The sequence below is a fragment of the Amycolatopsis sp. NPDC004169 genome (assembly GCF_040610315.1).
In the GTDB taxonomy this organism is placed as follows: domain Bacteria; phylum Actinomycetota; class Actinomycetes; order Mycobacteriales; family Pseudonocardiaceae; genus Amycolatopsis.
Genome location: NZ_JBEXMD010000026.1, coordinates 1 through 57,671 on the forward strand (window position 1 = coordinate 1; position 57,671 = coordinate 57,671).

The 57,671-nt window shown below is 72.1% G+C and carries 35 protein-coding genes (1 of these 35 running past the window's edge); 21 read left to right on the plus strand and 14 right to left on the minus strand.

Annotation, left to right across the window (positions count from 1 at the left end; translation table 11 throughout):
* The coding region (locus ABZX11_RS30065; protein WP_354919130.1) for a DJ-1/PfpI family protein at positions 1 to 1,021 on the minus strand (1,021 nt) is incomplete at its 3' end.
* 192 nt (positions 1,022 to 1,213) lie between these two features.
* Between ABZX11_RS30065 and ABZX11_RS30070 the strand changes: the two genes are divergently transcribed.
* Positions 1,214 to 1,714: a quercetin 2,3-dioxygenase gene (locus tag ABZX11_RS30070; protein ID WP_354919133.1), complete on the plus strand. Its 501-nt coding sequence runs from the start codon at positions 1,214 to 1,216 to the stop codon at positions 1,712 to 1,714.
* Positions 1,715 to 1,736: 22 nt separating this feature from the next.
* Here ABZX11_RS30070 and ABZX11_RS30075 read toward each other — a convergent pair whose 3' ends face one another.
* Positions 1,737 to 4,478, minus strand: a complete 2,742-nt coding sequence (locus tag ABZX11_RS30075) for an AAA family ATPase (protein ID WP_354919136.1) — start codon at positions 4,476 to 4,478, stop codon at positions 1,737 to 1,739.
* 19 nt (positions 4,479 to 4,497) lie between these two features.
* A complete protein-coding gene (locus tag ABZX11_RS30080) occupies positions 4,498 to 5,052 on the minus strand; it encodes an ester cyclase (protein WP_354919139.1) in 555 nt (184 codons plus the stop codon).
* Positions 5,053 to 5,140: 88 nt separating this feature from the next.
* Between ABZX11_RS30080 and ABZX11_RS30085 the strand changes: the two genes are divergently transcribed.
* Positions 5,141 to 5,755 (plus strand): TetR/AcrR family transcriptional regulator, encoded by a 615-nt coding sequence (locus tag ABZX11_RS30085; protein WP_354919142.1) that lies wholly within the window; start codon positions 5,141 to 5,143, stop codon positions 5,753 to 5,755.
* Here ABZX11_RS30085 and ABZX11_RS30090 read toward each other — a convergent pair.
* Positions 5,752 to 6,303: a CGNR zinc finger domain-containing protein gene (locus ABZX11_RS30090; protein ID WP_354919145.1), complete on the minus strand. Its 552-nt coding sequence runs from the start codon at positions 6,301 to 6,303 to the stop codon at positions 5,752 to 5,754. The genes ABZX11_RS30085 and ABZX11_RS30090 overlap by 4 nt on opposite strands.
* A gap of 251 nt (positions 6,304 to 6,554) precedes the next feature.
* Here ABZX11_RS30090 and ABZX11_RS30095 point away from each other — a divergent pair, with 251 nt between their 5' ends.
* Positions 6,555 to 7,304, plus strand: a complete 750-nt coding sequence (locus ABZX11_RS30095) for an SDR family oxidoreductase (RefSeq protein WP_354919351.1) — start codon at positions 6,555 to 6,557, stop codon at positions 7,302 to 7,304.
* Between the two features lie 1,059 nt (positions 7,305 to 8,363).
* On the opposite strand, the gene ABZX11_RS30100 is transcribed toward ABZX11_RS30095, so the two are convergent.
* From ABZX11_RS30100 to ABZX11_RS30110, 3 genes are all read right to left on the minus strand, one after another.
* Positions 8,364 to 11,942, minus strand: coding sequence for a P-loop NTPase fold protein (locus ABZX11_RS30100; RefSeq protein WP_354919148.1), 3,579 nt, complete (start codon positions 11,940 to 11,942; stop codon positions 8,364 to 8,366).
* Positions 11,943 to 12,052: 110 nt separating this feature from the next.
* Positions 12,053 to 12,814 (minus strand): glycosyltransferase, encoded by a 762-nt coding sequence (locus ABZX11_RS30105; RefSeq protein ID WP_354919151.1) that lies wholly within the window; start codon positions 12,812 to 12,814, stop codon positions 12,053 to 12,055.
* A gap of 905 nt (positions 12,815 to 13,719) precedes the next feature.
* Positions 13,720 to 14,268, minus strand: a complete 549-nt coding sequence (locus ABZX11_RS30110; RefSeq protein WP_354919154.1) for a hypothetical protein — start codon at positions 14,266 to 14,268, stop codon at positions 13,720 to 13,722.
* On the opposite strand from ABZX11_RS30110, the gene ABZX11_RS30115 reads away from it, so the two are divergent.
* From ABZX11_RS30115 to ABZX11_RS30170, 12 genes are all read left to right on the plus strand, one after another.
* Entirely contained in the window at positions 14,249 to 14,785 is a 537-nt protein-coding gene (locus ABZX11_RS30115; protein WP_354919157.1) for a YbaB/EbfC family nucleoid-associated protein, read from the plus strand. The genes ABZX11_RS30110 and ABZX11_RS30115 overlap by 20 nt on opposite strands.
* A 29-nt stretch (positions 14,786 to 14,814) precedes the next feature.
* Positions 14,815 to 15,135, plus strand: a complete 321-nt coding sequence (locus ABZX11_RS30120; RefSeq protein ID WP_354919160.1) for a type VII secretion target — start codon at positions 14,815 to 14,817, stop codon at positions 15,133 to 15,135.
* Positions 15,136 to 15,161: 26 nt separating this feature from the next.
* Positions 15,162 to 19,526 carry an RHS repeat-associated core domain-containing protein gene (locus ABZX11_RS30125; protein ID WP_354919163.1) on the plus strand — a complete coding sequence of 1,455 codons (4,365 nt, stop codon included), beginning with the start codon at positions 15,162 to 15,164 and terminating at the stop codon, positions 19,524 to 19,526.
* Positions 19,526 to 20,014 (plus strand): hypothetical protein, encoded by a 489-nt coding sequence (locus tag ABZX11_RS30130; RefSeq protein ID WP_354919166.1) that lies wholly within the window; start codon positions 19,526 to 19,528, stop codon positions 20,012 to 20,014. The genes ABZX11_RS30125 and ABZX11_RS30130 overlap by 1 nt, the downstream gene beginning before the upstream one ends.
* Before the next feature lie 96 nt (positions 20,015 to 20,110).
* Positions 20,111 to 20,686, plus strand: coding sequence for a CGNR zinc finger domain-containing protein (locus tag ABZX11_RS30135; RefSeq protein WP_354919169.1), 576 nt, complete (start codon positions 20,111 to 20,113; stop codon positions 20,684 to 20,686).
* 31 nt (positions 20,687 to 20,717) lie between these two features.
* Positions 20,718 to 22,733 carry an AraC family transcriptional regulator N-terminal domain-containing protein gene (locus ABZX11_RS30140; protein ID WP_354919172.1) on the plus strand — a complete coding sequence of 672 codons (2,016 nt, stop codon included), beginning with the start codon at positions 20,718 to 20,720 and terminating at the stop codon, positions 22,731 to 22,733.
* Between the two features lie 113 nt (positions 22,734 to 22,846).
* Positions 22,847 to 25,579 (plus strand): AAA family ATPase, encoded by a 2,733-nt coding sequence (locus tag ABZX11_RS30145; RefSeq protein WP_354919175.1) that lies wholly within the window; start codon positions 22,847 to 22,849, stop codon positions 25,577 to 25,579.
* 190 nt (positions 25,580 to 25,769) lie between these two features.
* On the plus strand, positions 25,770 to 26,309 hold the full coding sequence (locus tag ABZX11_RS30150) for a 2Fe-2S iron-sulfur cluster-binding protein (RefSeq protein ID WP_354919178.1): 540 nt from the start codon (positions 25,770 to 25,772) through the stop codon (positions 26,307 to 26,309).
* The gene (locus ABZX11_RS30155; protein WP_354919181.1) at positions 26,306 to 27,301 is read left to right on the plus strand and encodes a xanthine dehydrogenase family protein subunit M; all 996 of its coding nucleotides are present in this window, start codon (positions 26,306 to 26,308) and stop codon (positions 27,299 to 27,301) included. The genes ABZX11_RS30150 and ABZX11_RS30155 overlap by 4 nt, the downstream gene beginning before the upstream one ends.
* Positions 27,298 to 29,397 (plus strand): xanthine dehydrogenase family protein molybdopterin-binding subunit, encoded by a 2,100-nt coding sequence (locus ABZX11_RS30160; RefSeq protein ID WP_354919184.1) that lies wholly within the window; start codon positions 27,298 to 27,300, stop codon positions 29,395 to 29,397. The genes ABZX11_RS30155 and ABZX11_RS30160 overlap by 4 nt, the downstream gene beginning before the upstream one ends.
* Positions 29,398 to 29,415: 18 nt before the next feature.
* Positions 29,416 to 30,192, plus strand: a complete 777-nt coding sequence (locus ABZX11_RS30165) for an AraC family transcriptional regulator (protein WP_354919187.1) — start codon at positions 29,416 to 29,418, stop codon at positions 30,190 to 30,192.
* Positions 30,193 to 30,269: 77 nt separating this feature from the next.
* Complete coding sequence (locus tag ABZX11_RS30170) at positions 30,270 to 31,418, plus strand: 4-hydroxybenzoate 3-monooxygenase (RefSeq protein WP_354919190.1); 1,149 nt, start codon at positions 30,270 to 30,272, stop codon at positions 31,416 to 31,418.
* A 37-nt stretch (positions 31,419 to 31,455) separates the two neighbouring features.
* On the opposite strand, the gene ABZX11_RS30175 is transcribed toward ABZX11_RS30170, so the two are convergent.
* Entirely contained in the window at positions 31,456 to 32,064 is a 609-nt protein-coding gene (locus ABZX11_RS30175) for a hypothetical protein (protein WP_354919193.1), read from the minus strand.
* A gap of 191 nt (positions 32,065 to 32,255) precedes the next feature.
* Between ABZX11_RS30175 and ABZX11_RS30180 the strand changes: the two genes are divergently transcribed.
* Positions 32,256 to 32,705, plus strand: a complete 450-nt coding sequence (locus ABZX11_RS30180; RefSeq protein ID WP_176172638.1) for a DUF1931 family protein — start codon at positions 32,256 to 32,258, stop codon at positions 32,703 to 32,705.
* Positions 32,706 to 32,714: 9 nt separating this feature from the next.
* Here ABZX11_RS30180 and ABZX11_RS30185 read toward each other — a convergent pair whose 3' ends face one another.
* Positions 32,715 to 37,346, minus strand: coding sequence for a DUF6531 domain-containing protein (locus ABZX11_RS30185; protein ID WP_354919197.1), 4,632 nt, complete (start codon positions 37,344 to 37,346; stop codon positions 32,715 to 32,717).
* 493 nt (positions 37,347 to 37,839) lie between these two features.
* Between ABZX11_RS30185 and ABZX11_RS30190 the strand changes: the two genes are divergently transcribed.
* Complete coding sequence (locus ABZX11_RS30190; RefSeq protein WP_354919200.1) at positions 37,840 to 38,028, plus strand: hypothetical protein; 189 nt, start codon at positions 37,840 to 37,842, stop codon at positions 38,026 to 38,028.
* 158 nt (positions 38,029 to 38,186) lie between these two features.
* On the opposite strand, the gene ABZX11_RS30195 is transcribed toward ABZX11_RS30190, so the two are convergent.
* Positions 38,187 to 38,780, minus strand: coding sequence for a helix-turn-helix domain-containing protein (locus ABZX11_RS30195; protein WP_354919202.1), 594 nt, complete (start codon positions 38,778 to 38,780; stop codon positions 38,187 to 38,189).
* Between the two features lie 57 nt (positions 38,781 to 38,837).
* Here ABZX11_RS30195 and ABZX11_RS30200 point away from each other — a divergent pair, with 57 nt between their 5' ends.
* Complete coding sequence (locus ABZX11_RS30200) at positions 38,838 to 39,713, plus strand: alpha/beta hydrolase (protein ID WP_354919206.1); 876 nt, start codon at positions 38,838 to 38,840, stop codon at positions 39,711 to 39,713.
* Between the two features lie 12 nt (positions 39,714 to 39,725).
* Here ABZX11_RS30200 and ABZX11_RS30205 read toward each other — a convergent pair whose 3' ends face one another.
* The gene (locus tag ABZX11_RS30205) at positions 39,726 to 40,865 is read right to left on the minus strand and encodes an NAD(P)/FAD-dependent oxidoreductase (protein ID WP_354919209.1); all 1,140 of its coding nucleotides are present in this window, start codon (positions 40,863 to 40,865) and stop codon (positions 39,726 to 39,728) included.
* Between the two features lie 126 nt (positions 40,866 to 40,991).
* Here ABZX11_RS30205 and ABZX11_RS30210 point away from each other — a divergent pair, with 126 nt between their 5' ends.
* The gene (locus tag ABZX11_RS30210; protein WP_354919212.1) at positions 40,992 to 41,669 is read left to right on the plus strand and encodes a TetR/AcrR family transcriptional regulator C-terminal domain-containing protein; all 678 of its coding nucleotides are present in this window, start codon (positions 40,992 to 40,994) and stop codon (positions 41,667 to 41,669) included.
* Here the strand turns inward: ABZX11_RS30210 and ABZX11_RS30215 are convergent.
* Positions 41,666 to 42,631, minus strand: a complete 966-nt coding sequence (locus ABZX11_RS30215) for a WYL domain-containing protein (RefSeq protein ID WP_354919215.1) — start codon at positions 42,629 to 42,631, stop codon at positions 41,666 to 41,668. The two genes, ABZX11_RS30210 and ABZX11_RS30215, sit on opposite strands and share 4 nt — an antisense overlap.
* Before the next feature lie 92 nt (positions 42,632 to 42,723).
* Between ABZX11_RS30215 and ABZX11_RS30220 the strand changes: the two genes are divergently transcribed.
* Positions 42,724 to 43,398, plus strand: coding sequence for an alpha/beta fold hydrolase (locus ABZX11_RS30220; RefSeq protein WP_354919218.1), 675 nt, complete (start codon positions 42,724 to 42,726; stop codon positions 43,396 to 43,398).
* A gap of 269 nt (positions 43,399 to 43,667) precedes the next feature.
* A complete protein-coding gene (locus ABZX11_RS30225; protein ID WP_354919221.1) occupies positions 43,668 to 45,233 on the plus strand; it encodes an MFS transporter in 1,566 nt (521 codons plus the stop codon).
* 798 nt (positions 45,234 to 46,031) lie between these two features.
* Here ABZX11_RS30225 and ABZX11_RS30230 read toward each other — a convergent pair.
* Both ABZX11_RS30230 and ABZX11_RS30235 read right to left on the minus strand, forming a co-directional pair.
* Positions 46,032 to 57,140, minus strand: coding sequence for a type I polyketide synthase (locus tag ABZX11_RS30230; RefSeq protein WP_354919224.1), 11,109 nt, complete (start codon positions 57,138 to 57,140; stop codon positions 46,032 to 46,034).
* Positions 57,141 to 57,142: 2 nt separating this feature from the next.
* A protein-coding gene (locus tag ABZX11_RS30235) for a type I polyketide synthase (protein WP_354919227.1) crosses the window boundary here: on the minus strand, positions 57,143 to 57,671 show its final stretch. The gene runs 17,816 nt beyond the window's last position; only the last 529 of its 18,345 coding nucleotides appear in the window; its start codon lies beyond the right edge, outside the window; it ends in the stop codon at positions 57,143 to 57,145.

The window sequence follows — 57,671 nt, forward strand, 5'->3', positions numbered from 1 at the left end:
CGACAGACACGTGAAGATCCAGGTCACCAAGGACTAGGTGACCCTCCGCGGTGGGGGGGGGGGCCGGCGCGGCGCCCCCCCCCCCGGGGCCGCCCGGCCGCGACCGGCTGCGGAACACGCCAGGGGACACCGCGAGCTGCCGGTGGAACGTCCGCCGCATCGTCTCGGGCGAACCGAACCCGACGCGGCGCGCGACCGTCTCCTGGCTGGCGTCGGTGGTCAGCAACAGCACTTTCGCCGCTTCGAGCCGAGTCAGCTCCACGAACACCGCCGGCGTGATCCCCAGCTCGTCACGGAACATCCGCACCAAGTGCCGCTCACTCACGGCCGCCCGCACCGCCAAGGCGGCGTTCGAATGGTCCCCCGCAGGATCGAGGGCCACTGTGTCCACGACGGCGCGGACCCCGCTCGAGGTGACCGCGGCGGCCCGCGCCCACACGCTGAACTGCGGCTGCTCCCCCGGACGGCACAGGAACACGACCATCAACCGCGCGACGCGGGCGGCGAACTCGCGGCCGTGGTCCTCCTCGACCAGCGCCAGCGCCAAGTCGACACCGGCGGTCGCGCCGGCACCGGTGACGAACGGGCCGTCCCGCACGAAGAGCGCATCCCGTTCGACCCGCAGCGCCGGGTGGCGCTTCACCAGCTCGGCGCGGTGCGCCCAATGCGTCGTGACCCGGCGGCCGTCCAGCACACCGACCTCGGCCAGCGCGAGCACGCCCGTGCCGAGCGCGGCGGTCCGGCGGGCGCGGGCGACCAGCTCGGGCAGGGCGTTCCCGGCCGGGCGCGGCGGGCTGCCGCCGGGCACCACCAGGGTGTCGATCGAGGCCGGCGCGGCCGCCACCGTGGTGTCGACGCCCAGCCGCGTGAACGACGTCGTCGTGACCGGCGCTCCGGTGGGTGAGACGAGCACGGCCCGGTAGCCCGCACCGAAGTCGCCGGCGCGCGCGAAGACCTCCAGCGGCCCCGCCACGTCCGGCAGCGCCACGTTGTCGTTGAGCACGAAGACGACCGTCCGCATGCGCCGGACGGTAGGGCCGCCGGACGGCACCGGTCGTGCTGTCGTGGCGTGCATCTCCTGGTGGGCAACGGAAATACGTGCCGGCGCACGCGGACTACGTGGCCGCGTACCGCCGGTTACGTGGAAGTCCCGATGTGCGCGGCGCCCTCGCGCGGCCAGAGTCGTCCGCAGTTCACGAACGAAGGAGATCCCGTGACGGAGAAGACGTCCACCGCGCCGTTCCACCTGCCGAAGGACGGCGGGCAGGCGCTGTGGCACCTGGGCGCGCTGGTGACGTACAAGGCGACCAGCGCCGACACCGGCGAGCAGTTCTGGCTCCAGGAGGCCTACGGCGCCCGCGGTTACGCGAGCCCGTTCCACCGCCACTCCCTGGAGGACGAGGGTTTCTACGTCCTCGACGGCTCGGTGTCGATCTACGTCGGCGACGACGTCACGCTCGCGACGCCCGGCAGCTTCCTGTGGGCGCCGCGCGACATCGTCCACGCCTTCTGCGTCGAATCGGAGACGGCCAAGTTCCTCGCCTTCTCCACCGGCGGGAAGTTCGACCAGTTCTTCTTCGACACCGGCGAGCCCGCCGCCTCGCTGACGATCCCGCCGCCGCCCGAAGGCGAGCCCGACGTCCCGCGGCTGGCCGCGGCCATGGCCGAGTACGGCGTCGAGATGGTCGGGCCGCCGCCCGCTCCGCGGACCTGACGCCGGACGTGCTCGGGGCGGGTCAGCGATCCGCCTCGAGCACCGCCTTCACCAGCTCCACCCGGCGGGACACCCCCGCCTTGGCCAGCAGCTTTTCCACGTGCTTCTCGACGGTCCGCGGGGACAGGAACAACTCTTCGGCGATCTGCTTGTTGCTGTGGCCCCGTGCCACCAGTTCCAGCACGTCGCGCTCCCGCGGCGTGACCGACCACGAAGCGACGATCGGGTCGAGCCGGCTCTCCGGCGCGCCGGCGGTACGTTCCAGTGAGGCGATCCACGCCGCGCCGGCCCGGCCCCGCGCGAGGCCGAGGTCCTCGGCCGCCCACCGCGCCGGAGTACCCCAGCCGTCCTCGACGGCCGCCCGGTAGACCAGCCGCCGGCCGATCAGCCGGTGCCACGCCGCGTCGATCGGCTCGCGCAGGGACTTGTCTGCCGCGTCGAACCGCTCGCGGGCGGCCCCGGGCGAACCGGTGCGGCCCAGGGCCACGGCTTCGGCGAAGGCGCGCATGCCGCGGTTGTAGCGGTTGACGTCCAGATTGTCCACTGTGGACAACGAAGTGCCCGTCCGGTCCGCGACGATCGTGGCCAGGGCGTGGAATCCGACGAACGGGGAACCGGTCACCTCGCCGGGCCGGGTCGCCGCCGTTTCCATCGCCTCATCGAGCAGCGACAGCGCCGGTTCGTCCTCGACCGCGGCGAGCAGCCGGTAGGCGCGGGCGCCGAGGGCCTCGCTCGCGATCTGCGGGTCGCCGGGCCGCAGCCGCAGCGCCTCTTCCCGCGCGTCATCGGCCTGATCGGTGCGCCCGAGCTGGTCGGCGGCGACCGCGGTCAGGATCAGCGCCTTCGGCAGGGTGGGCAGGTGCAGCCGCCGGGACGCGGCCGCGCACCGTGTCGCCGCTTCCAGCGCATCCACGGCGTCCCACCGGCCGATCAGCGTCGCAGCGAGCTGCAGGTCCAGCACGGCGGTGAGGCCCAGATCACCCAGCTCGACCGCGCGGGCCCGGGCTTGCCGCAGCCGTTCGATGCGCAGGGTTTCCTGGACGTCGCCGATCGCCAGCTCGGTGGACGCGCGCAGGCTCGCGAGCGGGCGGCCGGCGGCTTCGGCGATGATCCGCGCCTGCACGAAAGCGCTCTCCGCCGCGCTCAGCGACGTGCGGCGGGCGATCCGCCCGAGCAGGATCAGTGCGTCGTAGGCGGTGTCCACCTCGGCCGGGTCGTCGCGGGTGTCGCCCAGCGCGGCTCGTGCGAGGGCCGCGGCCTCCTCGAACCGCGCGTCACCGAAGGCGATCTCCGCCTCGGCGATCGCGATCCACGGCCGCATCGCGGTGTCGTCCGGCGCCAGCCGGCGCACCACCTGCAACTGTTCGCCCGCTTCCCGCCATTGTCCGGCGGCGGTGAGGATCCGGGCGAGCCGCAGGTGCGCACGGGCCGGCTCGCCACCGGCTTGCCGGAACTCCTCGAGCGAGCGGCGGGCCGCTTCGAGGGCCCGGTCGAGCTGCCCGGACTGCCGATACACCTGCGCGAACAGGCGGTGGACGTCGCCGGACGGCCCGGGCAGGCGGGCAGCGCGCTCCAGCACGCTCGCCGCGGACAGCAGTGCGCCGGCGGCGAGGTTCCGTTCCCCCGCGCGCAGGAACGACCGCGCGGCCTGCTCGGGGTTTTCGCTCTGCAGCGCCAGTTCCGCCACCACGTCACACCACTGGTCGGGGAAATCCGGGTGCAGCGCGTCGATCGCGGCGATCAGCTTCCGGGCCCACGCCGACCGTCCGGCGGGCGCGAGCGCCCCGAGCACGGCTTCCCGGATCAGCGAGTGCCCGAATTCGAACCGGTGCTCGTCGCGGGCGACCAGCACGCCGGCGTCCGCCGCCGCCCGCAGGGCCGGTGCGACATCGGCCTTGACGGCTTCGGCCACGACCCGCCAGTCGAAGGTGGTACCCAGCACCGCCGCGGCGTCGAGCACCGCCCGGTCGCCGGTCGCCAGTTCGCGCAGGCGGGCGAGCAGGACGTCGCTGACGGTCTTCGGCATCGTGGTCTCGCCGTCGGCGAAGGCCAGTGCTTCGACGAACAGGGGCACGCCGGCCGCCCGGGCGACGTCGGCCGGATGACCGAGGCAGGCCGCGACCATCTCGTCGACTTCGTTGGCGGACAAGGGTCCGAGGGTCAGCTCCTCGGCCGAGCCCCGGGCCACCAACGCCCGCGAAAGCCCGGAAACGCCCTCGTCGTCGCGGGCGGTCGCGATGACCGCGATGCGCTCGCCGGCGATGTTGTCGGCCAGGTACTGCACGACCGAAAGGGTGTCGGAGTCCGCCCAGTGCAGGTCCTCGAGGACCACCAGTACGCCGATGTCGCCGGCGAGCACCGAGAGCAGGCGCAGTACGCCTTCGCCGGTGACGGCGGGCGGGTAATCGGCGGCGGCGAGGTGCGCCCACTGCGGGACGATCTTCCCGAGCGCGGGCTTGAACCCGGTCAGCTGGGGCGAATCCGGGTCGGGCGCCCCACGCAGCCCGCCGAGCAGCGCCTCCTGCAGCGGACGGAACGCACGGTGCGCCTCGAGTTCCAGCGCCCGGCCCACCAGCACGCGGACGCCGTCTTCGCGGGCCCGGTCCGCCGCTTCGCGCACCAGCCGCGACTTGCCGATCCCGGCCGGTCCGAACAGCAGCCGGGTGCTCCCCCGTCCGGCGTGGGCGGCGCGGACGCCGCCGGTCAGCCGGTCCAACTCGGCGGCGCGGCCGATGAACACCGGGCAGCGCCGGAGTTCCCGCATGGGTGCCACCTTCACCGGGTCAGCCGAGGCGGCTCGCTTCTTCCGCGGCCTGCGCCGCCGAAGCGGCCGCGCGCCGCGAAGCGCCGGTCAGCTTGCCTTTCACGATCGCGAGGAGCATAGCCGGGCTCGGCGGGAACGCCCCGAGCTGGCCGAGCATGGTGAGGTCGTCGCGGACGGCTTCGTGGCTGGTGACGCCGTCGTCGCCGACCTTCAGCAGGTGCACCTGCTCGAAGTCGATCGGCCGCCCGGTGGCCGGGAGCACGCGCGCGGGCCGGCCGTCGTGGAACTGCACGAACGGGCGGTTCTGCACCCCCTGCATCCGGAGCCGGATCCACGCGGTGCCGTCGTCGAACCCGGCATCGAGGACGGGGAACCGCAGGTCGTCGAACGCGGCGCGCATCCAGGCACCCGACGCAAGCAGGCCACGGGGACCGGGCACCGAACACGCCGGTGGCGCGACCGCGGCTTCGCGGTTGACGAACGTGGGTGCGGCCGCGGCCCGTGCGAGATCGGGATCCCCGGTCTCGAGGACGCGGAAGACGTCGAGCGCGGACTGCAACGGGGTGGTGAGCATGGTGCCTCCTCGGGATTAGTGACACCATCCAATGATGTGAATGTATTCCAGTCAATGTGACCTGTTCCGGTGAAGTAGGGTGACCGGCGTGAAGCGCCCCTACAGCTCCGCGCGGCGGACGTCGGCCGCGGCCGAGACCCGCCGGGCCGTCTTGGCGGCCGCGCTGGCCCTGTTCGAAGAGCGGGGGTTCGTCGCGGCGACGCTCGCGGAGATCGCGGCGCGGGCCGAGGTGGCGGTCAACACCGTCTACACGAGCGTCGGCGGCAAACCGCAGCTGCTGATCGAGCTGGTCAAGGAGGCCTCCGCCGACGAGGAGATCGAGCGGGCGATGGCGGAGGTCCGCGCGGCCCGCTCCGGGCACGCGGTGATCGAGGCGCTGGCGAGCGGGACGTCGGCAGTGTTCAAGAACAGCAGCTGGGTGCTGGGCACGCTGTACGACAACGCGGCCAACGATCCGCAGATCGCCGACGCCGTCGCCGACGCGGAGGCGCGTTATGCCAGCCGGCTCGCGGAAGCGGCGGCGAAGATCGCGTCACTCGGGGACCTGCGGGCCGATCTCGATTCGGCCACGGCGTCCAACGTTCTGTGGTTCTATTTCGGCTTCCGCCCGTGGCGCGACCTGCTCGGCCGCGGCTGGACGTGGGACCGAGCGGCGGCCTGGCTCGTCGCGCAGGCGGAACACGCCCTCCTGGCGCGCGCCTAAGCCGTCTCGGCGTCCTTGCGGCGCTTGCGCATGGCGCGCATCGAGACCTGCGAGCTGCACCCGGGGCTGCAGAAGCGGCCGGACCGGTTGCGCGTGCGGTCGAAGAACCCGAAGTGGCACGGCGGGTTGCAGCAGGCCTTGAGCCGTCCCCAGACGTCACCCTGGGCCGCCTCGGCGACCGCGCCCAGCACCCCGGCCAGCACGCCCGGCACCCCGCCGGCCGCCGGCCGCAGCCGCGCCCCCTCGTGGCCGATCACGGCGATCAGCGGGTAACGCGCACCGGCCTGCTCCAGGTACTTTTCCGCCTCCGGCAGGCCGGGCGCCGGATCGCCCGCGTGCGCAAGCAGGACCGTGACCAGCGCGTCCCGCAACTCCCGAGCCGCGACGGCGTCGGACTCGGTGACCACGACCTCCGGCGGCAGCAGCTCGTACCCAGCGGCCCAGTCCGCGAAGCCCGCCGCGGTCCCGAACAGCTCCGGACGCCCACCACCGTCGGCATGCGTGTTCACGAACCGCAGCACCGCCTCGCCGGCTTCACTCTCGACCATGCTGACAGCGTAGCGCGAAACTCGGACCGTCTCCTCGACGAGCCCAACTCATGCCTTTTCATGAGTCGACTCGATGTCGGCTAGCGAGCTGAAGTCACAACCTGGTCGGCTGTTCGGCCAGCGGCTGATGTCCGGAAACGTGCCTATCGCGTCCCTTGCGGCGGTGGGCGCCGCGCTCCCGGTTCGACAGGCTTGACGATCATGACCCGGCCGGCGCGCAGCACGCCGGCAGACAGCTCGGAGCTTCAGCGATGACCTTCAGGAAGAACGTCCTCATCACCGGCGCCAGTTCCGGTCTGGGAGAAGCGATGGCGCGCAAGCACGCCGCGCTCGGCAGCAACCTCGCGCTGTGCGCCCGCCGGACCGAGCGGCTCCTCGCCCTGCAGGAGGAACTCTCCCGCGCCCACCCGGCGATCAAGGTCGCGGTCCATCACCTCGACGTCGACCACCACGACCAGGTCTTCGAGGTGTTCCGCCAGTTCCGGCGGGAGCTGGGCAGCCTCGACCGCGTCATCGCCAACGCGGGCGTCGGTCACGGGAAGCCGATCGGCACCGGCGGGTTCGAGGCCAACGCGCGGATCCTGCGGACGAACCTCGTCGGCTGCCTCGCTCAGACCGAAGCCGCAGTCGAGATCTTCCGCGAGCAAGGTGCCGGTCACCTGGTGGCGATTTCCTCCGTCAGCGCGGTGCGCGGACTGCCCCACCTCACCGCGTACGGCGCCAGCAAAGCCGGCGTCGCCATGCTCGCCGAGGGCATCCGCGCATCCCTGCTCGATACCCCGATCAAGGTGACCACCCTGTTCCCGGGCTACATCGAATCGGAGCTGACCACCACGGGCGACGAGCCGACACCGATGATGGTCTCCACGGAAAAAGGCGTGACCGCCATGATGAAAGCCATCGAAGCCGAGCAGCCGGAAGCCACGGTTCCGGCATGGCCCTGGATCCCGATGAGCTTCCTCATGCGCCACGCACCCCTGCGCGTCGTGGCCAAGTCATGACCGGCGGAGCGCTCCACGCCGCCCGGCAGAACCGTGCCGTAGCGAACGCACTCTCATGTCGCAGAGCGTGCGCCTCGACAAGCGGCGCTCGGCAGCCCAACGCGGGAAACCGGCCGCGCGACTGACGCAGCTACGGCCCTCTCACTAATTTCACTGGGGCACAGCTGGGGCAAACCCCCTGTTACAACTGCACTGAACAACACACCGTTGCAAACAATGGCGATCAAGCCCATCATTTCACCAGGCGATCCTCTATCGCCGCAGGTCAGGGCAATGATCGACCCTCACTGGCAGTGAGGGGGTCAGGGGTTCGAGTCCCCTTAGCTCCACATCGTAGGGAACCCCTTCGTTTCAGCCTTATTGGCTGGCCGGAGGGGTTTTCTGCGTTTTGGGTTCGATCTTCGGTGGTCGGCTTGCGGCGTGATCTTGTGCTCCCGGTGGGGCAAAACTGGAGCACTGCCCAGCCTCGTTCCGGCGTCGGCGTGGTGTTACAGCTGCTCCCGGCCCCGGCCGGCGAGGGACCCCATCGTGGCGAGCGGAGGACAACCGGCGCCCGTTTCCACCGTCGGCCACGTACGGCGACGGCGTCGGCGGGGCCGCCGTATGGCTCCCGGCCCACTCCGTCACGCCCAGCGCCGTGATCACCAATGACAGGCCTCGAACTTCGGCAGGATGTGACACGGCAGCCGACTCCGATAACTCTCGATCGTCCGCGGGTCCAGATCCAGCGACCAGAACCACCGCACCAGCCTGCAAACAACGAAATGTCGTCCCCAACAGATGTAGTTCCCCAACGGAGACATCACCAGCGGCCGCTCCTAACGACGATGCAGGTGCAGGCGCCGGCCAGCATCTAGGAAGCACAGACCGGACAACCGATCCGTACGAACTATCGTAGCCGCTGGAAGTGCGTCCGCAATTCTCCGAAAAAGCAAGTCGTCGGATAGCGATTCCGGCCGAACTAACGCGCCGGGACGGGTGCAGCGACGAGGTGCCGGCGGTGAGGGGCGAACCACGCTCCGAAGTGCGCGGTGTCATCGGACAAAGGGCTGCAGGCCCTCACCCCAACGGGCGTTGCCGATCCAGTGCGCTGACGATCTCGCCCGCGGGGAACGACAGCCTGCCGACCGGGACCACCCATTCCGCCCACGCGCCGATCGGCTCGGCTAGAGGCAGGTTCCGCCGGGCCGCTTCCTCTCCGGCCGTGCGCAGACCGTCGAGCATCGCCTGCCACTGCTGTGCCCGCGCGTGCTTCATCACCGGCTCCGCTGGGTTCTCCCACACCGTCGTTTGGACCGGTCGCAGCGCGTCGAGGAACTCCGGCCACGACATACCGGGCCGCTCGGCGGCGGTGTGGTGCAGGTGTACGAGGAACGCAGGACCGAGCGCCGGGTATGCGACGAGCGCAGCCAGCAGCACAAGCCCCGCCCGGTAAGGACGGAAGACTACCCCGTCGACCGTCGTCTCCGCGAGGTCGGTGTGCCGGTGTTCTCGTCGGATGGCGGTCAGCAGGCCGTAGCTGTTGGTGAGCCGCTTTACAGCGCGGGGCGTTGCCACGAGCAACGGCGGGCCAAGGATGTCCAGCAATGTCAGCTCTTCGGGCTCCAGGGTGAGGGGGTCGACGCGTTCCACGGGCCGCGCAGCAGGCATCGCCGCCCCGGCGGCTGGGAGACCCCGATCATCGACAGCAGCCTCGGCGCGCGGCGGCACAGTGACGGCGCGGGTAGCCTGTTCGCGACCGACCGCTGACGGCTGGGAAGCGCGCGTCCCGACAAGCGTGCGCAGGAGCCGCTGGTAGCCGACAGTCTCCATGGGTGGCAGTGTCAACACGACCTGGAAGATCTTCTCGAGATACTGCGCAGGCGAGGACTGCCGAAGCGCCTCGTCATCGGGGTCGGCACCGGGCTCGTCGAAAAGGCCCCGATAATGGGACCCGATCGCCCGCAGTAGCCACCGCGGGTCCACCGCGACGACGACCACGAACAGATCGACGGCGAGCAGAAGATGGATCGCCTCCAGAGTCTCCACCACGCGCCGCGGCGGGCACCGGTCGAGGTCGTCAATGTAGATGATGATCCGATCGATGCGAGGCAGCGTGTCGCCTGCCTCGTCGCGATCCGCCTCCTCCTCGTCGTCGGCAGACTGCATCAGGAGGGCGGCCATCCGGTGGAAGTCCTCGCGGATACGCGTCATCACCCCGAGCCTGCCGCGGTAGTCGCTGTCCTTGACCCGGTCGGTGACCAGTCCGGCCAGCTGTCCCGCCGCGGTCAGATTCTGCTCCTCCCGCGCCAGTTTGGCGACCTCGGCCGCCGCGACGTCGACTGCGGTGCGCAACCGTTCCCGTTGCGCCTCGGCGGCGCGCGCAGCGAAGCTCCACGCCGGCGCGGCCCTATCCTTCGCCGTCGCACGCAGCGCCACCAGCACACCGACCACCGTGGACACTGCGGGCAGGGCGGCCACCACCGGTAACAGGAAGAGCACGGACACGGTCGCCACGAGCCCGCCTACCAGCGTCATCCAGGTCACCGGCCGGAGGCTACGCAAGAACCGCTGCCACCTCTTGGTGTTGTCCCGTGCGAAAGCGATGGTCCGGGTCGCGTCCCGATACACGGACTCCGCCCGTTCACCCGCCAGATTCCGCAGCTCCGCAAGCTGCTCGTCGGACAACCCGGCCCACGACCCCTGGTCATCGCGTTCAGCCTTGGCCAGCTGCTGCCGGAGCGCCTCGTGCCGGGCACGGGCCGCCTGATGCCGTGCACGCACCCCGTGCTCAGCCACCAGCTCGGCGGTGAGCCGCGAGTGGCGGCGTTGTTCCGCGGGCACGTCACCGTCTGGTGGTGATGCCAGCTGTGCGAACAGTTCAGCCACGAGGCTTGCCCACAAGTCAGTCTCGGCGTAGTGCCACGCGTTGAACCGGATTTGGCGCACCGCACTATGCGCGAGCGAGTTGCCCGACCTCGCGGTCGCATCCACTTCCTGCCACAGCAGCGATAGGAAGTGGCTCTTACCCGCACCCCAGTCGCCGAATAGACCGACCGCGAGCGGAGGCCGCGCCGTGCGCGCGGTGATCAGCTCGGCGAGCGCAGTCGCATCGATATCGCGGAAAAGCTCGTCGACGGTGTGGGCCGCGTCGGACTGGTAGGACGGAAGCCTCGGTACTGGCCGGTCGGTCACGACCTCCCATAGCCGTACCGTCGACTCGGACCCGCCCGTCGCCAACACGGGTTTCCCGTCCACCGACTGCCAATCCATCCACAGCACGGCATGGGTCTGCCGAGTGAACGGCTTCGCGATTTCCGCATGGGCAAACGGGTCCCAAAGCCGCACGGTTCCTCCGGCGTCCCCGGTGGCGAGCACGAGCCGGCCGCCGATCCGTGCCCACGCCCCGCACCGGACGGCGCTGGTGTGCCCGGACAGGGTGGCGAACAGACCGCCCGTCTCGCCCTCGATCAGCACCACCTTGCCGTCCTCGCCACCCGTCGCGAGTATCGGCAGCCCGGCGGCGGTCGTCCATGCACCCCACCATGACGGCCCCTCGACCGCCACCCTCCTGAGCGTTGCGCCGCCCGGCCGCCACAACGTTACGGCACCGCTCTCGTCACCTACAGCGAGCGTCGGCGAATCCGGCTCCGGACCCCACGCGCCCCACCGGACGGCCGCGCCCAAGTCCACGGACACGGGGTCGGAACCGGCGTCCCGGAACCAGAGGCGCACAAACTGGTAGTCCCCGCCGGTCGCGAGTACTGGCTGCCCGTCGACTCGTCCCCACGCTCCCCACAGGAGACCCGAACTGTGGCTCTGCAGCGGTGAGTGCCTGGATGGCGTGCCAGAGTCCCACAACCGCACCGATCCGGTGCTGCTCCCGGTAGCGAGGAGGGACCGACCGTCGAACTCGGCCCAGGCGCCCCACGAGACCTGCCCGTTGTGGCCGGTGAGTGGTGAGCCGATCGCTGTGCCCGTCACCGGGTTCCAGAGGATTACTGTGGAGTCGTGCGAACCCGTCGCCAGCACAGGCTCACCGTCGATCTCTCCCCACTTTCCCCAGGAAACTGAATCCGTGTGCCCGGAGAGAATCATCGCCTCCCCGGTGCGGGGATCCCACAGCTGCACCCGTTCGTCGTCGCCGCCGGTCGCCAGCACCGGCCTGCCGTCGGCGACGCCCCAACGGCCCCACCACACCCGGCTCTGATGGCCGGTGAGCGGAGCGCCGAATGGCAGGCCACGCAGGTCCTCCCACGGCGGGACGGATTCGGACGCGGACAGCCACCCCGCAGCCGCTCCGTTCCCAATCTCGACGGAGAGCCACGCCGACTCGTCGCGTGCCCACGCCAGCCGGAACGTCGCGGCCGACACGATCACGGTGAGCCCACCCGCGGTGGTGTGTGGCTCGCCTGCGGCGGACAGCCACGCCATCAATGCGTCCGGCTGGTCGGTGTTGTCCTCGATGTGGATTGCGACGACGACCCCGGACCTCCTGGAGCGCGTGCCCGTGCGGTAAGCCCGCGCCAGTGCCTCGGGAAGCCGGCCGACGAGCACACCGATATCCTCCGGCGCAGGTACCGCGATGAAGCCCTGAACACTGTCATTGTCCTGCGCCGTGGGTAACGACAGCCCCACCTCGTCGAAGGCACGCAGCACCGCCCGCCACGACACTCCCGGCATGGACCCCGCTCTGCGCCCAACAACGCTGACGGCCACATAGGCCGTCCAGGTTGGTGCCACGTTCGCATTCCTTTCCTGGGCCGGCGTCACCAGCGGTCACGCAGAGACTGCGTGGAATTGTAGAACCGGATTTCCTCATCGGACAGGAACAGTGGCGGCGGCGCCTCGTACCAGCCTTCACCGTCCCCGGATCCCGAAACGGGCTCGAAGTGCCAGGTATTGCCAGAGTGGCGGACACAGACGAAGATCCCGTCGCTTTTCACTCTGGCCAATCGCGCGCCCTGTCGGACGAGTTCGGTGAGCATGCCGACGTCCTCGCCTAAGGAAACATCCCGGTAACCGGCTGACCGCTGCCACGCGGCTCTGGTAAACGCGAGCGTTCCGCACACAACGCTGTCGAGGTAGTTTAGCCGAAGCCTGGCCGACCTCCGCCAGAACCGGCGAGCCGGGACGTCGTACAGGTAGTCCCAGAGCAGCGCCGACACTTCGGCGTCGCCACGAGCAATCGGTTCGACCTGTCGTCGTAGCCGGTGGCTGCCGTACCAGTCGTCGTCATCCCATTGCACGAGGACGTCCCCAGACGCCGCCTCGCAGGCGAACTGCCTCGTCCAGCCGATGCTCCTACGGACGTCCAACCGGTGGTACCGGACGACATCACCGGCCGGAATCAGGTCGGCGATCGGGTCTGTGCCGCTATCGACGACGATCAACTCGCAATTGTTGTAGTCCTGGCCGAGGAAGTGGTCGATGGCACGCCGGGCGAGCTGTCGCCGGTCGCTGGTCAGCATTAGGCAGGAAACCGCCGGAAGCCGATCCCGGGACTGGTCCACGATGTCCAGAGTCTGCACAGTAGTACTCCGCCTGTTCGAGGGCAGCGCAGGTGCTGATTCTTGCAAACTCGGTCAGAGCATACCTCCCCGCCACACCCAAAACCGATCCTCCGCGGCGCCGGTGTCGTGAGTAGTCGCGCCGGACCCCGTCGCCGTTACACACCAGATCACGGTGCGTGAACGCACTCTTCTGTCACAGAGCGTGCGCCTCGGCGAGCGGCGCTCGGCAGCTCAACGCGAGAACCGGCCGCAACACTGATATAGCTCGCCAGTGCCGGTTCCGTCTACACGGCGCCGCTGGATTTGATCCCGCTCGGCTGGCTCCGCCCACCGTCATGTGCCGACCGCATGGTTGTTCGAAACAAACGCGGGCGGTCCTCTCACCAATTTAACTGCGACACAGCTGGGCAATCCCCCTACTGCAACTGCACTCAACAACACATAGTTGCAAGCGACGGCGATCAAGCGCATTATCTCACTAGGCGATTCTCCATCGCCGCAGGTCAAGCCCATCATCGACTCTCACTGACAGTGAGGGGTCAGGGGTTCGAGTCCCCTTAGCTCCACAGTGACGAAACACCGCTCACCGGATCCGAAGATCCAGGTCGGGCGATTTTTCATTGTACAGATCTTTAGTTTGCCAATAGGAAATTCAGCTACCGGTAGGTAGCTGAGGTAAGGCCGGAGCACCGGCCCGATGGCGGCGAAATGGGGCCACGAGAGGTGCCCCACTAGCGTCCCCGAACAGGTGGACCTTCGAGTCACCTCCCAGCCCGACGCCTACGGGAAGCGGCTGACGCCCGCCGATGCACTGCGTGGGGCGTCAGCGAGGAATTGGAGCAACCCCGAGGATCCGCCGCAGGAACGTCGAGCGCCACAGCCACATGCGCTGGGTGCGGTGACCACCAACTCAGTACACCCCATCAACAACCGGCCCACGCCGCCGTGATGACCAGCCACGCGATCGGCCCACCGAGCACACCAGCCTGCTCGGCGATCCGCACCACCTGCTCCGGCGTGGGCCAGATCCGCTCCACCACTGCCCGCCGCGACCGCCGACCCCGGCGCCCCGCCGACGCACCGGATTGAACGGAATCGGCCGCTCGTCGGCGGCATCGGTCAGCACCTCCAGCGCCGTGATCGCGCCCGACGATCGGTGGCCGACCTTCGGCAGGCTGTGACACGCAGCCGGCTTCGGCCGCCTGCGCGTCGGCGCCGACGTCCAGACGACGATCAACAGCAGGAACGGCAGCTCGTTCAGCAACTGGATCATGGCGGCGAAACCACGGTACGTGGTCTATTGAACGGCCGAAGCGAGGCAATCCGCTGGTCGGTTCGCTTGATTCTCGGGAAAGGGTGACGCCGAAGCACAGCGCACAGAACTTGCACTGGTGCGGGAACCGCGGAAGAGTCGGCACCGTCGATACCTGGGTGAACAGGTAAGGGGGCGCGATGGCGGACTTGTCGGACATCGAACGGATGGTCGACGACTGGGAGCGGGACGCGGCGGCGAAGTCGCAGCGCTATCAGGCGATGCAGGCGCAGGTGGAGCAGATCTCGCTCACCGGCACGGTGGCGGGGGGCGCGGTGAGTGTCACGGTGGGGCGCAACGGGTTGCCGACCGGGATCAGGATGACCGACGGTGTTCGTTCGATGAGCCCGGACGAGATCGCGGCGAACGTGATGAAGGCGATCCGGAAGGCCCAGTCGCAGTACCCCGAGAAGATGCGCGAGATCCTCGCCGAGACCGTCGGCGACGACGACACGGCCCGGCACCTCGCGGAGACCGCCGAGCGGAACTTCCCGGACGCGCCGCAGGAAGACCCGGAACTGCCGCCGGAGCGGCGCCGCCGGCTGTACGAGACGGACGACGAAGACTCCGCCGCACCGAGGACGCCGCCGGTACCCAAGTCACCCGCCGCGCCGCGTCGTCCGGCGTCGCCGGACGACGACGACTTCGGCGATCAGACGTTCCTCCGGCGCGACTAGCGTTCCGGCGACACGACGAGGGGGTGGACATGCCCGACGGAGGGTTCAAGGTCCTCGGCGAGGAACTCGGCTCCCACGAGAGCAAGGTGCGCAGGCTCGCCGAACGGATGAAGACAGCGGTGGACGCCGCGCGGCAGGTCACCATGGACAACAGCGCCTACGGCGTCATCTGCCAGCCGTTCGCGATGATGCTCGACCCGTTCGAGGAGATGGGCGTGCGCGCGCTGCAGGAAGCGTCGGCGTCCCTCGACGGCACGGCCGACAAAGTCAAGGACGCGGCGGACGCGTACCGCCGGCAGGACGAGGCGTCCGTCGCCGCGATCAAGCAGGCCGGTCCGAAGGGCGCCTGAGGCGCCCCGGGGTGAGGGGGAACGACGTGGCAGGCAACCCGCTGGTGGCGCAGGCGCGCTCGCAGACGACCGGGGTGACCGGGATCGGTGTCCTGGAGTCGGCGAACGACCTGGCGAACGGCGTCAAGGACGGTTCGTGGGTCGAAGCTGGGCTGGGCGGGCTCGGTGTCGGCCTCGAGGCACTGGCGCTGGTCACCGATCCCATCGGGACGTTGGCGCAGTACGGCGTTTCGTGGTTGATCGAGCACGTCAAGCCGCTCAAGGACTGCCTGGACTGGCTGGCGGGCAACCCGCCGGTGATCCAGTCCTTTTCGGACACCTGGGCGAACGTGGCCGAAGAGGTGAACGCGATCACGGGTGATCTGGCGAACGAGGCGAAGAACGGGACCGCCGGATGGGAAGGCGCGGGGGCGGACGCCTACCGGGGTGAGGTCGCGGAGCAGACGGACGCGCTCGCGGGCGCCGCGTCGTTGTGCGACGGGATCTCCACCGGCGTGATGATCATGGGCCAGGTCGTGGCGGCGGTGCGGGAGACCGTGCGCGACTTGATCGCCACGCTGGTGGGGAAGCTGATTTCGTGGGCGCTGGAGGAGGCGTGCACCCTCGGGTTCGCCACCCCCGCCGTCGCCGTCCAGGCCACGACGGCGATCACGAACACGATCAACAAGGTCTCGACGCTGATCCGCAAGCTGATCAAAACGATCTCCAACGTGGGGCCGAAGGTCCGCAAGATCGTCGACAAGCTCGGCGAGATCATCGAGAAGCTGTCCAAGCTCGCCAAACGCCTCGGCAAGCCGGGTGAGCACACCACCCCCTCCGCCGCCCGCAAGGCCGGACACGCCGCGGACGACGTCCACGCGCCGAAGGACCACACCACCCCGGCCGGCATGCACGAAACCCCGGACGGCACCACGCCGTCGCATACGCCGGACGCCGGGACGAAACCGTCCGGGGCGGACGACCACGCGCCGAGCCGCCCGAACGACGAGGCCGCTAGCAAGACCCCGGAAGACGGGCGGACGACCTGCAACGACCCGGTCGACGTCGTGTCCGGCGAGGTCGTGCTGGCGCAGACCGACGTCGAGCTGCACGCGCAGCTGCCGCTGGTGCTGACCCGCACCCACGTCTCCTCGTACCGGGCGGGCCGGTCGTTCGGGCGGTCCTGGGCGTCCACTGTGGACCAGCGGCTGGAGTTCGACGCCACCGGTGTGGTGTTCGTGGCCGAGGACGGGATGCTGCTGACCTACCCGCACCCCGCGGACGACGGTTCAGCCGTGCTGCCGCGGCTCGGGCCGCGGTGGCCGCTGGCGCGCGTCCAGGACGGGTTCGAGGTCAGGCAGCCCGATCGCCGCCGGGTCCTCCACTTCCCGGCGGGCGGCGCGGAAGCGCCGATCGGCGGGATCAGCGACCACAACGGCACGCGGCTGTCCTTCCTCCGCGACGCGGACGGCGGCCTGGAGGCCGTGACGCATCCGGCCGGTTACCGGGTGGACGTCCGGCGCGCCGGGGGCCGGGTGATCGAGCTGCGGCTCGCCGTCGCCGAACCGATCACCCTGGTGCGCTACCACTACGACGACGCGGGCACGCTGGCCGAGGTCGTCAACTCTTCGGGGCGGCCGATCACCTTCTCCTACGACCCCGACGGCCGCATCACGCGGTGGGCCGACCGCAACGGCCAGTGGTACAGCTACCTCTACGACGCCCAAGGCCGCTGCGTCGCCAACGTCGGCGCCGGCGGTTTCCTCAACGGCACGTTCAGCTACGACCGTACCGCTCGTGAGACCCGGTTCACCGACGCGCTCGGCCACACGACGACCTACGTCTGCAACGAGCTGAACCAGGTGGTCCGCGAGATCGACCCGCTGGGCAACGCCACAACGCGGGAATGGGACCGCTTCGACCGCCTCCTCGCCGAAACGGACCCCCTGGGCCGGACGACACGCCGGGAATACGACGCCGCGGGCCACCTCGTGGCGATCGTCCGCCCGGACGGGAAGGGTGAGTTCGCCGAGTACGACGAGCGCGGGCTCCCCGTGGTCGTGACGGATCCGGACGGCGCGGTTTGGCGGCAGGCCTACGACGAGCGGGGCAACCTGGTGGTCCAGATCGACCCCGCGGGTGCCGAAACCCGGTACGAACACGACGCCGCCGGCGGTCCGATCCGGGTCGTCGACGCCCTGGGTGGCGTGCACCGCATCGAGAACGGGCCGTCGGGACTGCCGGTCGCGATCACCGACCCGGTCGGCGCCACCACGAGGTACACCCGTGACGCGTTCGGCAGAGTCGTGTCGATCGCGGATCCGGCGGGCGGCGTCACCGGACTGGGCTGGACAGTCGAGGGCAAGCAGGCCTGGCTGCGCCAGCCCGACGGCGCTACCCAGCGGTGGCTGTACGACGGGGAAGGCAACGAAACGCGTTATGTGGACGCCGCCGGTGGCGTGACCGTCAAGGAGCACACGCACCTCGACCTGCTCGCCGCCCAGACCGAACCCGACGGCGCCCGCACCGAGTTCACCTACGACGCGAACCTGCAGCTCGTCGCGGTGCGCAACCCGGGTGGCCACAGCTGGCTGTTCGAGTACGACGCCGCGGGCAACCTCGCGGCCGAAACCGATTTCAACGGCCGCCGCACGGAGTACCGCTACGACGCGGCCGGCAGGCTGGTGGCGCGGGTGAACGCCGTGGGGCAGACGACCCGCTTCGAGCGCGACGTGCTCGGGAACGTCGTCCGCCGTCTCGCCGATGACGGCACCGAGGCCTCGTTCGCCTTCGACGCGGCCGGCAGGCTCGTCCGGGCGGTCAACGGGGACGGCGATCTCGTCTTGGAACGCGACGCACTGGGCCGGATCACCCGCGAGGCGGTGAACGGCCGCGCGGTCGAGTCGGTGTTCGACCTCATGGGGCGCCGCGTGCTGCGGCGCACGGCCAGCGGCGCGGAAAGCGTGGCGCGCTACGACGCCGCCGGACGGCAGGTCGAGCTGCGTGCCGGCGAGCGCACGTTGTCCTTCGGGTACGACGTGGCAGGGCGGCAGACCGAGCGCGTCCTCGATTCCGGCGTCGTCGTGTCCTTCGCCTGGGACGTCAACCACCGCGTCATCGGGCAGACCGTTTCGGTGGTGTCGAAGGGAGCCGCGCGGGCGAACGTGCTGCAGCGGCGTTCGTACCGGTACCGGGCGGACGGGGCCGTGCTGGCCGGCACCGACCAGCTGCGCGGAGCTCGCGGATTCGAGCTCGACGCGGTGAGCAGGGTGAAGGCGGTCGCCGGGCCGTCGTGGTCGGAAACGTACGCCTACGACCGGACGGGGAACGTGGTCGCGGCGGCCTGGCCGGCCGGTGACACCGCGGCCCAGGGAGAGCGCGCCTACCGCGGGACGATCGTCGAGCGAGCCGGAAACCTCGTGTACCGGCACGACGCGCAGGGGCGCCTGGTGGGAGTGCGGCGCAAGCTGCTGTCCAGAAAGGACGAAAACTGGCAGTTCTCCTGGAACGCCGAAGACCGCTTGGTGGGTGTGGTCACGCCCGACGGCACGCGCTGGCGCTACCGGTACGACGCGCTGGGCCGCCGCACGGCGAAGGAACGGCTCGCGGCCGGCAGCGACGAGGTCGCCGAGCGGACCATCTTCGGCTGGGACGGTGGGAACCTCGTCGAACAAGAGACCGCGGGCGGGACGACCACGTGGGAGTGGGACGTCGAGGGTGAGCAGCCGCTCGCGCAGCGGGAACGGATCCGCGCGGACGACCAGGGCTGGGTCGACGACCGGTTCTACTCCATCGTGACCGACCTGGTGGGCACGCCGACCGAGCTGGTCGGCTCCACGGGCGAGCTGGCGTGGGTGTCCCGGACGAACATCTGGGGCAGGCAAGTGACGGAATCGCCGGACGGCGTCGACATGCCGCTGCGGCTGCCCGGCCAGTACCACGACCGCGAAACCGGCCTGCACTACAACGTCCAGCGGTACTACGACCCGCGGGCGGCGCGGTTCGTTTCGCCCGACCCGCTCGGGCTGCCCGGCGGGGTGAACCCGCACGGCTACGTCCCGAACCCGATCACCTGGCTGGACCCGCTCGGCCTGCAGGGGAAGTCGTGCTGGGAGAATGCGAGCCGGGCCGACAGGTCGACCGAGGCTGGCCGGCTCACCGCGCCGCAACAGCGGGACATGGCGAAGTTCTGCGGACTCCAGGAAGTCAAGGCGAAGATGAAGGGCCAGCCGGTGTTCACCGACGGGAAGCGGTTCTACACCTACGACATCGACGGGCACAACGGCGGGCTGTGGAAGGTGGCGGACGACGTCAGATCGCTGGGCTCGAAGAAGACGCGGTCCGGCACCTGGGGGCTGGGGCGGCCGGGTGGCAGCCGGGAACCCTGGCAGCTGTACCGGGTGGGAGACTGATGGCCGCGTTCCGGTACAAGATCACGAAGTACGACCCGCGGTTCTACGGCGGGCCGGGTGGGGCGTACACGCGAGACGAGTGGACGTCGATCTCGGACATCGGGAAGACGTTCGACGGGGTGGAGCTGACCCGCGAGGAGTACGAGCGGGTCGAGGGGCTGTACCTGGAGGCCGTGCGCACCGGCCTCGAGGCGGCGGGCATCGAGCGGCTGCGGGTGTGCGGGCTCGAGGACCACGGTGACGCGCCCGCCTCGCTCGAGGAGGGGCAGCCGGTCACGGTGCCCGAGGCGGTGGAGATCTGCCGGGCCCTGCTGCGCGAGGCCGGGTTCTGGTGCCGCCTGGAGGACGGCGACCGGGCCTACGTCCACGTCGGCTACGACTACTACCTGTACCTGGGGACGCCGGTCGATGTCGGGGCCGCACTCGCGCCGCTCGAAGAGGCGGGATTGTTCGTCGAGGCCGGGTTCTCCTCGCCGTTTGCCGAGTAGCAGCGCGGAGGGCGCACCGGCGCGAGCGGACGCACCTGACCGTGACCTGCCCCACAGAACCATGCTTGAAATAGGCTAACTGGTCATGCTTATTTCATGACCTGGCTCGCGACGGCACGTTACGGCCTCTCCCCCGCCCCAGGCGGGCTGGGGTTCGTCCAAGACCTCCTCAACACCCGGTCAGCCGGCCGCCCGCGGCAGCCGGATCTGCTCGCCGATGCGACGTCGGCGCAGGGGTGGGCCGACGGAGCGCTCGCGGCCTGGACCGAGGGAACCGGCCAGGACGTCCCCGCCGTCGTTGTCGGTGAAGGCGACCTCGACCCGCTTCGCGACCTTCGCGTCGATCTCCAAGCCCACGTCGCCGGTTCGGGTGCCCGCGCACCCGAACACCAGGCGGGAGTGGTGCTCCACCTCGGCCCGGACGGCCGGGTTCGGCCGGAACCGCGTGGCTCCGGCTGGCGGGCGCTGGCTTCGCTCGCGCTGATCGCCATCGCGGAGGCGCAGTCCGCCGACACGTGGCGCCGCCTCAAGACGTGCCGCAACCCCCGGTGCGAAGCCGCGTTCTTCGACCGCTCGCGCAACAACAGCGGCACCTGGCACGACGTGCGCGTCTGCGGCAACCCGGCGAACTTGCGCGCCTACCGCGAGCGGCAGCGTTCCGGAAACAACTGACCAAGGAACACCTATTTCGGAGGACACCACCATGCGAGCGATCCAGTACGACGAATTCGGCGGTTACGACGTCCTCCGGGCCGTCGAGGTCCCCCTCCCGGTGCCTGCCGACGGCCAGGCCCTCGTGCGGCTCACCTACGCGGGCGTGAACCCCCTGGACGACACCGTCCGCAGCGGCAAGCTCCCCGCGGCGGCCGTCAAGCCGCTGCCGATCCGGCCCGGCGGGTTCGGCGTCGGCGTCCTCACCGAGCCCGGCGCAAGCGGGCTGCCGGCCGGCGCCCGCGTCATCCTCAGCGGCGGCCGGTACGGCGTGGGCGCCGACGGCTCCTGGGCCGAGTACATCGCCACCGACCCGCGCCACGTCCTGCCCGTACCGGACGGCGTCGACGACACCGCCGCGGCCGCGCTCACCGCCGCGACCGGGCACCTCACCGCCTACCTGGCGCTCACCGAACTCGCCGGGTTCCGCCACGGGCAGTCCGTCCTCGCGCCGGGCGTCGGCGGCGGAGTCGGCCAGGGCGGCGTCGACGTCGCCCGGGTCCTCGGTGCGAGCGCGGCGATCACCACCGCCACCAGCACCGCCAAGGCCGAACGCGGCCGCGCGCTCGGGTTCGAGGTGATCGACCTGTCCACCGAGTCCCTCCGCGACGGCGTGAACCGGCTGACCGGCGGCCGGGGCGTCGACGTGGTCCTCGACGGCGTCGGCGGCGCGGTGACCGGAGCGGCACTGGGCGCGCTCGCCGTGGACGGCACGCTGGTCAGCATCGGCTACGCGGCGAGCACCCGCACCGAAATCGACGTCACCGACCTCATCTGGAAGAACACCCACATCCACGGCTTCCGGTTCGCCCTGTTCACCCCGGAACAGATCAATGCCGCGAACACGCGCCTGCTCGACCTGGTCGCCAGCAAGGAGATCATGCCACTGGGTCGACCGCGTGTTCCCGCTCGAGCAGGCCGCCCAGGCACAACGCCACCTCGCCGAGAACGGTCCGTTCGGCCGCGTGCTCCTGGCGATGTAGCAGCGACCGGCCGGCGTTGCTCCCCGGCCGGCAGGCCGCGCCCCGGATCGACGTTGTCCGATGTGGACCACACTGCCGTCCCCTCGCGTTCGTGCGGCTCCGGGCGGTGCGGTGCTTCAATGGCGCCCATGTCGCTCGACGAGTTGCGTGACTTGCTGGCCCGGCACGCCCGCCCCGATCTGAGCACGGACATCGATGCCGTGCGCATCTTCCGCGCCGATCGGCCCAGTCCGCCGATTCCGACCACCTACGGCCAGGTGCTGGCCCTCGTCGCCCAGGGCGCCAAGCGGTTCGCGCTCGGCGATCGCCTCTACGAGTACCGCGCCGGCGAGTACCTCGTCGCCTCGGTCGATCTGCCGGTGACCGCGCAGTTCCTGCGCGCCGACCCGGGGGAACCCGCGCTCGGGTTCGGCCTCGACCTGCGGCCGGCCGCGGTCGCCGAGGTGCTGCTGGCCGCCGATGCGGGTGACCTGCCGGAACTCGAGCCCGGCGCGCCGGCCGGCCTGGCCGTCAGCACCGCCTCGCCCGAACTGCTCGATGCCGTCGTCCGGCTGCTGCGGCTGCTCGACCGGCCGCGCGACATCGCGGTGCTCGCGCCCCTGATCAAGCGGGAGATCATCTGGCGGCTGCTCACCGGTGAACAGAGCGCCGTTCTGCGCCAGTTCGGGCTGCCCGACAGCAGTCTCAGCCACATCTCCAGGGCCGTGCAGTGGATCCGCGACAACTACGCGCTGCCCTTCCGCGTCGAGGAGGTGGCGCAGCGGGCGGGCATGAGCGTCTCCGCGTTCCACCGCAACTTCCAGGCCGTCACCTCGATGAGCCCCATCCAGTACCAGAAGCAGATCCGCCTGCAGCAAGCCCGGCTGCTGCTCGCCGCCGATCCCGGCGACATCGCCGGGATCAGCCGTCAGGTCGGCTACGAAAGCCCCGCGCAGTTCAGCCGCGAGTACCGCAGGCAGTTCGGTGACCCGCCGCGCCGGGACGCCGTCCGCCTGGGCGTGAACGTCCGGACAGGCGGCAGTTGACCAGAACTCGCGACTTCTTGCCCGTTCCTGCCGCTTGTCCCGTCGACCGGCTCCGGCGCCGGCGACTCGCTATAGCCTGGCCGGCAAGCAACGAGGGGCACGTGAGGTAGTGGGTGACCGGTGTCGAACTGTTCGGGCGTCACGATGAGCTCGCCGGGATTTCCGGGTTCCTGGACCGGGTGCGGCAAGGCGGCTGCGTCCGGCTGATTCGCGGCGAACCGGGTGTCGGCAAGTCCGCCCTCATGACCGCCGCGGCGGAACTCGCGCTCTCCCAAGGGATGCACGCGCTGCGGGCGTCCGGTTCGGAGTTCGAAGCCGACGTCGGCTACTCCTGTCTCAACCAGTTGCTGCTTCCCGCGCACGCGGCTCTGGACCGGCTCCCATCCGGCCCGCGCGAGGCACTGTCGGTGGCGCTCGGTTTCGGAGCCGGTGCGCCCCCGGATGTTCTCCTGGTCTGCAACGCCGCGCTGCTGCTCGTCACGGAGCTCGCGGCCGACCGGCCGGTCGTCCTGGTCGTCGACGACGTGCAGTGGATCGACCGGGCGAGCGCCGTCGTCCTCGGCTTCCTGTCCAGGAGGCTCGAGGGCCGCCGGGCCGGGCTGCTGCTGTCGGCCAGAACGGGCTCGACGAGCTTTCCCGGCCTGCTGTCCGAACACGTCGTCGAACCGCTCGACGACGAGGCGGCCGGGCGGCTGGTCGAAACCCTTCACCCGCAGATGCCGGCCCGGGTGCGGCGGCGGCTGCTCGACCTCGCCCAGGGCAATCCCCTCGCGTTGCTGGAGCTGCCCGCCGCGTTGCTGGGTTCCGCGCGGCGCACGGTGCCGGACGCCGAAGTCGTTCCCCTCAGCGATCGCCTGCAGGCGATCTTCGCGGCACGCCTCACCGCACTGCCCGACGCCACCCGGCAGGTGCTGCTGCTCGCCACCTTCGAAGGCGCCGGCGACGTCCGGGTACTCCGCGCCGCGCTCCCCGACCGGCCCAGCCTGGAGGACCTGGCTCCCGCCGAACGTGCCCAGCTGGTGCGCGTGGACGACGCGACGGCCCGGATCGCGTTCCGGCATCCCCTGATCCGGTCGGCGATCGTGGCGATGTCCACCCACGAGGAGCGCCGCACCGCGCACCTCGCCCTCGCCGGTGCCGTGGACCGGGAACGCCGCGCGTGGCACCTCGCGGCGGCCGCACTCGGCCCCGACGAGGCAGTCGCGGAACTCCTCGACGATGCGGCGCGGCGCGTGCTGCTCCGCGGGGACGGCTTCGCAGCGATCGCGGCCTTGGTCCGCGCCGCCGAGCTGAGCACCACGAGCACCGGCCGGGGACGGCGGCTCGCCGAGGCCGCGTACATCGGCGCGGAGGTCAACGGCACCGTCGACGACGCCGAAATCCTGCTGACCGACGCCCGCCGGGCGGCTCCGGACTCCGCGGGCTCCCTGCACGCGGCCGGCGCGGCCGCCTTCCTCATGATCAACGGGGACGGCGACGTGAACACCGCGCACCGGCTGCTGACCGGTGCCATCGAGACCGGCGACCACGGCTACCGGGCCGACGACCCCGCGCTCGTCGAGGCCATGCACACCCTCCTGCTGCTGTGCTGGTACGGCAGCACGCCGGAGCACTGGAAACCGTTCTTCTCGGTCCTGCGGCGGCTCCGGCCGCAGCCGCCGGACCTGCTCGCGCTGGCCGCCGACAGCTTCGCCGATCCGGTACGCACCGGGAAAGCCGCTCTGCCCCGGGTCGACGCGGTCCTGCGGACGCTGACCGACGACGTCGACCCCGCCCGCGTCGTGCGGGCCGGGACCGCCGCGGTGTACCTCGACCGCCTCGGCGACTGCCGCGAGGCGTCCTGGCGGCTGGTCCGGCACGGACGCGACGGCGGCGCGCCCCGACGGCACCTCGGGGCCCTGATGCACCTGTGCCTCGACGACTACCTGGTGGGGCGGTGGGACGAGGCCGAAGAACTCGCCGACGAGGGACAGCGGATCTGCGACACCGGCGGCTACCCGTTCTTCGCCTGGTACTTCCGCTACAGCCGGGCGATCCTCGCCGCCGGCCGCGGGCGGTTCGACGAGGCGTACACGCTCGCCGACGAGATCACGCACTGGGCGCTCCCCCGCGGCGTGGCGGCCGCCGTGCTGTTCGCGCACCACCCGCGGGTCCTCGCCGCCGCGGGGCAGGGTGACCACGACGCCGCTTTCGGCCACGCCGCCGCCATGAGCCCGCCCGGTGTGCTCGCCTCCCACGTCCCACACTGCACGTGGGTCATGTTCGACCTGGTCGAAGCGGCCGTGCGGATCGGCCGCACGACCGAAGCGACGGCACACGTCCGCGCGATGCGGGACGCGGACGTGGGGGCGTTGTCGTCCCGGACGGCCTTGCTCCAGGCCGGCGCCGAGGCCCTTGTCCTCGACGACGACGAGCAGGTGCTCCGCCTGGAAGGCGCACTGGCCGGCGCCGAGCGGTGGCTGTTCGACCGATCGCGGGTGCGGCTGGCGCTCGGCGAGAAACTGCGCCGGACCCGGTCGGCAGCGCAGGCGCAGCAGCACCTCCTCGCCGCCCACGGCGGATTCGCCGCCATGGCGGCCGGACCGTGGCTCTCCCGGGTGGCCGGGGAGCTGCGTGCCGCCGGCTACCGCCCGGCCACCGAGCAGCGGGGTGAGCCGACCGCGCTGACGGCGCAGGAGGCCCAGATCGCGCAGCTGGCGGCGAGCGGCCTGACCAACAAGCAGATCGCCGAGCGCCTGTACCTTTCGCACCGGACGGTCGGGGCCCACCTCTATCGGATCTTCCCCAAGCTGGGTGTCACGTCTCGCGCCGGCCTCCGGGATGCTCTGTCGCCGCCTGCGGTCTGACCGGGAATCCGCGAGCGGCCGGTCCGTCGTCCGTGTTCCCGTCCTCGTGGCGTCACGCCTTCGATGGTGGGACACGGCTGGCCGCCGCAGCATCTGTCAAACGACCTAACCGCGTTGTGGGGTGACGGCGCCGGATTCCCGGAGTCGGATGACTGATGTGGATCGGCAGGCCGGCACCGACAGTGGAGCCATGACCGAGCACACCCGCAGCGAGATAGCGCTGCGAGTCAACGAGACGACCCACCGGCTGTCGGTGGACAACCGCCGGACGCTGCTCGACGCGTTGCGGGAGGACCTCGGCCTCACCGGCCCCAAAAAGGGGTGCGACCAGGGGCAGTGCGGCGCCTGCACGGTGCTGTGCGACGGCCGCCGGGTGGTCTCCTGCCTCACCCTCGCGGTCGCCGCCGACACGACCGCCGTCACGACCGTCGAAGGACTGGCCACCGAGGGCGAACTGCGGCCGATCCAAGAAGCCTTCGTGCGCCTGGACGGCTTCCAGTGCGGCTTCTGCACGCCCGGGCAGCTCTGCTCGGCGGTCGGGATGCTCACCGAACACGCGGCGGGCTGGCCCAGCGCTGTCACCGCCGCAGACGCACCGGACCGGGCGCCGGAACTGGACGAGGCCGAGGTGCGCGAGCGGATGAGCGGGAACCTGTGCCGCTGCGGGGCGTACCCGCCGATCGTGCGCGCGGTGCTCGAGACCGCGGCACGCGAGGGAGGTGCGAAGTGAGGGAGTTCGCCTACCAGCGCGCGGCGCAGATCCGCGACGCGCTCACGGCCGTCGCCGAAGACGCCGGCGCCCGGTACCTGGGCGGGGGCACGAACATCGTCGACCTGATGAAGTGCGGAGTCGAGGAGCCGACCCGGCTGGTGGACGTGCGGCGGCTGCCGCTCGACGGCGTCAGCGGAACACCGGACGGCGGGCTGGTCATCGGTGCGACCACGACGAACAGCGACCTGGCCGCGCACCCGGAGGTGCGCCGCCGGTTCCCGGCGGTGAGCCAGGCCGTCCTCGCGGGGGCGTCCGGCCAGCTGCGGAACATGGCGACGGTGGGCGGCAACCTCCTGCAGCGGACCCGGTGCGGCTACTTCGCCGACCTCTCCCGGCCGTGCAACAAGCGGACGCCCGGCAGTGGCTGTGCCGCGATCGAAGGCGTGCACCACAACCACGCGGTACTGGGCCACTCCGAGCACTGCGTGGCGACCCACCCCTCGGACATGGCGGTGGCGCTCGCCGCGCTGGACGCGGTCGTGTGCTACGAGACGCTCGACGGCCCCGGCGAGGTCCCGTTGTCCCGGTTCTACCTGCCGGTCGGTGACCGGCCGGACCGCGAAACCGCGTTGCCGGCAGGCGCGCTGATCACCGCCGTCGTCCTGCCGGGGTCGGCGGCGGGACTGCGGTCGCGTTACCGGAAGGTCCGCGAGCGCGCGTCGTACGCCTTCGCCACGGTCTCCGTCGCCGCGGCGCTCGACATCCGCGACGGCGTGGTGCGCGACGTGCGCATAGCGCTGGGCGGCGTGGCGTCACGTCCCTGGCGGGCCGGCTCCGCCGAGGCCCTGCTCCGCGGCACCCGCCCCACCGCCGACCGGCTCCTGGCCTGCGCCGAGGAGGCGCTGAGCGAGGCGAATCCGTTGCCCGACAACGGGTACAAGGTGATTTTGGCGCGGAACCTGATCGAGGCCGTGCTCGGTGAGCTCGCCGGAACGGAGATGGATCGATGAACGCGGATGCCGTCGGCACCCCACGCCCCCGGATCGAGGGCAGGCTCAAGGTCACCGGCGCCGCCCACTACGCCGCGGACATCCCGGTGCCGGACCTGGCCCACGGCTGGCTGGTGACCGCCACCCTCTCCCGAGGCCGGATCCGCGACATCGACACGTCGACCGCGCTCGGTATGCCGGGTGTGCTGGGAGTACTCGACCACCGCAACGCACCCCGGCTCAACCCCCAGGCCGGCAACTACTTCGGCCCGGACGGCAGCCTGCAGCTCCTGCAGGACGACGTGATCCCCTACGCGGGCCGGCCGCTCGCGCTGGTGGTGGCGGAAACGCCCGAGCAGGCCAGAGCGGCCGCGGCGGCGGTGCGGGTCACCTGTGAGGGCCAGCCGCACGACCTCGACTTCCGCCTGGAGCACCCGGCCGCGCGGCCGGCGTCGACCGCCTTCGGCCCGGAGGCGGACCTCGGCGACCTGGAGGCGGAGCTGGCGGCGTCCGCGGTCGTGCTCGAGGAGCGCTACCGCACTCCGGAGGAGAGCCACTGCGCGATGGAGCCGCACGCCGCGACCGTGTGGTGGGACTCCGATCACCTGTACGCCGTGGACGCCAACCAGGGCGCGTTCAGCGTGTCCGAGGTCCTCGCCGCGTTGTGGTCCATCGACCGGGAGCGGGTGCACGTGCGTTCCGAGCACGTGGGCGGGGGTTTCGGCGGCAAGGGCGCCTGCGGCCCGCAGGTGGTGCTCGCCTCGATGGCCAGCCGTCGGTTCGGCCGCCCGGTGCGGATCGCCATGACCCGGGCGCAGGTGTTCGAGACGACCTCGTCGCGGCCGCGGACGGACCAGGTGCTGACCGTCGGCGCGGACGCCGACGGCCGCCTGCGGGCCATCCACCACCGGGCGGCCTACGCCCTCTCACCGCTTTCGGAGTACATCGAGGCGTGCACCGAGCAGGCCAAGGTCCTGTACGCGGCGCCGGCCATCCGCACCCGGCTCACCGCCGTGCCGCTCGACGTCCTGCCGCCCGCCTCGATGCGCGGGCCCGGCGCGACGCCCGGCTCGTTCGCCCTGGAGTCGGCGATCGACGAGGTCGCCGAGCGGCTGGGCCTGGACCCGCTGGACCTGCGCCTGCGCAACCAGCCCACGGTCACGCCCGCCTCGGGAAAGCCCTTCAGCACCCGCCGCCTGGTGTCCTGCATGCGGGAGGGCGCGCGCCGGTTCGGCTGGGCGGCCCGGGACCGGCGTCCCCGCTCCCGGCGCGAAGGCCCGCTGCTGATCGGCAGCGGCATGGCCGCCACGTCGTTCAGCGCCGGGGTGTTCCCGTCGAAGGCCTCGATCACGGCGGAGACGGACGGGACGTTCACGGTGTCGATCGGGGCGAGCGACATCGGCACCGGCGCCCGGACCGCGCTGACCGCGGTCGCCGCCGACGCCCTGGGTGTCGGCACCGAACGGATCCGCCTCCGGATCGGCGACAGCGATCTCGGCATGGCGTGGGGCGCGGGTGGTTCCCGCGGGACGACGTCCTGGTCGTTCGCGATCACCGAGGCCGCCGAGAAACTGCGGGACGATCCCGTCCGGCCGACGACCGCGACGGTGGACACCACCACGCTGATCGACTACCAGCCGGAGCGCGAACGCCAGACCTACAGCGCGGTTTTCGCGGAGGTCAGCGTCGACCCGGCCACCGGCGAGGTCCGGGTCCGCAGGCTGCTGGGCATGTTCGCCGTCGGCCGGGTGATCAACCCGCTGCTGGCCCGCAGCCAGGTGGTCGGCGGGATGATCATGGGGCTGTCCATGGCCCTGCACGAGGAGAGCGTGCGAGACCCCCGCACCGGCCGGCTGGCGAACGGCGACTGGGCGGGCTACCACATCGCCGCGCACGCCGACGTCCCCGGCATCGAGGCGGATTTCGTGCCGGACTACGAGCCCCAGGACCCGTCGGGGTTCAACGGCCTCGGCGAAATCGGTACCGCAGGCACCGCGGCGGCGATCGCCAACGCCGTGTGGCACGCCACCGGCACCCGCCAGCGGATCCTCCCGATCCGCCTCGACCGCGTGCTGGAGAAGAGCACTGCCGTCGCGGGCGAACTTCGTGCGGTGTGAGCCGTAAGCTGACCTCCGATGCAGGAAACCCGCCCATCTCCCAAGCCGTCGGGCGAGGTGACGCCGGAAGGCGCGGGCTGGCTTCCGCACGGCTATCACCTCCGAAGCCACTCCCACCTCGACGGGCAGCTGGTGTACGCGGCAGCCGGGGCGTTCACCACCACGACTGCCTACGGGACCTGGATCGCGCCCGCCGATCGGGTTACCTGGACGCCGCCGGGGTTCGAGCACTCGCACCGCTTCTACGGCCGGACCGATGCGCGCATCGTCGCCGTCCCCGTCGACGAGTGCGGCCAGCTCGCCGAGCACCCCTGCGTGTTCGCGGTGTCACCGCTGTTGCGAGAGGGCATTCTGGCGCTGACCGGCGACCGGACGAGATCCGCCGATGCCGCCCGGCGGCTGCGTGCCGTGGTGCTCGACGAACTCGGCGAGCTTCCCGAGCAGTCCTTCCACCTGCCCGAGCCGCGCGATGATCGGCTGCGCGCCGCGACCGATCTGCTGCACGCCGATCCCGGGCGGAACACGACGCTGGCCGAACTGGGCCGGGCCGCCGGGACGAGCGAGCGCACCCTCAGCCGCCTGTTCCACACCGATCTCGGCATGAGCTTCCACCGCTGGCGCACCATCCTGCGCATCCACCACGCCCTCATCCGGCTCACCGACGGCGACTCCGTCACCGACACCGCGATCACCTGCGGGTGGTCGAACCCGTCGACGTTCATCGAAGCGTTCACCGCCGTCGTCGGGCAGACCCCCGGGCGCTACCAGGCCGGTCTGCGCGACCGCGGCGATTAAGAAGGTTGGCGGGTTTCCGTTATCGCACGTCGGGTTATCGGTGGACCGCAATCGCCGGCGCGGTCACAGTGGTGATCATGATTCGAACCGAAGAAAGCACCACCGCGGTCATCGTGGGCGGCGGGGTCGCCGGGCTCGCGCTCGGCACCTTCCTGCTGCGCAACGGAATTCCGTGCGTCATCTTGGAAAAGCACAGCCGCGGGTACGTCGAGAACCGGCAACGCGCCGGCGCACTCGACGCCCGTGGCGTACGCATCCTGCACGAATGGGGAGTGGGAGAGGCCGTCGAAGCGGCCAGTCACGATTCCTCCGGCGAGCCGATGCCGCTGATCATCGACGGCGAAAAGCGCGCATGGAAGATGGACGATCACGAGGACGCCGAAGGTGCCTTCCTCCCCCAGCAGGTCCTGGTCCGAAACCTGATCAGGATCTTCCTGCGTGACGGCGGCGACCTGCGTTTCGAAGCCGAGGACGTCTCGCTGGACGGTCTCGGCACCGGGCGCCCCCGGGTGCGCTACCGGGACGCCGCCGGCTCGACCACGGTGATCGGCTGCGACTTCGTCGCCGGGAGCGACGGCCACCAGGGCGTCAGCCGGAAAGCCGTTCCCGACGGCGTCCTCACCTGCCACACCCACGAGTTCGGCTACGCCTGGCTGACCGTCATGACGGAGGTGCCCGCCGACCCACCGGCCGTGCTGGCGGTGCATTCCCGCGGCTTCGCCGCGCAGATCACCCGCGGCCCGAACGCGAGCCGTGTCTACCTGCAGTGCCCGGTCACCGACACCGTCGAGGACTGGCCGGACGAACGCATCCGGAGCGAGCTCGCAACGCGGTTCGGCGAGCCGGCGCCGAAGGGCCCGATCGTCAGCAAGCAGGTCGTGCCGCTGCGCGGGGTGGTGTTCAGCCCGATGAACTACGGCCGGCTCCACCTCCTCGGCGACGCGGCGCACCTGATTTCCCCGATGAGCGCGGAGGGGATGAGTCTCGCACTGCACGACGCCGGGAAACTCGCGCAAGCGATCATTCACCAGGTCGTGAAAGGCGATGGGAACCTGCTGGAGAACTATTCGGACACCTGCCTGAGCCACACCTGGGAACGACAGGCAGCCGCGGTCTCGATGACCGACACGATGCACGACTCCGGTGATTCCACCTACCGCGGCGAGTTCCTCAAGCACGTCGCGCGCGCGAACCTGGAAAACCTCCTCCAGCCGCTGGAGAAGTGACACAGCTCGTCAGCGCGGGTCCCGGCGGCCCGGGCCGTCACCCCTGCAGGCCCGCCTCGTGGGCCGCGTCCTCGACTGCCCTGCCCGCTTCGGCGGCCGATCCGGCCAAGTCGGGCAGGTCCGGGTTCAGCTCCCTGGCCCTGGCGGCGAGCCGCTGCACCAGCGCCGCCGCGTTCCGGGCCAGCCGCACCGCGTCGGGCATGCGGTCGTCCGCGGCCAGCCGTTCGATGTGCCAGGCCAGCCCGGCCAGCGTCTCGTCGTCGGTGTCCGGGGACAGAAAGCCGGACAGTCCCGGCGGGTAGCGGGTCTCCTCGCGCAGTTCGGACAACGCGGTCACCACCGAGGGCTCGGCGCTGTAGCTCTCCAGCAGGTCGATCAGCGCGAACAGCCTGGCCACGATCTTCGGACGGCCGGGGAAGCGCTCCAGCCACCGCATCAGCTCGGCTTCGCCGCCGAGGTGGCGCACGATCCGGGTCATCTGCGCGGCGAGCGCGGTGGGCAGCTCCGTGTGGAACACGGCGATGATCGCCACCTGGCCGGCCAGCTCCGCCTGGCCGGCCTCGTCCAGCTCGCCGGCCACGAACCTCTTGACCAGCTTCGTGTCCAGAGCGAAGCCCGGCTTCGGCAGCTGCTCTCGGTCGGTCATGGGTCTCCCGGTGACGGCGTCCGCTGTGGACGAAGTGGGACGGCCGGTCTCGACGATGCACCGGACCGCACCGGCGCCGTACCGGCCTGGCAGGGTGAATCGGGGCGGTGAAATCCATCCTCGGAGTCCGAGACGCCATCCGGCCGCGGCAGCCATGCTGGGCCCATGGACCATCACGCACAGGAGGCCTGATGCCGGTCATGGGTGCGGCCCGGTTCGAACGGTTCTTCCGGATGGCCGCGAGCCTCGACGTCGACAAGAGCGATCTGAAACGGTACGACGAGTTCCTGGACCGCAAGATCCACGACCTCTTCGTCGCCGCCGAAGCCACGGCCAAGGCCAACCGGCGGGACGTCATCGAGCCGCGCGACCTGCCGATCACCAAGGGGCTTCAAGAACGCATGCACGAATTCGCCAAGCTGGAGGAGGACCTGGAAGTCGTGCCGCTGCTCGAGCAGCTCCTGGCGCGTCCCCCGCTCGGCCTCGCGCTCTCCGAAGACGCCGAGGCGCGGCTGCCGGCCGTTGCCGGTGGGCTCAGCGTTGCTCTCGCCGAGGCCTTCAAGGTCATCGACCCGCGGGTGAAGAACCCCGGGGCCGCCGAATGGGAGCAGGTCTTCCGGGTGTTCGACCTGCTCCTCTGAACCGGCCGCTCACTTGGGTGCGCGGTACGGGCGCTCGTAGTCGGTCCGGTCGTGGAACTTCGTGATGTCGCCCTTGCCGTCCGCCTTGAGGCGCGGGTACTCGGTCTCGTCGAACACGTTGTCCGGGCGCCGGTACGGGTAGACGTCGTGGCCCTTGCCGGGGTAGCTGGGGAAGACCACGTGCGTCTTGCCTGCCTCGGCGTTCTTGGCGAACGTGTCGGACACGTAGTCCCACTTCTCCTGGACCAGCGGCCGCCTCGGGTCGTTGGGGTCCTTGATCCAGCCCGGCATCTGGACCTTGTTGTCCTTGAGGGTGCCTTCCAGGGTGTTGCCGCCGTGCTTCTTCGCGATCTCGGTGGCCTTGTCCTCCATCGACCCGAGGTACTTGTCCGGGTTGTTCTTCCCGGGCACCCGCTCCATGTGGCCGCCGGACCAGAAGAAGTGCTTGTCGGCCTTCAGCATCTTGTCGAGTTCCGGCTTGAACTTCTCGAACTCTTCCTTGGTCATGTTGTCGACGCGGATGGGCTTCTTCCGCGGGCTCTTCCGGATCGCCGGCTGGGCCACCTGCTTGTTCTTGTTCCGGTCGCGCAACCGCTTCGCGCGGTCCTTCACCTTGCCCTTGAAACACCGCTGCGGCGCGAGGCCCAGCGGGTCGCTCTCGAGCAGCGGCTGGTCGACGTAGCCGACCGGGTTGGGCGCCGCGGCGAGGCCGAGGGGGTCCTGGCTGAGGTACCGCGTGGTCCGGGGGTCGTAGTAGCGGAAGACGTTGTAGTGCAGCCCCGTCTCCTCGTCGCGGGTCTGCCCCGGGAACGCCAGCGGCATCGACGCGGTGTCGGCGCCGGCCGCCGGCACGCCCCAGAAGCTGCTGCGGTCCTGCCAGACCAGCGTCCCCCGCTCGTCGAGCAGCTCGGTCGGCGTGCCGGCGGGCGAGGTGATCACCACCCGGAACCGGGCCTCCTCGGCGACGCCGGTGTGCTCGACCTGCACGACGGGGCGATCGTCGCCGAAGCGCTCCCACGTGAGGAACCGGTAGGACCCGTCCGCCGGGCGGTGCTCCACCTGCTCGACGAGGTTCAGCTCGCTCCACAGGAACCGCACGTCCAGCGCGAGCTCGGGCTGCCCGTCCGGGCCGCTCACCCAGCACCGCTTGGCGAACCGCCGTCCGAGCGGGTCGTAGTGGTAGGTCCAGAGCGCGCCGTCGGGCGTGCGCGCCGAACGCAGCCGGTCGAGGTGGTCCCACGTGTAGCTGCACGAGCGGTCGCCGTGGCGCCAGCCGGTGACGCGGCCGTGGGCGTCGCCGTCGAAGTGGATGTCCCCGATGCGGGCGAGCCGGTTGCGCTCGTAGCCGCGCGGGCCCGGCGGTGACGGGGCCGTCGCCGAGGTGATGTTGCCCGCGGCGTCCCGGGTGAACCGCTCCACGACGTCCGGCCCGTGCGCCTCGCTGACCCGGCCCGCCGGGTCGTAGGAGAACCGCCACGGCCGGATCTCGTCGTCGACGCCGGTGAGCCTGCCGTCCGGGCGGTAGCGGTAGGTGCGCCGCCCGACGCCGGCGACGTCCTCCTCGGCGAGGCGGTCCTCCTCGTCGAACCGCCGCCGGAGCACCACCTCGCCGTCGACGCTGCGGACGACTTCCCGCTCGGCGTCGTCGTAGCCGAATTCGACGTCGTGACCGGCGATCCGCAGCGCCTTGGGCAGGCCGGACTCCGTGAAACGCCACTCACTGTCCACACCGGACGAGGTCCGGCGGATCACTGTGCCACCCTCGTCTCCCTCGTCGCGCCAGCACACGCCGAGGCCGTTGATCGTGTCGGTGATGACCCGGTCACCGCCGTCGCGGCGGATCTCGACGCGCGACTCGGCGTTCTCGGCGGCGACCAGCCGGCCGAGCGGGTCGTAGGAGTAGGTCGTGACGTCGTCGGGGGTCCGCCGCGCCACGACGTTGCCCTCGAGGTCGTAGTCGTACTCGACCACCTGGTCCGCGCCGGTGGTCATGCGGCGCAGCTGTCCTGCCGCGTCGTGGGTGTAGGTGGTCCGCCGCCCGTCGAAGTCGGTCTCTTCGACGAGCCGTCCGGCCGCGTCGCGGACGTAGTGCCAGGTGAGGCCGGCCGGGTTGGTCACCGAGGTGAGCCGCAGCTCGCCGTCGTAGGTGAACAGCGTGCGCGCGCCCGCGGCGTCGGTCTCCTCCATGACCAGGCCGAACGGGCCGTGCTTGCGGCGCCGCGGCGCCCCCGCCGCGTCGCGGTATTCGACGACGTTGCCTTCCGCGTCGTGTACCCACGTCTCGCGGCCGCCCTGCGGGCCGAGCCGCCAGGCGCGGCGGCCGTCGGCGGTCCAGCCGAGCCGCGCGGCGCCGCCGGACGCCGTGTGCGCCAGGCGCGGGCGGCCGTAGGAGTCGCGGTCGCCGGGACGGGCCGCCCGGTCGGTCGCGGGCGCGTCCTCGAACGGGTCGGCCGGCTCCAGGACGTCCACCGGCAGCCCGTTGCCGAGCAGGCTGGTGGCCGGGTCGAACCCGAACACCAGCCGCTCGAGCACGTCGTCGCCTTCGCCGGCCAGCAGCCACGTCGCGCCGTCTTCGGCCGGGGTCAGCCGCACGGCGGGCGCTCCGGGGCGGTGGATGGCCACCAGCCCGTCGTCGTCGTATTCGTAGCGGGTTTCGCGGCCCAGTTCGTCCACTTGGGACAGCAGTTCGTCCCGCCGGTTCCATTCGTAGCGCCGGGAACCGCCGAGCGGGTCGATGCGCTCGATCAGCTGGTGGGCCGGGTTGAGGCGGTAGGTCCAGGTGTGGCCGAGGGCGTCGGTGTGCCGGGTCGCGCCGGGTTCGTAGGCGAAGGCGGCGTTGTAGTAGCCGTTCGCGCCCACCGCACGGACGCAGCGGCCCGCGGTGTCGTAGACGTACCGGTACCAGGTGCCGACCCGGTCCTGCCAGCCGACGAGCCGGTGGTCGAAGTCGTAGTCGAGCGCCATCGAGCGGCCCGCGAAGTCCGTCACCGCGCTCAGCTGGGTGTGCCGGTTGTACGAGAACCGCACCACCGGCGGCTGCCCCGGCGCCCCCAGCGCGACGATCCGCCCCCGCGCGGTGCTGACCAGGATTTCGACGCCGCCGGGCCGGCGGAGCCTCGTGGGTGCGCCGTCGGGGGCGTACTCGATTTCGGTGCGCTCGCCGCCCTGTTCGATGGCCGTGACCGGCAGAACACCGCCGGTGCCGGAGAAATGCAGCTCGCGCTCGCCGGCCTTGAGCAGGTAACCCTGCGGCACGCGGCGGAGCCGGTACCGCGGTCCCTGCGCCGGCAGCACGGGCTCTTCGCCAGGGACGGGGTAGTCCAGCACCATGCCGTCTTCGGCGTAGAACCGGACCCGGTGCGCGTCGAACTCCAGCCGCTGGTCCCATGTGGACGTCCACGATGGACCGAACCACCGGCCGGCCCGGTAGGACGACAGGTGCGTGCGGGAGATCTCCAGGTCCGCGGCCTCGCCGGGCAGGGTGAGGTCGACCTGGGTCATCACGACCTCGCCGGTCGCGACGTCGATCGGGTCGCCGCAGTAGTTCTTCGACTTGTCGGGCGTGGAACGGTCGGCTTTGTCCTTCTTCGCGGTGTCGTTGCGGCCGCCCTTGTCCGCCTTGCCCCCGCTTCCGGCACTGCCGGCGGTCGTCTGGTCGCCGTCGTTCTTGGGGGCGCTGCGGTCCGGGCCGTTGTCGGGACCCTTGTGGCCGTCGCCTTTCGCGCCGGACGAGCTGGTGCCGTCGCCCTTCGCGCCGGACGAGCCGGTGCCGTCGCCCTTCGCTCCCGAGGTCGAGGTGCTGTCGTCGTCGTGCGGTTTGTCCTTCTTGGTGTCGGGGCCGCTCTTCTGCTTGATGTCCTTGGTGGGCTTCGGGACGTCGGCCTTGCCGGGCTTGATCTTGCGCAGCGCCTTGGCGGCGTCGTCGAACAGCGTGCCGGCCTTCTTGAGCAGCGGGACGAGCGCCTTCAGCGCCGTGACGAGCCTCTTGGTGAGGTCGGCGATCTTCGACGCGGTCTTGGCGACCGCGGCGACGACCTGCGGCACCACCCAGGTCAGGCCGATGCCGAGGGTGAACACCACCTGCAGCGCCCAGCTGATGAGGTGGCCGACCAGCTCGGCGATGATGTCGCGGACGAGCATCCGGACGGCGGCGACGACCTCGCCGGCCGTCTTGACCCCGCTGGAGGCGCCTTCGCAGCCCTTCTGGGCGGCGGTGAGGATGTCGACCGTGTCGGCGGCCCGGCTGCGGTACTGGTCGGCGGCGTTCCCGGTCCACGACTGCAGGTCGGCCTTGACCATGTCGGTCAGGTCCTGGCCGACGGCCCCGAGCTCCTTGGCGACGTTCGCCCACGTCTCGGACTGGGCCTTGATCTGGTCGGCGTCCCCGGTCAGCGCGTCGAGCGCGGCGGACAGCGGGCCGACGTGCTCCAGCAGCCACCCGACCCCGGCGGCGAGGATCGCCCCGAAGGGGTCCAGTGCCATGGAGAGCGTGTCGAGCGCGACCCCGACGGCGCCCATCGCGATCGAGGCCCAGTCGCCCTTCTCGATGCCCTCTTTGAGGTCGTTCGCGGACTCCAGCAGCGGCAGCCCGGAGATGGCCGTGGTGGAGTCTTTGCGCTCCGCTACCAGCGGGTTCGCCATGGCATCCGTCCCTTTTCACGGTTCACGATGACCACCGGCTCCCACCGTGACGGCGGCGCGCACCACGGGCGCCGCCGACGAGGCTTGTGACCGGGTAGCGTCGATCTCCCCGAGGTGACTTTAGCGAGTCTTGCCCGCCAACCGGGGGTTAACAACGGCGGAACTGCGCGGAAGTCCCAGCGGAAGGGCCCGTTCGCACCAGCGCATCGGCGCTGTTCCGACGGCCGGCGGATGCGGGTCCCGGACTCGAGGCGGCGTGCACGGCAGCGGCCTCGGCCGACGGAGGGACCGTGTGCGGCCGACGCCGGTTCCTCGACGAAGGAGCTGCCTGCGCTCGACGTGCGGTGATCACCAAGGTGGGTTCGTCGTCCCGCTGCGGGTACGGAGTGGCGGTGCTGGACCGAGCGCGCCGTGCGACCTCGCGACCGGTTCGAACGCCGTATCCACGTATCGCGTTCGCGCTCGGCGGTCAGCCAGTTTCGCCGGGTCGGCCTTGCCGGAACTGCTCCGCGCCGCGGCCGACTGCGCCACCGTCGGCGTGATGATCACCAGCCTCGGCTTCGACCGCGTCCATCACCCGTACGACGGCGGCGCCGACGTCCTGCTGTCCACCGGCGGCGAGCGCGATGCCCTCAAACGCCGCCACGCCGGCTGGCTCTCCGATCACCCTTCCGGGTACTGAGCTTCCGGAGTCAGCGGGCCGGGCGTGCCCCGTAACCGTCGGCGAGATACGTGTCCAACCGCCGTCGGCGTGCAGCTATCTGCTGCTCCTGCCGCACGAGTTCGTCGCGGACCACCGGCAGTTTCCTGGACGCCGACGGGATTTCGCCGTGGTGACTCTCAGGGTGCTCGCTGTTCGATGGCCGGCCACAGGGCGTCCAGCGCCGAGTTCACCAGCCTGACGCGCGGTACCGCCGGGTGGTCGTACCACCAGAGCGCGAGGGCGCGCAGGGAGGCGGCGATGATCTCGATCAGCATTTCGGTGTCGAGATCGTCGGTGGCCAGCGCCCCGGTGACGAACGGGGTCAGCGCGGCCCGGCTCGCGCGCGTGGCGTCGACCTGCGCCTGGCGGGCCCCCTCGTCGGCGGTGGCGACCTGGAACAGCACGGGGATCGACCTGCGGCGCCGCTCGACGTGGGCGAACCAGGCGTCGAGCGACGCGGCGAACCGGTCCCGCAGGGGTTCCGGGGCGGCGAAGGTGACCTCCCAGGCGGCGCGCAGCCGGCCGTACTCGGCGGCGAGCACCTCCTGGAACAGGGCGAGCTTCGACGGGAAGTGGTCGTAGAGCACCGGCGCCGAGATCCCCGAGCGCCGGGCGATCTCGTCGACCGGCGCACCGTCGTACCCGCGTTCGGCGAAGACCTCGGTCGCGTTCTCGACGATCACCGCGCGCCGCTTCTCCGCGGACATCCGCCGCTTGGGCTCCCTTGACATCCCGACGGCTCCTGTCTGATGCTTAACCTAACGATCACTAGGTTAGCGGGTGAAGCCATGGCCGACCAGCTCACGGAATGGCACGGGCAGGGCGAGACGACGAGCGTGCCGGTGCGGGGTGTGCCCCGCGCGGTGTTCCGCCGGGTGACCGGGAGCGGCAGCCCGCTCGTGCTGCTGCACGGCTTCCCGGCGTCGTCGTTCGAGTGGGCCGGGGTGGAGCCGCTGGTGGCGCGCCGGCACACCGTCGTGACGTTCGACTTCCTCGGCTTCGGCGCGTCCGAGAAGCCGAAAAAGCACCGCTACAGCGTCTTCGAACAAGCCGATCTGACCCAAGCGCTGATCGCATCACTCGGCTTCGAAGCGGTCACCTTGGTCGCGTACGACTACGGCGCGATCGTGGCTTCGGAGCTCCTCGCCCGTGAGCTGCCGTTCCGGATCGACCGGTGCGTGTTCCTGAACGCGGGGCTGTACTCCGACCAGTACCGGCCGCGCCTGATCCAGCGGGCCTCGCTGTGGCCGGTGGCCGGCCGCCTGCTCGCCCGTTCCCTGACCGAGCGGCAGTTCGTCCGGTCGTGGTCCCGGGTGTTCTCCCCCGAGCACCCGTTGGACCCCGGAACGGCTGCGCTGCACTACCGCGCGCTGCGCGCGGGCGACCCGGACCCCGACCTGACCGCACGGCTGCTGCGGTACATCCCCGAGCGCGCGGCTCACCGTGACCGCTTCGAGCCGGTTTTCACCGGCACTGAAGTTCCCCTGTCGTTCCTGTGGGGGATGCGCGATCCGGTTTCCGGGCCGCGGGTCGCGCGGGAACTGCGCAGCCGCAAGCCGGACGCCGACCTCGTCGAGTACGCGGACGCCGGCCACTGCCCGCACCTCGAGACACCCGAGCGGGTGGCCACGGACATCCTCACCAGAACCGGCTTGCGCTCCTGAGGGTCCGACGCCCTACGCCGATCCGGCACCCACCTCCTCGAAGAACCTGATCATCCGCACCGGGCCGCCGTCGACGAACATCATGTCGAGGCCGTTCTGCGACGCCGCCGCGGCTTCGGCGGCACGGGGGAACATCCCGGCCTCGTAACGCGCCAGCGCGGTTTCGACGTCGGCGCGGCCGAGGAGCTCGCGGGCCAGGTCGGCGCCGTCGATCAGGGCGATGTTGGCGCCTTCGCCCGCGAACGGCGACATGACGTGCGCGGCGTCGCCGAGCAGGGTCACGCCGGGGACCCGCTCCCAGCGCAGGCCGGTCGGGAGCGCGTGGATGGGCCGGGGCCAGATGGCGTCGTCGTCGCACTCGCGGATCAGGTCGGTCAGTGCCGGGGCCCAGCCGGCGTACTCGCGCACCAGCCCCGCACGGACGGATTCCGGTTCGTGCCAGTCGATCCCGCTGTCGGTGACCCAGTTCTCGGGCACGCGCAAGCCGCAGCCGAACGCGATCGTGTCACCTCCGTGGCCACCGATGTACTTGTGGTCCGACAACGCGAAGAAGGTTCCCCTACCGGCGAGCGCGAGTGCCTCGGGGTGCTTGGCCGCCGCGTCGGCCAGGCGCAGTTCGACCACCGTGATCCCCGTGTAGTGCGGCTTGACCGGGGTCAGCAGCGGCCGGATCCTCGACCACGCGCCGTCCGCGCCGACGACGAGATCGGCACGGGTGACCGAGCCGTCCGCGAACTCCAGCGTGTGTCCCGTCTCGGCCGGCCGTGCGGCGACGACCTTGCGGCCCCAGGCGATCGTGCCCGGCTGCAGCGACTCGACGAGCAGCCGCCGCAGTTCGGCCCGGTCGATTTCCGGACGGCCGTTGCCACCCGCCGGTTCGCGCCGGTCGATGTGGACGCGTCCGGTCTTGTCGAGCAGGCGGACGTCTTCACCACCGACGTGCGTACGAGCGCGGAACTCCTCGTACAGGCCGGCTTCCTCGAGCGCGACCTGCCCGGTGTCCTCGTGGATGTCGAGCGAGCCGCCCTGCCGGCGGGCGTCCGGTGTGGCGTCCGTTTCGTAGACGGTGACGGGAATTCCGTTCCGCTGGAGAATGCGCGCGCAGACAAGCCCGCTCAGGCCCGCGCCCACGATGGCGATGCGTGTGGACATGCCGATTCACCCCTGTCCCGATGGAGAAAGCGTTTCCGTGGCCGGCGGCCACCCCGCGAACAGTAGGCTTAACGAACCCTGTTCGTCAAGTTGACGAACAGGGTTCGCGAGGGCTATCGTCCGGTGGTGCTCCACCGTGATCCCTTCGGCGCCGCCGAGGTCGAAAGCCGTCGCCGCGCGGCGAAACCGCTGCTGAGCCGCGACGCGATCATCGAGGAGGCGCTGCGTCAGCTCACGTCGGACGACGGGGTCATGAGCCTCCGCAAGATCGCGAAGGCCCTCGACACGGGGCCGGCTTCGCTCTACGCGCACGTCTCCGACCTGAGCGAACTGCAGGCGCTCGTCCTGGACCGCGCGCTGGAAGCGGTCGAGGTCGGCACGGCCGAAGGTTCCTGGCGCCACCGGCTCGAGGAACTTCTCCGCTCCTACACCGGAGTCCTGATGAGCAGCCCGGCCGTCGCCCTGATGGCCGTCCGGACCACCGCTGTCGGACCGAACGCGCTGCGCATCACCGAAGCCCTGCTCGAATTGCTGGCCGAAGCCGGTGTGGACCAGGCGAACGCGGCGTGGGCCATCGACCTGCTGACCGCGTTCGCCACCGCGATCGCGGCGGAACACGCCCAAGGCCCGGACCCGGGAGCGCCGGACGGCCCCGTCGCCCAGGCGATCAACCGCGCCCCGGCGGAGGAGTACCCGCGAGTCCACGCCGCACGGAAGGACATCGTGTCCGGCACCGGCGAGGAGAGGTTCGCCTGGTCGATCGACGTCCTCGTCCGCGGGATCCTCTCGCGCGCGCAGTCCTAGCTGTCTTGCGGCGGCAGCGCCGCGGCGAAGCGTGCTGCCACGTCCGCGACCGCGGCGCGCAGCTCCGGTCCGCCCTCGACGTGGAAGGGGAACGGCACCGCCGCCAGCCACTCCTGGGCGTACATCGCCGGGTTTCCGGTGCTGCCGATGAGAACGCACCCGTCCCCCGCCGGGTGCAGCCGGCCCATCGGCGGGCGGATCCAGGGGGCCACCTCGGCCGGCGGGGCGTCGAACACGACGCGGGTGGGGAACTCCCAGCCCGTGCCCAGGTTCTCCTCGAGTGCCGCGACCGGGTCGAGGTCCTCGGGCGGCTCGAACTCGTGTCCGGTCCGGCTCACCGTGCGGATCCGGTCCACCCGGTACGTGCGGGTGGCGGCCGCCCGGTGGGAGTGGCACAGCAGGTACCAGCGACCGTGGCGGACCACGACCGCCCACGGGTCCACTTCGGACTCCCAGGCCCGGCCGGCCTCGCTCCGGTAGGCGATCAGCACCCGGTGCCTGGCCGCGACGGCGGCGACGAGGACGCTGGTCGTCGCCGGGTCCGGGCGGGCCGAGGTCCGGTCGGGCGCGGCCGTGGCGTGCTCGCGCAGGGCCGCCGCCTGCTTGCCGACGTTCTCCGGCAGCGCCTGGATCACCTTGCCGAGAGCCGCCCCGACCGGGTCGCCGGCTTCGGTGGCGGCCGGCTGGCCGTCGAGCACCGCCATGACCAGGCCCAGCGCCTCGCCCTGGGTGAACACGATCGGCGGGAGCTTCGTCCCGCGCCGCAGCCGGTAGCCGCCGTGCGGGCCCCGCGCGGACTCGACGTCGATGCCCGCCTCGCGGAGGATCCCGACGTAGCGGCGGGCGGCGCGTTCGGTGACGCCGAGCCGGACGGCGAGCTGCTCGGCCGTCGTACCGGGGCGCGCCTGGAGGATCTCCAGCGCGCGCAGGGCCCGGGCGGTCGGGCTGAGCTCACTCGGCACCCGGGCAGGCTAGGCGATCGTCCGCTGAACCGGAAGCGGATTGTCCGGAATTGCCTCTAGCGTGGCACCCGACCGCACGAGAGGAACTGCTCATGGACATCCTGCTCATCCCCGGCCTGTGGCTCGACGGCGCCGCCTGGACCGGCGTCGCGGACACGCTCCGGTCGCTCGGCCACCGCCCGGTCCCGCTGACCCTGCCCAGCCAGGCCGACGCCACCCTCGACGACCAGGTGGCGGCCGTGCTCGCCGCCGTGGACGCGGCCGCCGGCGAGCCCGTGGTGGTCGGGCACTCGGCCGCGGCCACCCTGGCGTGGCTGGCCGCGGACGCCCGGCCGGGCAAGATCGCGAGAGTGGTCCTCGTCGGGGGCTTCCCGGGTGTCGACGGGAAGCCGTACGCCGACTTCTTCGAGCTGCGGGACGGCGTCATGCCGTTCCCGGGCTGGGCCCCGTTCGAGGGGCCGGACTCGGCGGACCTGGACGAGGAGGCCAAGCGCACCTTCGCGGCTGCCGCGATCCCCGTTCCGGCGGGGGTGGCCACCGGCACCGTCCGGCTGACCGACGAGCGGCGCTTCGAGGTGCCGGTCACGCTGGTGTGCCCCGAATTCACGCCGGCCGAGGTCAAAGCCTGGCTCGACGCCGGCGACCTTCCCGAGCTGGCACGGGTGAAGAATCTCGATCTGGTGGACATCGATTCCGGGCATTGGCCGATGCACACGAAGCCGGCCGAACTCGCCCACCTGCTCGCGGCGGCGGCGAAGCTGGGGTAGTGGCTCGGCCCGGCCGGTAACCGGCTCGGGCTCGCCGGAGCCGCCCCGGGGGCACGGCCGTCACCCGGCGGCAACCCTCCCCGGGCCATAAAATGCTTTCGAGCACAAATTCACCAGTGGGCACACAATTGCATCGACAGCAAATCGATCCCCGGGCATATCACCAGTTCGACCGCAAGATAATCGGCGATAATCACGAAACTTGACAGCGTTGCGCGCGTTTGCTTATGGTCGATCGAGTTCCCGTCGATCGAAATCCGAAGGTGTCCATGACCGCGCCTCCAACGCTGCCCAAGTTCCGGCAGCAGTTGATTCTTGCCGTTCTCATGGTTTGTTCGCTGCTGATTTGGCTGGACAACACCGTTCTCAGCATCACCCTGGAAACCCTGGCCGACCCGGTCCGCGGGCTGGGCGCGAACCCGGCCGAGCTGCAGTGGGCCACCGGGGCGTACACGCTGGTCTTCGCGACCTTGATGTTCACCGCCGGCGCGCTGGGCGACAGCTTCGGCCACCGGAACGTGCTCGCCGTCGGCCTGGTGGTCTTCGGCGCGGCCTCGGTCTGGGCGGCCTACGCGGGTGGCGCCGAACAGCTGATTGCCGCCCGGGCCGCGATGGGTGTCGGCGCCGCGCTCATCATGCCCGCCAACTTCGCCATCCTGTTGTGGACTTTCACCGGACCGGGACGGGCCACGGCCATCGCGATTTCCTCGACGTCGACCGGGGTCGGAATGGCCGCGGGACCGGTGCTGGCCGGGCTTCTGCTCAGCCATTTCTGGTGGGGTTCGGTGTTCCTCGTCAACGTCCCCGTCGTCGTGGTGGCGCTGGCCGGGATCGTCCTGTTGGTCCCCAATTTCCGCAGCCCCACCGTGCGCCCGCTGGACCCGGCCGGGATCCTGCTGTCGATCAGCGGGCTCGCGGCGCTGACCTACGGCCTGATCCGCGCCGGGCAGGTGGACGACTGGGGCCGGTGGGACGTCTGGGCGCCGATCGCCCTCGGGCTCGCCCTGCTCGCCGTCTTCGTGCTCGTCGAGCTGCGGACCCGGGAGCCGAGCTTCGACCCGCGGCTGCTGGCGCAGCGGATGTTCGGCGGCGGCAACGCGTCGATGGCGCTGCTGCTGTTCTCGGTGGCGGCGGTGACGTTCTACAACGCGTTCTACATGCAGGGCGCGCTGGGCTTCTCGCCGATGAAGGCCGGGCTGGCCAACGTGCCGACCGCGGTCGGTGCGGTGGTGGGCGCGCCGCTGGGCGCCCGGCTGGTCCGCCGGTGGAACCTGCGCGTCGTCGCCGTGCCGTCGGTCGCGGTCGCCGCGTTGACCTTCGGCGCGGTCGGCTTCTTCGACCTGGACACCCCGCTTGTCTGGATCGAGGTCCTGCTGCTGGCGCAGGGGCTGGCCGTCGGCATGGTGCTGGCCCCGGTGACCGGGGCGCTGATCAGCAGCCTGCCGCTGGAGCGTTCCGGCGCAGGCTCGGCGGTGACGAACACCGCACGGCAGGCGGGCAGCGTGATCGGCATCGCGGTGGGCGGCACGATCATGTCGATCGCCTACCGCAGCGCGATCGAGCCCTCGGTGGCCGACGTCCCGAAGGGGCTGCAGGACAGCGTCCGGGTTTCCGCGGAGCAGGCCCGGCACGTGGCGGGCACGCTCGACCGGCCGGACCTCGCGGAAGCGGCGGACCACGCGTTCATCCACGCGATGCACGTCGGCGCGGTGTGGATCATGGTGATCGCGCTGGTCGCGACGGCGGTGCTGGTGTACGCGCTGCGGCCGTCCCGGAAGCGGGTGGAACCGGCCGAGGACGAAAGCCGCGCCGAGGCGGCCTCCCCCGCGGGCTGATCGCGGTCCAGCGCCGGGACGCCACTCGCGGGTGGCGTCCCGGCCCCGCCGGAACTTGTGCCCCGCACCGTCGAGCCGCGGCGCCGGTAACCCCCAACCGGCGCCACATTTCCGGATGCGGGGTGCAAGCGGGCGAGCCCGGCTCTTCGTGAGCCGGGCTCGCCCGGACTTCCCCACCGGCCGACGAACGATTCGAGCCGGCCACACGCCACGCGCGTCGCGGATGCAATCCCTCCCCGGCGCCCCTGAAACTTGCCCCCGAACCGTCGAGCCTTAGCCGGTCTCCCCCAGCCGGCGGTGTGCTCCGGGCTGCGGGGCGCAAGCGGGCAGGCCCGGCTCCCCATGAGCCGGGTCTGCCCGGACTTCCCCATCGGCCACCGAGCGAGGCGGCCGCCGCCTTCGGGGCTTGCTCCCGCCGCACGGTGCTGACCGAGCCTCGCTTTCCCTGCTCCGGCGCCGGAACGGACAAGCTCTCGCCTAGCGGCCCTTTCCATGCCCAGCAAAGGAAATGGCGGAGCACTCCGCCGGGCCGATCGCCACGTTCGCTCGTGAGCTGCGGCTCTTGCGGAGCCCGCCCGGGAATGCCCGCTACCGGGAGCGGCAGGACACTACGCGCGCATCGCGGAGTGGCGCCCCGGCCGATCGGCGAGCGATCCCTTCCCCGCGCCCTGAAACTTGCCCCCGCACCCGTCGAGCCCCACGCCGGTCTCCCCCAGCCGGCGCCGCGGTTCCGGGCTGCGGGGTGCAAGCGGGCAAGCCCGGCCCGCCACCAAGCGAGCCGGGCTTGCCCGGACTTCCCTAGCCACCCAGCGAATCGAGCCAGCCGCGGAGCCGGGCCGCCGTCTTCGGGGCCTGCTCCTCGATGATCGAGAAGTGGTCCGCCTCGATCCACTCGGCCGCTCCCCCGTGCTGCCACCCCGGCACCGGTGCGGCGTCGCCGAAACCGGTCAGGGCCTGGGTGGCGCGCAGGTTCAACGTCGGCGCCGTGATCGGCCGGGCCTCGCGGTCCGGGTAGATCCGCACGTAGCCGCCCATGGCGACCAGGCCGTGGTCGTCGACCGGGGTCAACGCGTTGTCGCGAACCAGGATCTGGCCCAGCGCGTCCGTCAGCACCGAACGGTTCAGCTCGACGTCCTCCGGTGCGTACGTGTCGATCATCGCGACGCCCGCCAGCTCGACGCCGTCGTCTTCGAGCCTGCGAGCGACCGCGTGGGCGATCGCGCCACCGGCCGAATAGCCGAGCAGCGCCACCGGGCTCCGCTCGGCTTCCGCGGCGACCGCCGCGGCGAGACTGCCGATCGCCGCCGTCCAGGTGGCCGGGAGGTTGTCGCCCGGGTGGGTTCCCGGCAGGCGCAGCGCGCTGAACCGGCGCTCGCCGCCCAGTTCGCGGGCCAGGCGGGCGAACTGGTGCGGACCCGACCCCGCCAGGAACGACGGGATGCCGATCAGGGCCGGTGCCGCCGTGCCGCGGGCCAGCAGCTGCACGGCCGCGCGCCGAGCCGAGGCGTCGCCGTACGTCGCCGACAGCTCCGAGCTCGCGACCAGCAGGGGCAACGCCCCGGCCAGGTCGCCGCGGCGGTGCGCCGCCGACACCAGCTCGGTGATCGTGCCGCGCACGCCGGCCGGGGCCTGCTCGGCCACGCCGGTGTCCTCGAGCTGCGAGCGCACCAGTTTCGCCACGTCCGCGGCGGTCGGGTGGTCGAAGACCAGCGTCGACGGCAACGTCAGGCCGGTCAGCCTGCCGAGCCGGTTGCGGAACTCGACCGCGCCGAGGGAGTCGAACCCGAGCTCGGTGAACGGCGCCGCCGGGTCGATCGCGTCACCGGACGCGTGGCCGAGCACCGCCGCGGCGGCGGTGCGCACCTCGTGCAGGACCACGCCGTCGCGGTCGGCCTCCGGCAGGGCCGCCAGCCGGCGCGCCAGGCTGACCTCGGCACCCGCGGCGGCCCGCGGCACCCGGACCATCCCGCGCAGCACCGCGGGCAGCGTGCCGCCGCGGGCCAGGTCGGCGAGCGCCGCCGGGTCCAGCAGGGCCGTCACCGGGGTCGCCCGGCCGCTCGCGAGTGCGCTGTCGAACAACGCCATCCCGGCCCCCGGGTCGATCGGGAGCAAGCCCAGCCGGGCCCGGATCTGCCGGGCGTGCTGCTCGCCGCCGTCGCCGCCGAGCGCCCCGGCCATGCCGACCGTCCACAGGCCCCAGGCCAGCGAGTGCGCGGGCAGGCCGGCCCCGCGCCGCACGCGGGCCAGCGCGTCCAGCACGCTGTTCGCAGCGGCGTAGTTGCCCTGTCCCTGCCCGCCGAGCAGCGGCGCCGCGGACGAGAACAGCACGAACGCCGACAGCTCGAGGTCGCGGGTCAGCTCGTGCAGGTTCAGGGCCGCATCGACCTTCGGCGCCAGCACGCGGGTGGTCTGCGCCGCGGTGAGCGTGTCGAGCGTGCCGTCGTCCAGGACACCCGCCGCGTGCACGACGGCGGTCAGCGGGGCGTCGCCGTCGAGGCCGGTCAGCAGGGCCTCGACCGCGGCCCGGTCGGCGACGTCGCACGCCTCGACCCGGACCTCGGCGCCCAGCCCGGTCAGCTCGGCGACCAGCTCGGCGGTGCCGTCCGCGGCGGCACCGCGCCGCGACACCAGCAGCAGCCGCCGCACGCCGTGCGCCTCGACCAGGTGCCGGGCGACGATCGCGCCGATGCCGCCGGTACCCCCGGTGACGAGCACCGTGCCGTGGCCGAACGACGGCGGCTCGCCCGCTCCGGCGGCCAGCGGCTGCAGGCGCGGGACCAGGAACCGGCCCTCGCGGACGGCCACCTGCGGTTCGTCCCTGGCCACGGCGGCGGCGAGCGACTCGAGCGGCAGGGCGTCGCTGTCGTGGTCGACGAGCAGGAACCGGCCCGGGTGCTCGGACTGCGCGCTGCGCACCAGGCCCGCGACGGCGGCCCCGGTCAGATCGGGCCGCTCGCCGGGCAGCCCGGCGGCCAGCCGCGTCACGATCGCGAGCCGGCCGGTGTTCCCGGAACCGAGCCAGCGCTGCAGCAGCGCGAGTGTCGTGAGCACACCGGTGTGGACGTCCACCGCGCCGGAGCCTCCGGGCGCCGGCCAGACGACCGTGCCGGGCACGTCCGGCAGTGGCGCGGGACCGGCCGGGTCGCCGAGCACGACGAGACGTCCGGAGTCCACTTCGGACACTGCGGGCGCGGCGACCCAGTCGAGGTCGTACAGCGGTGCCGCGCCACGCAGCCGGGCCAGCGCCTGCCGCTCGACCGGGCGGACCCGCACCGAGTCCACGCCGAGCACGAGGGCGCCGGTCGCGTCGGCCGCCTCCACCCGGAAGGTGTCCGGTGCGGTGCGGGCGACGCGGACGCGCAAGGCACCGACGCCGGGTTGAGCCAGCTGGACGCCCTCGAAGACGGACGGCAACGGCGTCCCACCCTCGGTCAGCAGGCCGGCCGCCGCGTGGAACACCGCGTCCAGCAACGCCGGGTGCACGCCGAAGGCCCCGGTTCCGGCGTCGAGCGCCACTTCGGCGAAGACCTCCTCCGCCCGCGACCACGCGGCGCGGACGCCGGTGGACGCCGTCCCGTACCCGAAGCCGCGGTCGCCGAGCGCGCGGTACAGCTGGTGCGCGTCGACCCGTTCGGCCGCCACCGGGGGCCACGACCAGTCCGGCGCCGCGGCCGGCCCGGCCGGCGTGAGCAGGCCACGGGCGTGCCGTACCCAGACGTCGGCGGCACGGGCGTGCACGGTCACGGTCCGGTGGCCGTCGGCGTCGGGCTCGCCCACGGCGAGCTGGAGGTCGACGCCGCTGTCGGCCGGGACGGCCAGCGGGGCCTCGAGCGCCAGTTCCGCCAGGCGCGGCACGCCGAGCCGCGCGCCGGCGGCCAGCGCCAGTTCCACGAACCCGGTTCCGGGCAGCAGCACCGTGCCGTGCACCGTGTGGTCGGCGAGCCACGGGTGCGAGCGCAGCGAAAGCCGGCCGGTGAACAGCCACTCGTCCGTGCCCGCGAGCTGCACCTGGGCGCGCAGCAGCGGGTGGTCGGCGGAGTCGGCGCCGGCGAGCGGCACGTCGGCCTCCGCGGGCAGCAGCCAGAACCGCTCGTGCTCGAACGGGTAGGTGGGCAACGTGACCTGCGGCCGGGCACCGAAGAAGTCGGCCCACCGCACCGCACGGCCCGCGCAGTGCACGGTGGCGAGCGCGGTGACCAGCTGCTCGGGTTCGCCGGTCGTGCGCCGGGAGCCCGCGACCACCGAGGCGCTCGCCGTGGGGTCGGCCGCGAGCGTGGCCCGGGTCATCGCCGTCAGCACGGCGTCCGGGCCCAGCTCGAGGAACAGGCCTGCGCCCGCATCGAGCAGTGATCGCACCGCCGGAGCGAATCGCACGGCCTCGCGCACCTGCCGCACCCAGTACTCGGACGTCAGCGGCTCGTCGAAAGCACCGGAAACCGTGGAGCACAGCGGGATCCGCGGCTCGTGGTAGGTCAGGCCCGCGGCGATCTCGGCGAACCCGGCCAGCATCGGCTCCATCAGGGCGGAGTGGAACGCGTGGCTCACCCGCAGCCTGCTCGTCTTGACGCCCTCGGCCACCAAAACCGCTTCGAGCGCCGACACCGCTTCGGTGGTCCCGGAGAAGACCACCGCATCGGGCGCGTTCACCGCGGCGAGCGAGACGTCCCGGGCGAGCTCCAGCGCCCGCTCCTCCGGCACCGCCGCGGCCAGCATCGCGCCCCCGGACGGCAGCGCGCCCATCAACCGGCCACGGGCGGCCACCAGCCGGCACGCGTCCGGCAGCGACCACACCCCGGCCACGTACGCCGCGGCCAGCTCACCGATCGAATGGCCGGCCACCACGTCCGGCGTCACGCCGAACGACTCCAGCAGGCGGAACATCGCCACCTCGAACGCGAACAGCGCGGGCTGGGTGTATTCAGTGCGGTCCAGCGGGGTTTCCGCATCGAACATCACGTCCCGCAGCGGGGAATCCAGGTGGGCGCCGAACTCCGCGCACACCTCGTCGAGCGCGGCCGCGAACACCGGGAACGCCCGGGACAGCCCGGCACCCATCCCGCTGCGCTGGGCGCCCTGCCCGGTGAACAGGAACGCGGTCCGGCCGGTGGCCCCGCGGGGTTCCGGTTCGTCGGCGGCCAGCCGCGCCAGCTCCGCGAGCAGCGTCTCCCGGTCCGGGCCCACGACGGCGGCGCGCTGGTCGAGCTGCGCGCGGTGCAGGGCCAGCGTCGCCGCGACGTCGGCGAGGTCGAGCTCCGGACGTTCCTGCAGTGCGTCGTGCAGCCGGCTCGCCTGGGCCCGCAGCGCGGTCGTCGTCCGGGCGGACAGCAGCAGCGGCACCACTTCCGGCCGCGGGAGATCGTCCGTCCGCGGCGAGGCCGCGGGCGCTTCTTCCAGGATCAGGTGGGCGTTGGTCCCGCTGATCCCGAACGACGAGACCCCGGCCCGGCGCGGCCGCTGCCCGGCCGGCCACGGCTCGGCCTCGGTCAGGATCCGCACCTCGCCCGCCGACCAGTCCACGTGCGGCGACGGCGCCTCGACGTGCAGCGTGGACGGCAGCACCTCGTGCCGCAGCGCCTGCACCATCTTGATCACCCCGCCGACGCCGGCCGCCGCCTGGGTGTGCCCGATGTTCGACTTCAGCGACCCGATCCGCAGCGGCTCGGCGCGGTCCGGCCCGTAGGCGTTGATCAGCGCCCGCGCCTCGATCGGGTCGCCGAGGGTGGTGCCGGTGCCGTGCGCCTCGACGGCGTCGACGTCGGCCGCGGCCACCCGGGCGTTGGCCAGTGCCTGCGCGATCACCCGCTCCTGGGACGGCCCGTTCGGGGCGGTCAGGCCGTTGCTCGCGCCGTCCTGGTTGATCGCGCTGCCGCGGATGACGGCCAGGACCGGGCGCCCGTTGTGCTGCGCGTCGGACAGCCGCTCCAGGGCCAGCACGCCGACGCCTTCGGCCCACGAGACGCCGTCCGCGGTGCTCGAGAACGCCTTGCAGCGCCCGTCCGGGGACAGCGCCCGCTGCCGGGAGAACTCCAGGAACAGCAGCGGGGTCGCCATCACCGTCACGCCGCCGGCCAGCACCAGCGACGTCTCCCCGGCCCGCAGCGCCTGCACCGCCAGGTGCACGGCGACCAGCGACGACGAGCACGCCGTGTCCACCGTCACCGCCGGGCCTTCCAGGCCGAGGGCGTAGGACACCCGGCCGGAGACGACGCTGCCCGCCGATCCGGTCGCCAGGTAGCCTTCCGCGGCCCCGCCGGCCTCGCGGGCCGTGTGGCCGTAGTCCTGGTACATGACACCCGCGTACACGCCGGTGTCGCTGCCCCGCAGCGAAGCCGGGTCGATCCCGGCGTCTTCGAGGGCTTCCCAGGACGTCTCGAGCAGCAGCCGCTGCTGCGGGTCCATCGCCGCGGCCTCGCGGGGCCCGATCCCGAAGAAGGCGGGGTCGAAGTCACCGGCGCCACGCAGGAACCCGCCTTCGCGGGTGGCGATCCGGCCCGGCTTGCCCGGTTCGGCGTCGTAGAGCCGGTCGGGGTCCCAGCCGCGGTCGCCGGGGATCGGGGTGATGGCGTCGACGCGCCCTTCGATCAGGTTCCAGAGCTGGTCGGGGTTCTCGACGCCGCCGGGGTACCGGCAGCTCATGCCGACGATCGCGATCGGCTCGTCGGCCCCGGCCTGCGCCCGGACCGCGGCCGGACGCGGGCGCGCCGGCGCCGAACCGTCGACCCGGGTGCGCAGGAAGCCCGCGACCGCGGCCGGGGTCGGGTAGTCGAACACCAGCGTGGACGGCAGCTCGACACCGGTCGCGGCGGTCACCTTGTTGCGGAACTCGACGCCGCCGAGCGAGTCGAAACCCAGTTCGGTGAACGGGGTTCCGGGGTCGACGGCGTCGGCCGACTCGTGGCCGAGCACCGCGGCGGCGATGGCCCGGACCTCGTCGCGGATCAGCGTCTCCCACTGCTCGGCGGGGGTGTCGAGCAACCGGCGGCGCAACGGGCTGTCGGCGACCCGGCCGCGCGCCGGGACGTGGATCAGGCCGCGCAGCACCGCGGGCAGCGTCCCGAGCCGGCCCAGCGCGGTGAGCGCGGGGGTGTCGAGCACCGCGGTCATCAGCAACGGCGCGGTCGTGGCCAGCGCCTGGTCGAACAGCCGCATGCCGGTGTCCGGCTCGATCGGGGCCAGCCCGAGCCGGGTGCGGATCTGCCGCACCAGGTGCTCGCCGCCCGGGTCGTTCAGCGCCTCGGCCATGCCGAGCTTCCATAGTCCCCAGGCCAGCGAATGCGCGGGCAGGCCCGCGCTGCGGCGTGCCTGGGCGAGGGCGTCCAGTGCGGCGTTCGCGGCCGCGTAGTTGCCCTGGCCCTGCCCGCCGAGCAGCGGCCCGGCCGAGGAGAACAGCACGAACGCCGCCAGGTCGCGGTCGCGGGTCAGCTCGTGCAGGTGCCAGGCGGCGTCGACCTTCGGCGCGAGCACCCGGTCCACCTGCTCGGCGGTCAGGGTTTCGACGGTGCCGTCGTCGACCACGCCCGCGGTGTGCACGACCGCGGTCACCGGTTCGGCCTCCAGCAGGGCGGCGACCGCGGCGCGCTCGGTGACGTCGCACGCGGCGACGCGGACGTCCGCGCCGAGCCCGGTCAGCTCGGCGACCAGCTCCGCGACACCCGGGGCGCCCTCACCGCGGCGCGAGACGAGCAGCAGGCTGCGCACCCCGTGCGCGGTGACCAGGTGGCGGGCGGTGACCGCGCCGAGGCCGCCGGTACCGCCGGTGATCAGGACCGGGCCGGTGCCGAAGGCCCCGGCGGCCGGTTCGGCGGCCGTGGTCCGGACCAGCCGCGGGGCCGTCGTGACGCCGTCGCGGATCGCCAGCTGCGGTTCGTCCGTGGTGAAGGCGGCGGTGACGGGCGTGTCGTCGACGACGTCGATGTTCACGATCCGGCCCGGGTGTTCCGACTGCGCGCTGCGGACCAGGCCGCGGACGGCGGCGGCCGCCGGATCCGGCGTCTCGCCGGGCAGGCCCGCGCCGTTGCGGGTCAGCACGACCAGCGTCGAGCCCGCGCAGCGGGGTTCGGCGAGCCACTCGCGCAGCAGCGCGAGGGCTTCGTGCACGGCGGCGCGGACGGCCGCGGGGACGTCGTCCGTCGTCACCGGTTCAGGCGACCAGACGACCGCCGCGTCCGGGTGCTCTCCGGCCGCGAACGCGGCGACGTTCGCGAAGGTTTCCGCGCACCCGGAAACGGGACGGCCCAGCGCGACCAGCGGCCGGTCCGGCACCGCAGGGGCACTCACCGGTGTCCATTCGAACGCGTGGAGCGGGCTGCCGGTACCGGCGAGGGCGCGCGCGTCCGCGGGACGGGCGAGCACGGCGTCGATCGACAGCACGGCGGCGCCGGTGTCGTCGCACGCGTCGATGCGCACCTTCCCGGCGCCCGAACGGCTGATGCGGGCGCGGATCGCGGTGGCGCCGGGGCGGAACACCCGGACGCCGCTGAAGGAGAAGGGCAGCGGCAGCTTGCCCTCGGGCAGGTCTTCGGCGAGGCCGGTGAGGGCCGCGTGGAAGGTCGCGTCCAGCAGCGCCGGGTGCACCTCGAAGCCCGCGGCCTGCTCGTCCGGGGCCACCTCGGCGAAGACGTCGTCGCCGCAAGTCCAGGCCTCGCGGACGCCCTGGAACGCCGGGCCGTAGCCGAAGCCGAGCTCGGCGAGCCGGTCGTAGAGGTGCGTGGCGTCGATCGGCGTGCCGCCGGACGGCGGCCACTCCGGGTCGGTCCAATCCGGCGTCCCGGTGTCCTGGGCGAGGACACCGGTGGCGTGCAGCGTCCAGTCCGGCTCGCCGGTGCCGGTCGCGGCCCGCGAGTGGATCGACAGGCGACGGCGGCCGGTGTGGTCGGGCTCGGTCACCGCGACCTGCACGTCCACGGCGGCGGTCCCGTCGAACAGCAGCGGGGCCGACAGGACGAGCTCGTCGACGACGGGCCGGTCCAGGTGGCGGCCCGCGGCCAGCGCGAGGTCCACGAACCCGGTGCCGGGCAGCAGCACCGTGCCGAAGGCCGTGTGGTCGGCGAGCCACGGCTGGCCGGTCGGGGAAAGCCGGCTGCTGAACAGCCATTCGTCGCGGCCGGCCAGCGGCGCGGCCACGCGCAGCACCGGGTGGTCGAGCGCCGCGAGCCCGGCGCGGCCGAGGTCGCCGAGCGCGAGGTCGTCGGGCTCGACCCAGTGGCGGCGGCGCTGGAAGGCGTAGCCCGGCAGGTCGAGGTGGGTGGCCGGCTTTCCCGGGACCAACGGCGTCCAGTCGACGGCGAGGCCCGCGCAGTGGGCGGCGCCGAGCAACCGCAGGAACTGGTCCGCCTCGGGGGCCTTGCGCCGGGACGCCGCCGCGACCAGCGAACCGGACGCCACCTCGTCGCCCAGGGTCCGGCGGGTCAGCGCGGTCAGCACGGCGTCCGGGCCGACCTCGACGAACCGGCGCACGCCGGCGCCGGCGAGCGACTGCACCGCCGGGGCGAACCGGACGGCCTCGCGCACCTGCCGCACCCAGTAGCGCGGTGTCAGCAGCTCGTCGCCGGCCGGCGCACCGGAAACCGTGGAGCAGACGGCGATCCGGGGCGCCCGGTACGCCACCGAGGCGGCGACCTGCTCGTACTCGGCGAGCATCGGCTCCATCAACGCCGAGTGGAACGCGTGCCCGACGGTCAGCCGGGTCGTCTTCACGCCCTCGGCCACCAGCCGGTCCTCCAGGGCGGCGATCGCCGCCGCCTCACCCGAGAACACCGTCGCCTCCGGCGCGTTCACCGCAGCCAGCGAGACGTCTCGGGCGAGCTCCAGCGCCCGCTCCTCCGGCACCGCCGCGGCCAGCATCGCGCCGTGGGACGGCAGCGCGCCCATCAGCCGGCCGCGGGCGGCGACGAGGCGGCACGCGTCGGCCAGTGACCACACCCCGGCCACGTACACCGCGGCCAGCTCACCGATCGAATGCCCGGCCACCACATCCGGTGCCAGGCCGAACGATTCGAGGAGGCGGTAGAGCGCCACCTCGAACGCGAACAGCGCCGGCTGGGTGTATTCGGTGCGGTCCAGCGGGGTCTGCGCACCGAACATCACGTCCCGCAGCGGGGAATCCAGGTGGGCGCCGAATTCCGCGCACACCTCGTCGAGCGCCGTGGCGAACACCGGGAACGCGGCCGCCAGCCCGGCGCCCATCCCGGCGCGCTGCGCGCCCTGGCCGGTGAACAGGAAGGCCGTCCGGCCGGTGGTGACGGCCCCCGTCACGACGTGCGGGGAGTCCGCACCGGCCGCCAGTGCGGTGAGGCCGGCGAGCAGACCGGCGCGGTCGGCGCCGACCACCGCGCCGCGGCGGCCCAGCCGGGCCCGCGCGGACAGGGCGGCCGCGACGTCCGTGTCGGCCGCCTCGGGGTGGGCGGCCAGCCAGGTCAGCAGCCGGCTCGCCTGCGCACGGAGTGCGGGCTCCGACTTGGCCGAAAGCAGCCACGGCGCCGGCCGGACTTGCTGCGGCACCACGGCTTCCGGCTCGGCTGCGCGCGGTGCCTCTTCGAGGAGCACGTGCGCGTTGGTCCCGCTGATCCCGAAGGAAGACACCCCGGCCCGGCGCGGCCGGTCGACCGCGGGCCATGGCCGAGCCTGCGTCAGCAGCCGCACCGTGCCCGCCGACCAGTCGACCTCGGGGGTCGGCTCGTCGACGTGCAGCGTCGAGGGCAGGACACCGTGGCGCAGGGCCATGACCATCTTGATCACGCCGGCCACGCCCGCCGCGGCCTGCGTGTGCCCGATGTTCGACTTGACGGAACCCAGCCACAACGGGTGGCCGTCCCCGCGGGCCTCGCCGTAGGCCGACAGCAGCGCCTGCGCCTCGATCGGGTCACCCAGCCGCGTACCGGTTCCGTGCGCCTCCACGACGTCCACTTCGGACGCCGACAGCCGCGCGCCGGCCAGCGCGGCCCGGATGACCCGTTCCTGCGCGGGGCCGTTCGGCGCGGTGAGCTGGCTGCTGGCGCCGTCCTGGTTGATCGCGCTGCCGCGGACCACGGCCAGCACGCGGTGCCCGTTGCGCTGTGCGTCGGACAACCGTTCCAGCACCAGGACACCGGCGCCTTCGGCCCAGCCGGTGCCGTCCGCCGACGACGAGAACGCCTTGCACCGCCCGTCCGGCGCCAGGCCGCGCTGCCGGGAAAACTCCACGAAGGTGCCCGGGGTCGCCATCACCGTGACGCCGCCGGCCAGCGCCATCGTGCATTCGCCCTGCCGCAGGGCTTGCGCCGCGAGGTGCAGCGCGACCAGCGAAGACGAGCACGCGGTGTCGACCGTGACGGCCGGGCCTTCCAGGCCGAAGGTGTAGGCCAGCCGCCCCGACGCGATGCTGCCCGCGCTGCCGGTCAGCAGGTAGCCCTCGAAGTGCTCGGGCTCCTGGGGCGTCCGGGTCCCGTAGTCGTCGTACATGACGCCCGCGTACACGCCGGTGCGGGTGCCGCGCAGCGCGGTCGGGTCGATCCCCGCGTGCTCGAAGGCCTCCCACGCCGTCTCCAGCAGCAGCCGCTGCTGGGGGTCCATCGCGGCCGCTTCGCGCGGGCTGATGCCGAAGAACTCGGCGTCGAACTGGTCGGCGTCGTACAGGAAGCCGCCTTCACGGCTGTAGGAGGTTCCCAGCCGGGCGGGGTCCGGGTCGTACAGCACGTCCAGGTCCCAGCCCCGGTTCTCCGGGAAGGTGCCGACCACGTCCCGCCCGGCGCTCACCACGTCCCAGAACTCGTCCGGCGACCCGACCCCGCCCGGCAGGCGGCAGGCCATGCCCACGATCGCGATCGGCTCGTGCGCGCGCTCCTCGAGCTCCTGGACGCGCTGACGGCTCTCGCGCAGGTCGACCGTGGCCCGCTTGAGGTAGTCGCGGAGCTTTTCCTCGTTGTTCATGCCTACCTGCCGAGTTCGTTGTCGAGTACCGCGAAGAGGTCGTCGTCGGTTTCCAGCTCGAGGGCCACGGCGGTGGGCCCGCCGTCCACCGTCCGGAGCAGCCCGCGCAGCCGCGCGGCGACCGTTTCCGCGTCGGGGGTGTCCGGGCCGGCGAGCACGGCTTCCAGCGCGTCCAGTGCGTGCCGGACGGGGTCCGGCTTCTCGCCGGCCAGCCGGCTCCGGAGGTACGCGGCCAGCGCCTCGGTGGTCGGGTGGTCGAACACGAGCGTGCTGGGCAGCCGCAGCTCGGTGGCCGCGGTGAGCCGGTTGCGGAGCTCGACCGCGGTGAGCGAGTCGAGGCCCAGGTCCAGCAGGCCGCGCCGGACGTCGATCGTCCGCGGCGCCGGGTGGGCCAGCACCAGCCCGACCTGCTCCTGCACGAAGGACAGCAGCAGGGCGTCCTGCTCCGCCTCCGCCAGGCCCGCCAGCCGCTGGGCCAGCGGGAGTTCCGCCGCGACGGCCGGCCGGGTGGTCCGCTGTCCGGTCCGCACC

Excerpts from the sequence above, each read along its gene's own strand:
- ABZX11_RS30075 (WP_354919136.1), bottom strand. The coding sequence starts at position 4,478 with ATGCGGGAACTCCGGCGCTGCCCGGTGTTCATCGGCCGCGCCGCCGAG.
- ABZX11_RS30080 (WP_354919139.1), bottom strand. The coding sequence starts at position 5,052 with ATGCTCACCACCCCGTTGCAGTCCGCGCTCGACGTCTTCCGCGTCCTC.
- ABZX11_RS30090 (WP_354919145.1), bottom strand. The coding sequence starts at position 6,303 with ATGGTCGAGAGTGAAGCCGGCGAGGCGGTGCTGCGGTTCGTGAACACG.
- ABZX11_RS30095 (WP_354919351.1), top strand. The coding sequence starts at position 6,555 with ATGACCTTCAGGAAGAACGTCCTCATCACCGGCGCCAGTTCCGGTCTG.
- ABZX11_RS30115 (WP_354919157.1), top strand. The coding sequence starts at position 14,249 with ATGGCGGACTTGTCGGACATCGAACGGATGGTCGACGACTGGGAGCGG.
- ABZX11_RS30110 (WP_354919154.1), bottom strand. The coding sequence starts at position 14,268 with ATGTCCGACAAGTCCGCCATCGCGCCCCCTTACCTGTTCACCCAGGTA.
- ABZX11_RS30120 (WP_354919160.1), top strand. The coding sequence starts at position 14,815 with ATGCCCGACGGAGGGTTCAAGGTCCTCGGCGAGGAACTCGGCTCCCAC.
- ABZX11_RS30130 (WP_354919166.1), top strand. The coding sequence starts at position 19,526 with ATGGCCGCGTTCCGGTACAAGATCACGAAGTACGACCCGCGGTTCTAC.
- ABZX11_RS30135 (WP_354919169.1), top strand. The coding sequence starts at position 20,111 with ATGACCTGGCTCGCGACGGCACGTTACGGCCTCTCCCCCGCCCCAGGC.
- ABZX11_RS30140 (WP_354919172.1), top strand. The coding sequence starts at position 20,718 with ATGCGAGCGATCCAGTACGACGAATTCGGCGGTTACGACGTCCTCCGG.
- ABZX11_RS30150 (WP_354919178.1), top strand. The coding sequence starts at position 25,770 with ATGACCGAGCACACCCGCAGCGAGATAGCGCTGCGAGTCAACGAGACG.
- ABZX11_RS30160 (WP_354919184.1), top strand. The coding sequence starts at position 27,298 with ATGAACGCGGATGCCGTCGGCACCCCACGCCCCCGGATCGAGGGCAGG.
- ABZX11_RS30165 (WP_354919187.1), top strand. The coding sequence starts at position 29,416 with ATGCAGGAAACCCGCCCATCTCCCAAGCCGTCGGGCGAGGTGACGCCG.
- ABZX11_RS30170 (WP_354919190.1), top strand. The coding sequence starts at position 30,270 with ATGATTCGAACCGAAGAAAGCACCACCGCGGTCATCGTGGGCGGCGGG.
- ABZX11_RS30175 (WP_354919193.1), bottom strand. The coding sequence starts at position 32,064 with ATGACCGACCGAGAGCAGCTGCCGAAGCCGGGCTTCGCTCTGGACACG.
- ABZX11_RS30180 (WP_176172638.1), top strand. The coding sequence starts at position 32,256 with ATGCCGGTCATGGGTGCGGCCCGGTTCGAACGGTTCTTCCGGATGGCC.
- ABZX11_RS30185 (WP_354919197.1), bottom strand. The coding sequence starts at position 37,346 with ATGGCGAACCCGCTGGTAGCGGAGCGCAAAGACTCCACCACGGCCATC.
- ABZX11_RS30195 (WP_354919202.1), bottom strand. The coding sequence starts at position 38,780 with ATGTCAAGGGAGCCCAAGCGGCGGATGTCCGCGGAGAAGCGGCGCGCG.
- ABZX11_RS30200 (WP_354919206.1), top strand. The coding sequence starts at position 38,838 with ATGGCCGACCAGCTCACGGAATGGCACGGGCAGGGCGAGACGACGAGC.
- ABZX11_RS30205 (WP_354919209.1), bottom strand. The coding sequence starts at position 40,865 with ATGTCCACACGCATCGCCATCGTGGGCGCGGGCCTGAGCGGGCTTGTC.
- ABZX11_RS30220 (WP_354919218.1), top strand. The coding sequence starts at position 42,724 with ATGGACATCCTGCTCATCCCCGGCCTGTGGCTCGACGGCGCCGCCTGG.
- ABZX11_RS30225 (WP_354919221.1), top strand. The coding sequence starts at position 43,668 with ATGACCGCGCCTCCAACGCTGCCCAAGTTCCGGCAGCAGTTGATTCTT.
- ABZX11_RS30230 (WP_354919224.1), bottom strand. The coding sequence starts at position 57,140 with ATGAACAACGAGGAAAAGCTCCGCGACTACCTCAAGCGGGCCACGGTC.